Below are 44067 nucleotides of genomic sequence, written 5' to 3'. Positions count from 1 at the left end.
TGATGGCCTCCACGACGTCGGCCTGGGTCACCGAACCGAACAGACGGCCGGCCTCGCCCGAGCGAACGGCCAGCTTGACCTGGACGCCTTCGAGCTTGCCCTTGACCTCGTTGGCGGCCTCAAGGGTCTGGATCTCGTGGATCTTGCGGGCGCGACGGATGGCGTCGACGTCCTTCTGGCCGCCCTTGGTCCAGCGGATGGCGAAGCCACGCGGGACCAGGTAGTTGCGGGCGTAGCCGTCCTTGACCTCGACGACCTCGCCGGCGGAGCCGAGACCCGGCACCTCGTGCGTGAGGATGATCTTCATTACTTGGTCACCCTCTCTTAGCGCGCGGTGCTGGTGTAGGGCAGCAGCGCCATCTCACGGCTGTTCTTCACGGCCGTGGCGACGTCACGCTGGTGCTGGGTGCAGTTGCCGGTCACCCGGCGGGCACGGATCTTGCCGCGGTCGGAGATGAACTTCCGCAGCAGGTTCGTGTCCTTGTAGTCAACGTAGTTGACCTTGTCCTTGCAGAAGACGCAAACCTTCTTCTTCGGCTTGCGAGCAGGCGGCTTCGCCATTGTGTGCTCCATTTGGGGTTCACGGCCCGGCAGGCGTCTCACGACGCCGGCGCCGGGCCGCACGAAATCTGTCAGCTCTTAGAACGGGGGCTCTTCCGAGAAGCCGCCACCGGACGGAGCGCCCCAGCTGCCGCCACTCTGGTTGCTGTTGCCACCAGAGGGAGCGCTGGACGCCCACGGGTCGTCGGACGGGCCGGACTGGCCACCGGAGTTTCCACCCCAGTTGCCGCCCTGCTGGCCGCCACCGCCGCCCCAGTTACCGCCGCCCTGGCCGCCGCCGCCCTGCTGGCCGCCGCCGAAGCCGCCGCCGCCGGGAGCGCCGGACCGGTTGGCCCGGGTGACCTTCGCGGTCGCCGAACGCAGGCTCGGGCCCACCTCGTCGACCTCGACCTCGAAGACCGTCCGCTTCTCGCCTTCCTTGGTCTCGTAAGACCGCTGGCGCAGTCGGCCCTGCACGATGACGCGCATGCCGCGCTGCAGCGACTCGGCGACGTTCTCCGCCGGCTGCCGCCAGACGTTGCACGTGAGGAAGAGGCTCTCGCCGTCCTTCCACTCGTTCGTCTGACGGTCGAAGGTGCGGGGAGTGGACGCGATGCGGAACTTCGCGACCGCCGCACCCGACGGGGTGAAGCGCAGCTCGGGGTCGTCGACGAGATTGCCGACGAGGGTGATGACGGTCTCGCCTGCCATGGTGGTGATGACCTCTCCGGAAGAGTTCCGTTCACCGCTGTTTCACGTGAAACAGCGGACGCGAGCTACCCGAGGCCCGAGGGCCTCAGAGGTGGCTCAGTGGGTGTCCGGGCGCAGGACCTTGGTCCGCAGAACCGACTCGCTCAGGCCAAGCTGGCGGTCGAGTTCCTTGACGACCTCAGGCGTGGCCTTGAGGTCGATGACCGAGTAGATGCCCTCGGACTGCTTGTTGATCTCGTAAGCCAGACGGCGACGACCCCAGGTGTCGACCTTCTCCACCTTGCCGCCGCCGTTGCGGACGACAGTGAGGAAGTTCTCGATCAGGGGGGAGACAGCGCGCTCCTCGACCGAGGGGTCGAGGATGACCATCAGCTCGTAGTGACGCATGTGTAACCCACCTCCTTTGGACTCAGCGGCCACGGTCTCTCCGTGGCAGGAGGGTTGTGCAGCGTCGGCACCGGAGTCAGTGACGACACCGGCCCACCGTAGTGGTCCGGTCCGACACTCGACCCCCGTCCACCCGGAAGAGGGCGCAAGGGGGCACAACTACACCAGTGCAGACGGCACAGCCTACCCGCACCCGGACGGCCGAACAAAATGCATAGGGGTTGTGATCCGCGCCCCAACCACCGCAATCTGGACGGAACGGGTTTCCTGCTCGTTCGTCTCTCCGCCAGGAGGTGGGACACATGGCCCAGACCTTCCACCGGTTCCCCGCCCTCACCCTGAACACCGACGGCAACCGGCACCCCCGCGAGAACACCCTGGTCGGCATCACCCTGCTGTTGGGCGTGCTGGCCTTCACGACGTCGTTCTTCCACAACCTCCATCTGCTGAGCTCGTGGACCGGGCTCCTCGGCATCGTCACCGGCCTCTGGGGGCAGTTCGTCTCCGTCACCACGGCCGAGCGCTTCGTCCTGGTCATCAGCCTCACCGCCTCGGCCTTCGGCTTCTACCTGGGCGTGGCCCACGGCGGCCTCTGGGGCTAGCCCCGCGAACCGCACCGACCGTCCCGACCTGCCCCGACCGGCCCAGACCGGCCCAGACCGGCCCAGACCACCCCGACCCCTCCGGCGCCGCCGGAACTCTCGGCGCCCCCGTCACGTACCTCATCAGTGAGACAGGTAGGTGACGGGGGCGCCGCCACGCCCGCAGCCGTGGGCGCCGGTGCCCCGGACGATAGGGTCAGCCCGAGAACCTGGGGCCGCCCGCAGCCCGACCGACGAGGAGCACCGAGCATGAGCCTGCGCCTGAGGACGATCACCCGCGAGGAGCACCTCGCCTTCATCAGGAGCCGCGCCTCTGCCAGCCACATGCAGGTGCCGTCCTGGGGCGACGTGAAGGCGGAGTGGCGTTCGGAGTCGATCGGCTGGATCGACGAGTCCAACCAGATCGTCGGCGCCGGGCTGGTGCTCTACCGCCAGCTGCCGAAGGTCAAGCGCTACCTGGCGTACCTGCCCGAGGGCCCGGTGATCGACTGGTTCGACCGCGACATCGAGCGCTGGCTCTCCCCGATGCTGGCGCACCTCAAGTCGCAGGGCGCCTTCTCGGTGAAGATGGGCCCGCCGGTGGTGATCCGCCGGTGGAACGCGCCGACCATCAAGGAGGCCATCGCCGCCAAGCAGGCCAAGCGCCTGCGCGACATCGAGGCCGACTGGTACGAGCCGCGCGCCTTCGAGGTGGCCGACCGGCTCCGCAAGGCCGGCTGGCTGCAGGGCGAGGACGGCGGCGCCGGCTTCGGCGACGTCCAGCCGCGCTACGTCTTCCAGGTGCCGCTGGCCAACCGCTCGCTGGACGACATCCAGAAGGGCTTCAACCAGCTCTGGCGCCGGAACATCAAGAAGGCCGAGAAGAGCGGCGTCGAGGTGGTCCAGGGCGGCTACGACGAGCTGCCGATCTTCCACCAGCTGTACCTGGTGACCGCCGAGCGCGACCGCTTCACCCCGCGCCCGCTGGCCTACTTCCAGCGCATGTGGAAGGCCCTCACCTCCGAGGACCCGAACCGCATGCGGCTCTACATCGCCTACCACGAGGGCGAGCCGCTGGCCGCGACCACGATGCTCGTGGTCGGTGAGCACGTCTGGTACTCCTACGGTGCCTCGGCCAACCACAAGCGCGAGGTCAAGCCGTCCAACGCGATCCAGTGGCGGATGATGCGCGACTCGTACGCGCTCGGCGGCGGGGTGTACGACCTGCGCGGCATCAGCGACACGCTGGACGAGAACGACCACCTGTTCGGCCTGATCCAGTTCAAGGTCGGCACCGGCGGCCAGGCCGCCGAGTACCTCGGCGAGTGGGACTTCCCGCTCAACAAGCTGCTGCACAAGGCGCTCGACCTCTACATGTCGCGCCGCTGAGCCGCTTGCCCGCCGTGCCCAACACCCCCTGGGAGATGACCCGATGACGCTGTCGCTCTACCTCGACACCGAACGCTGGCGCACCCACCAGCGCTCCGTCCTGGCCGAGTTCCCCGGCCTGGTGCCGGTGGCGAAGGGCAACGGCTACGGCCTGGGCAACCACCGGCTCGCCGAGGAGGCGACCCTGCTCGGCACCGGCGTGATGGCCGTCGGCACCGCCTACGAGGCGGCCGACGCGGCCGACTGGTACGGCGGCGAGCTGCTGGTGCTCACCCCGTACCGGGTCGGCGAGGAGGTGCTGCCGCTGCCGCACGCCCGGGTGATCCGGACGGTGGCGAGCCTGGACGGGCTGCGCGCGCTGCACGGCGCCCGGGTGGTGGTGGAGTGCATGACCACCATGCGCCGGCACGGGGTGAGCGCGGCCGACCTGCCGGCGGTCGCCGCCGAGCTGGACGGCGTCTCCTTCGAGGGCCTGGCGCTGCACCTGCCGATGGACCGGCCGGACGGCTCCGACCCGGTGGACGAGGTCGCCCACTGGGTGGACACCGCCCGGGCGGCCGGCATCCCCGTGCACACCGTGTTCGTCAGCCACCTCGGCGCGGCCGGCATGGAGAAGCTGGCCCAGCGCTACCCCGGCACCGTCTTCCGCGCCCGGATCGGCACCCGGCTCTGGCTCGGCGACCACGGTGCGCTGGAGGTCCGGGCCACGGTGCTGGACGTCACCCCGGTCGCGAAGGGCGACCGCTACGGCTACCGCCAGCACCCGGCGCCCACCGACGGCCACCTGCTGGTGGTCGCCGGCGGCACCGCGCACGGCATCGGCCTGGAGGCGCCCAAGTACGTCCAGGGCATGTCCTCGCGGGCCAAGGGCATCGCCCGGGCCGGTCTGGCGACGGTCAACAAGACCAAGTCGCCGTTCAACTGGGCCGGCAAGCAGCTCTGGTTCGCCGAGCCGCCGCACATGCAGGTCTCGCTGCTCCTGCTGGACAACGAGACCAAGCCGCCGGTGGTCGGCGACGAACTCGTCCTTCAGGTCCGGCACACCACCACGCACTTCGACCGCGTGGTGGACCGCTAGAGCACGCGGCCGGGAGCCCGTCCGGGCGGACGGGCTCCCGGCCCGCCCTACGGCTTGGCGCTGCCGGCGGTCTCCGGCGCGTGCGGCTCGTCGTCGAGCCACAGCTCGGGGCCGGCCGGCGCGTAGCCGGCGTAGCTCGCCGCCTCCCGCAGCTGTCGGGCGGTGCCGACCACGAAGACGTCCGGGGCGTGGTCGAGCACCCCGCCGGACGGGTCGTCGGTGCCGTCCCAGCGCACCGGGTCGCGGTCGGGCAGCAGGATGTCGCGGATGACCATGCCGCACAGGTACAGCGTGCCGAGCAGGTGCAGCACGATGGCGAAGTGGTACCAGGACTCGCCGATCCCGTGCTGCTTGGGCCCGGTGACGAAGCCCAGGTGGGACCAGATGCCCAGGGTGTAGAGCACCTCGCAGGCCTGCCAGATCAGGAAGTCCCGCCAGCGCGGCCGGGCCAGCACCGCCAGCGGCAGCAGCCAGAGCGCGTACTGCGGCGAGTAGACCTTGTTGACCAGGATGAACGCGGCCACCACCAGGAAGGCCAGCTGGGCGAAGCGCGGGCGGCGGGGCGCCGAGAGGGCCAGCCAGGCGATCCCCAGGCAGGCGAGCACCATCAGGATGCCGATGAAGAGGTCGAGGTTGGCCAGGCCGACGCCGCGGCTCTGCATCAGGATCAGCCAGAACGAGCCGTAGTCCTCGGTGCGGTGCTCGCTGAAGACGTAGAAGGTCGACCAGCCCCGCCAGTTGGCGAGCATGATCGGCAGGTTGACCAGCAGCCAGGCACCGACCGCGCCGCCGAGCATCGCCCGGAACTCGCGCCAGCGCCCGGCCCGCCAGCAGAGCAGCAGCAGCGGACCGATCAGCAGCAGCGGGTAGAGCTTGGCGGCGGTGGCCAGGCCGATGAAGACACCGGCCCAGACCGGCCGCGAACCGGACCACCAGGCCATCGCGACGGCGGCCAGCGCGACCGCCAGCAGGTCCCAGTTGACGGTGGCGTTCAGCAGCAGGCAGGGCGCCAGCGCGAACATCAGCGCGTCCCACGGGCGGCGCCGGTGGGTGCGGGAGAGCGCGACCACGGCGACCACCGCGCAGGCCATCAGCAGGCCCGCGTTGATCGCCCAGAACCACTGCTCCTGCTGCTGGCTCGAGCCGCCGCCGGGCGTCAGCCAGGCCGCGATCTGCATGAAGAACCCGGTCAGCACCGGGTACTCCAGGTACTGCAGATCGCCCGAGGTGCCCGGGATCCGGTCCACGTAGGGGTGCAGGCCGGCCGCGAAGCCGCGCCCGGAGAACAGGTGCGGGATGTCGCTGTAACAGGCGTGGATGTACTGCGGCGACCCCGGCTGGAACCAGGCGGCGTCGTAGCAGGGCAGCTTCTGCGCCATGCCCAGCACCGAGACCACGATCACCACCAGCGCCAGGAAGCGCGCCGGGATCCACCAGGAGACGCCCAGCAGCGCGCGGCGGCCGGGCGGGCCGCCGAACACCTCGCTGCCGGCCGCGGCCACCGGGTCCTCGTCCGCCGGGACGACCACGGTGTTGGCGGGCGGGGCGACCGTGGCGGGCGGCGCGACCTTCGCGGGCACCGCCGGAGCCGGCCCGGAATCCTCGATGGGCCCGATGTGGCCGACGGGTTCGTCACGATCGCTCGACGTCATGCCGGACATCCTGCCGCACCTCCCCCGGCTGGACGAGGAGGCCCCCTGAGCGGCCCGGGGCCGATCCGGCGATTCATGGCCAAATGACGAGAATGCCGGTGCCGGCGGGGCGGGGACCGGCGGGACGAGGCAGGGCGGGGCAGGGCGGGGCAGGGCGGCGCCGCGCCCCCCGGCCGGGAACGACGGAACGGCGGTGGCGGACCTCCGAGGAGGTCCGCCACCGCCGTTCGCACGTCTCGCGCCGCTCGGCGCCGGGCGTCAGGGCGCCGCCGCGCCCTGCTGGGCACCACCCGTCGGACTGGGCGACATGGTCGGCTTGGTCGGCTTGGTGCTGCTGGGCGCGGGCCCGGTCGACGCGGTCGACGACGTCGGCTGCGGGGTGGTGCAGAGCCCCGGGATGAGGCAGGTGGGCGAGGATCCGCCACCGCCGTTGCCGCCACCGCCGGTCGGCGGCTGGGTCTTGGTCGGCGCCTGGGTCGGCACCGTGCCCGGGCAGTCCACGCCGGGCACACAGGCCGGCTGGGTGTTGGTGGGCTGCGTCGGCTGCTGCGCGCCCGGGTCCGGCGCGGTGGGCGCCGTGGTCTCGGTCATCGTCGGCGAGGAAGAGGGCGAGGCCGTGCTCGGCGCCCCGGAGGAGTCCACCTGGGTGCCGACCGGCTGCGGCGTCGGGAAGTCCATCTTCTTCTCGTTGGCCAGGGCGGCCTTCATGTACCGGGTGAAGATGTCGGTCGGGGTGTCACCACCGTGCACCGAGTCCTTGCCGCCGGTGCCGTTGAGCGACAGGCGCTCGTGCTTGGTCGGGTCCTCGCGCCACATCGCGACGCTGGTGGCCAGCTGCGGGGTGTAGCCGACCCACCAGGCCGACTTGTTCTCGTCGGTGGTACCGGTCTTGCCGGCCACCGGGCGGCCCAGCGCGTTGCTCTTGGAGCCGGTACCGTTCTTCGCCACGTTCACCAGCACGTCGGTGACGTTGTCCGCGACGGCCGGCTCCAGCGCCTGCTTGAGCTCGGGCTTGCTGAAGCCCGGCCGCGCCGTGCCCTTCACCTCGACCTTGGTCACCGAGTACGGGTCGGCCTGCTTGCCGCTGGCCGCCAGGGTCGCGTACGCGTCGGCCATCCGGATCGGGCTCACGGTGGAGGTGCCGAGCGCGAAGGTCGGGGTCTTGGGGTCGGCGAAGCTCTCCTTGCGCACGCCCATCGCCTCGGCGATGTTGGCCACGTTCTGGCCGCCGACGTCCTGGTTGAGCTGGACGAACGGGACGTTGAAGGAGTTCTGCATGGCCGCCCGCAGCGAGACGTAGCCGCGCTTGCCGGCGTCCTCGTTCTTCTGCCGGTACGGCTTGCCGTCGTCACCGATCACCAGCGAGCCGTCCGGCTTGCGGATCTCGGACAGGTCGTCCGAGAGGTAGCGGCTGTCGGCGTTGATCCGCTTCGGCTGGCCCTTGTCGTCCTTCGCGGTCTGCACCCCGACCTGCATCGCGGCGGCCAGCACGAAGGGCTTGAAGGTCGAGCCGACCTGGACGCCCTTGGCGTCCGCGTTGTTGTCGAAGTGCTGGTTCTCCACGCCGTCGCCGCCGTATATGGCGACGATCGCACCGTCGCCGGGGCGGACGCTGGCCGCGCCGAACTGGACGAAGTTGTCCTTCTCGGGCCGCTTCTGGACGTTGAGCGTCTCGCCCTTGACGTCGTCCACGGCCTTCTTGAGGGCGTCGACCTTGTCCTTCTCGAAGGTCGTGTAGATCTTGTAGCCGCCCTTGTCGATCGACTGCTGGGTGATCGTCGGGTCCTTGGACATCATGAACTTGTTCGCGGTGTCGACCAGGTAGCTGATCTCGCCGTTCATGTTGGTCGGCGGCTTGCGCGGGATCGGCTCGGGGAACGCGGTGCACTTGGCCCGCTCCTCCGCCGTGGCGTTCTTGGTGGTGACCATCCGGTTCAGGATCCAGGTCCAGCGCTCCACGGCGCGGTCCTTGTTCGCCGCAATGGTGGGGTCGTACAGTGCGGCGCCCTTGAGCAGACCGGCCAGCATGGCGCTCTGGCAGATGTCGAGGTCCTTGGCGTCGATGCCGTAGTACGCCTGGGAGGCCGCCTGGATGCCGGTGGCCCCGCGGCCGAACCAGCTGACGTTCAGGTAGTCCCGCAGGATGTCGTTCTTCTCCGTCTCCTGATTGACCTTCAGGGTGATGAAGAACTCGCGCACCTTGCGGCTGAGCGTCTGGTCCTGGCTCAGGTAGGCGTTCTTGACGTACTGCTGGGTGATCGTCGAGGCGCCCTGGGTCTCGCCGCCGGTCGCCATGTTGTACACGGCGCGCATCATGCCCACGGGGTCGATGCCGCTGTCGGTGCGGAAGGTGGCGTTCTCCGCGGCGATGACGGCGTTCTGCACGTTGGGGCTGATGTCGGCGAGCTCGACGATCTGCCGGTTGGTCTCGCCCTTGCGGGCCATCTCCGAGCCGTCGGCCCAGTAGTAGATGTTGTTCTGGTCGTTCACCAGGTCGTGGATCTGCGGGACGGTGGTGGACGCGTAGGCGTACCAGACCCCGCCCACGCAGGTCGCGAAGAAGACCAGGAAGCCGGTGAGCCACTGCTTCCACGACGGCAGCCAGCGGCGGACGCCCTGCTTGCCGAAGCGCGGGTAGTCGATGAACCGCTTCTTGCCGGGCTTGCCGGGCTTGCCGGGCTTGCCACCGCGGTCATCCGCACCGGCCGCCGCCGCGCCGCCGGCGCGCTTGCCGCCCCTCTGGGCCGCCTTGCGCATCTCGGCCCGGGTCATCCGGGGCTGCTGCGCGGTCTCCCGGACACCCGCCGGACGCCGGCGGCCGGGACCGTCCGGGCCGGGCCCGTCCTGTCCCGCGCCGCCCGGGCGGCCGTTGTCACCCGGGGGCTGCCCGCCACCGTCGGCAGACCTCCGCCGTCGTTCGCTCATGTTCCAGCTACTCCTCGCCAGGCGGTCGAGCCTGAAGGCAGGGTTCACGTCCGATGCCCGCAACCGCCCTAACCCCGGAGGTGGTCCTCGTGCACACGCGACAGCGTACGCAGCCGAGAACCGCACCTAATCGGGCATCAGGTATCAATGCCCGCAAAACGGCGGCAGATCATTACATGCCCGTTGCCAAGCACACCTGCGCGTCGCCTTGTGATCACATTCACGCGTGCCCCCCTTGCTCGACCGGGGACCCAGGTTTACTGTTCTCGATATATCGAGCCGATACATCGGCACGGCATACCGCCGGAGACGGCGGGCCAGGACCCGGCCTGGAGGAAGGAGGACGACGGCATTGGGCAGGCGCTCAGGAGTGCTGGAGTTCGCCGTTCTCGGCCTGCTCCACGACGCCCCGATGCACGGGTACGAGCTGCGCAAGCGGCTCAACGTCCTGCTCGGAACGTTGCGCGCGTTCTCCTACGGAACGCTCTATCCGTGTCTGAAGAGCCTGGTGGCCCAGGGCTTCCTCGTCGAGGACAACCCGGACGACGAGTACGTCCCGGCCACCGCGCTCAACGGCAAGCGGTCCAAGATCGTCTACCGGCTCTCCCCCGAGGGCAAGGAGCGCTTCGAGGAGCTGCTGGCCGACTCCGGCCCCGACGCGTGGGAGGACGAGCACTTCGGCGTCCACTTCGCGTTCTTCGGCCAGACCGACCGGGCCGTGCGGATGCGCGTCCTGGAGGGTCGCCGCAGTCGGCTGGAGGAGCGCCTCGAACGGATGCGCAACTCGCTCGCCCGGGCCCGCGAGCGGTTCGACGACTACACCGTCGAGCTGCAGCGGCACGGCCTGGAGTCGGTGGAGCGCGAGGTCCGGTGGCTCAACGAGCTGATCGAGACCGAGCGGGCCAACCGCAGTGGCCGGACCGGACCGCTCACCGGCGGGCCGAGTACCGCAGGATCCGACAAGACTTCGGACGGCCGTGGCCAGGAGGCCGGATCCCCGGATCCGCCCGGGCCACCGTACGACCGCCCGGGGCGCTCCGACCAGGAGCGCTGACACCGCGTCCGCCCTGTGCCGCGCGGTAGGAGTGGGCGCCTCGCGCCCGTCAGGCATTCATCGAAAACGCAGGACGAGCGCCGCCGAGCACCGGCGGCCCTCATGAGATCACAGGGAGCAACCGGAATGGGTTCGGTTCGCGTAGCCATCGTGGGCGTGGGCAACTGCGCCGCGTCGCTGGTGCAGGGTGTCGAGTACTACAAGGACGCCGACCCGGCCGGCAAGGTCCCCGGCCTGATGCACGTCCAGTTCGGTGAGTACCACGTCCGTGACGTGGAGTTCGTCGCCGCCTTCGACGTCGACGCCAAGAAGGTCGGCTTCGACCTGGCCGACGCCATCGGCAGCAGCGAGAACAACACCATCAAGATCTGCGACGTGCCGCCGACCGGTGTCACCGTCCAGCGCGGCCACACCCTCGACGGCCTCGGTAAGTACTACCGGGAGACCATCGAGGAGTCCGACGAGGCCCCGGTCGACGTCGTCCAGGTCCTCAAGGACCAGCAGGTCGACGTTCTCGTCTGCTACCTGCCCGTCGGTTCGGAGCACGCGGCGAAGTTCTACGCCCAGTGCGCCATCGACGCCAAGGTCGCCTTCGTGAACGCCCTCCCGGTGTTCATCGCGGGCACCAAGGAGTGGGCGGACAAGTTCACCGAGGCCGGCGTGCCGATCGTCGGTGACGACATCAAGTCCCAGGTCGGCGCCACCATCACGCACCGCGTGATGGCCAAGCTGTTCGAGGACCGCGGTGTCGTGCTCGAGCGCACCATGCAGCTGAACGTCGGCGGCAACATGGACTTCAAGAACATGCTCGAGCGTGAGCGCCTGGAGTCCAAGAAGATCTCGAAGACGCAGGCCGTCACCTCGCAGATCCGGGACCGTGAGCTGGGCGCCAACAACGTCCACATCGGCCCGTCCGACTACGTGGCGTGGCTCGACGACCGCAAGTGGGCCTACGTCCGCCTTGAGGGTCGCGCGTTCGGCGACGTCCCGCTGAACCTCGAGTACAAGCTCGAGGTCTGGGACTCCCCGAACTCCGCCGGTGTCATCATCGACGCCGTGCGCGCCGCGAAGATCGCCAAGGACCGCGGCATCGGCGGCCCGATCCTCTCCGCGTCCTCGTACTTCATGAAGTCCCCGCCGGTCCAGTACTTCGACGACGAGGCCCGCGAGAACGTCGAGAAGTTCATCAAGGGCGAGGTCGAGCGCTGAGCTCGATGACGATCCCGATCGTCGGGCGCCCGGGTTCCGGGCGCTGAGCACAGGACACGCGCTGAACGGGTCCACGGTCCGCCGTGGGCCCGTTCACCGTTTTCCGGCGAATGTTTCACGTGAAACACGGACCGGTTCCATGGCAGTCTGGGCGGGTGGCGATCACGGACAACGGCAGCACCGACCAGACCGCGCACCGCGCCACGCTCCTCGGCCTGCTCCGCGGGCGAGATTTCCGCCGACTGCTGACCGCCCGGGTGCTCTCCCAGCTCTCCGACGGCGTCTTCCAGGTCTCGCTCGCCGCCTACGTGGTGTTCTCCCCGGAGAAGCAGTCCTCCCCCGCCGACATCGCCTCGGTGCTGGCCGTGATGCTGCTGCCGTTCTCCGTGATCGGCCCGTTCGCCGGCGTGCTGCTGGACCGCTGGCGCCGCCGTCAGGTGCTGTTCTACGGCAACCTGGCCCGGTTCGGGCTCGGCCTGGTCACCGGCGGCCTGCTCCTGGCCGAGGCCCCGACCGCGCTGTTCTTCGCCTCCGCGCTGCTGGTCACCGCGCTCAACCGGTTCATCCTGGCGGGCCTGTCCGCGGCGCTGCCCCGGGTCGTCCCGCAGGACCAGCTGGTGACCGCCAACGCGCTCTCCCCCACCCTGGGCACGGTCGCCGCGGCCTCCGGCGGAGGCCTGGGCTTCCTGCTGCACCAGGTGCTGACCCCCGGGCCGAGGGCCGACGCGGCGCTGGTCACCGTCGCCGCGCTGCTCTACCTGTCGGCCGCGCTGGCGGCCCGCCGGATGGACCGGGACCTGCTGGGGCCCGAGCACCGCACCGACCGCCCGCCGCTGGGCCGGGCGCTGGTGCTGGCCGCCCGCGACCTGGGCGCGGCCGTCACCCATCTGGTCCGGGACTGCCGGCCCGCGGTGCACGCCCTCGCCGCCGTCACCGCGGCCCGGTTCTGCTACGGCGTGCTGATCGTCGTCCTGGTGATGCTCGCGCGCTACACCTTCAACGACCCGGGTGACAGCGCCGCCGGACTGGTCACCCTGGGCCAGGCGGTCGGCCTCTCCGCCGCCGGCTTCTTCCTCGCCGCGGTGATCAGCCCGTGGTGCACCCGCCGGCTCGGGCTGGGCGGCTGGATGACGCTCTGCCTGGCGGCTCCGGTGGTCTTCGTGCCCGCGCTCGGCCTGGGCTTCTCCCTGGTGCCGTGCCTGATCGCGGCGCTGCTGCTCGGCGTGGTCACCCAGGGCACCAAGATCTGCGCCGACACCGTCGTCCAGGAGTCGGTCGAGGACGACTACCGCGGCCGCGTCTTCGCCATCTACGACGTGCTGTTCAACGTCGCCTTCGTGGCCGCCGCCACGGTGACCGCGCTGGTGCTGCCGCTCTCCGGCCGCTCGGTCGGGGTGGTCGTGGGAGTCTCCCTGGTCTACGCGCTCGCCGCCGTGTGCTATCTGCGGGCGGCCCGGCGGACCGGACCGCTCCCCGGCGACCGGGTGTCCTGAGACCGCGCACCCTCGGAACCTGCCCCGTCCGGGTGAGTCGCTAAGGTACGTCAGATCTGTCGGAGCGACAGCACTCTGTCTCGGGGGAGAACCTGATGAGCACACCGCCCGGTCCGTACGGACCGCCGCCCCAGTACGGCTATCCGCAGGCCCCCGGGCCGGGCGTTCCGCCCCAGGGCGGACCGCCGTACGGTGCTCCGCCTCCGCAGTACGGCCCGCCCCAGCCGGCGCCCGCCGGCTACGGACAGCCGCCGGCCTACGGCTACCCGGCCGCGCCGCCGCCCGCCCCGGCCGCCCCCGGGTACGGGCAACCCCCGTACGGTCCGCCGCCCGGCGGCCAGGCCCCGTACGGCCAGCAGCCGCCGTACGGGCAACCGCCCGCCGAGCCGGCGCGCAAGACCGGGACCAAGGCCAAGCTGAAGGCCGGCGTCGCCGTGGTCGGCGGCGCCGCGCTGGTCGTCGGCTACTTCGTCAGCGGCCCGAGCGTCAGCAGCGCCAAGGCGGGCGACTGCGTCAAGGCCAGCGGCTCGCGCAGTGTCGACATCGTCAAGTGCACCGACAGCAAGGCCAATTACAAGGTGCTGGCCACGTTCGACAGCACCGACACCAGCCGCTGCAGGCAGACCGTCGGAACGACCAGCACCGTCTCGGGCAAGAGCGGGCGGCGCTGGAACAAGAAGCGCTACGTGCTCTGCCTCGGTCCGCTGACCACCGGTGTGCCGCCGGTCAAGAAGTCCTGACCCCTTCTCCTCACCGCTCACCTTCCACGGGGGACCCCCTTTGTCCGTTCCACCTCCCCAGATGCCGTACGGCGCCCCGCCGCCGGCCGACGCCAACCCCTACGCGGCCGGCAATCCGTACGGCGCCCAGCCGCCGCCCGCGGCCCCGCCCGGCTACGGCTACCCCGCCGCGCCGCCGCCGGCCGCACCCGGGTACGGAGTGCCCGCACAGCCCGCACCGCCCGGTTACGGCTACCCGCAGCAGCAGGCGGGGTACGCGCAGCAGCCGCCCCAGGGCGGACCGGTCTGCCGGTTCTGCGGCGGCTTCCCCGCGGTGGAGACCACCGTCCGCGGGCACCAGGGCATCATCATCGTCATGCGGTTCCTGAAGCAGCCGGGGCCGTTCTGCCGCACCTGCGGCACCGCGGTGGTCCGCGACATGTCCGCCCGCACCCTGGTCCAGGGCTGGTGGGGCTACCTGTCCTCGATCATCACGCCGATCACCCTGCTGCGGAACCTGGCCGCGCACAACAAGATCAAGGACCTGCCGCCGCCCGCCCCCGGCACCCACGGCCCGCAGCTCGACCCGGGCGTCCCGCTGACCAAGCGGCCGCACATGCTGATGCTGCTGCTGCCGATCCTCTCGATCACGTCGTTCGTCATCCTGATCACCACCGGCGCGCTGCTCGGGGCGAACCACCGCAGCGCCACGCCGTACCACCCGATCGTGCTGCCGCCGCCGGCCACGGTGTCCATGCCCCCGATGCCGTCCTTCTCGCTGCCGCCGATCCCGGAGATCACCACGCCGGGTGCGGCGAAGCCGTCCTCCCCGGCCGGGGCCTCCTCGGTGCCCAGCGACATCGACCGGGCCAAGGCCGGCGACTGCCTGCGCAACGAGAACGGAACGGGCGCCACCCACGACCCCAACCCGCGGATCACGATGCTCGCCTGCTCCGACTCGCGGGCCCAGTACAAGGTGCTGCGCAAGATCCTCGCCTCCAGCGACGACAAGGCGTGCGACAACGTGCCGAACTCGGACAGCAGCTACACCCGCGAGGCGTCCACCGCGGCGCTGAGCTACGTCCTCTGCCTCCAGGGGATCAACGGCTGACGGCCCACCGCCACGACGCGGGAGGGGTGGTCCGGGGAGTCCCCGGGCCACCCCTCCGGCGTGCCGCGCCCTGCTCAGCCCTGCTGGGCCGCCCACCAGGCACGGAGGGCGGCGACCGCCTCCTCGTGCTCCAGCGGGCCGTGCTCCAGACGCAGTTCGAGCATGTGCTTGTACGCCTTGCCGACCTGCGGACCCGGCTTGAGGTCGAGCAGCTCCATGATCTGGTTGCCGTCCAGCGCGGGGCGGACGGCGTCCAGCTCCTCCTGGGCCTTCAGTTCGGTGATCCGCTCCTCCAGCCCGTCGTACGTCCGGGAGAGCGCCGCCGCCTTCTTCCGGTTGCGGGTGGTGCAGTCGGAGCGGGTCAGCTTGTGCAGGCGCTCCAGCAGCGGCCCTGCGTCGGTGACGTAGCGGCGCACCGCCGAGTCGGTCCACTCGCCGCCGCCGTAGCCGTGGAAGCGCAGGTGCAGCTCGACCAGGCGCGAGACGTCCTCGGTGAGCTCCTTGGAGTACTTGAGCTCACGCATCCGCTTGCGGGTCATCTTGGCGCCGACCACCTCGTGGTGGTGGAAGGAGACCCGGCCGTCGGACTCGAAGCGCCGGGTCCGCGGCTTGCCGATGTCGTGCAGCAGCGCGGCGAGGCGCAGCGTGAGGTCGGGGCCGTCCTGCTCCAGGTCGATGGCCTGCTCCAGGACGGTCAGCGAGTGCTCGTAGACGTCCTTGTGCCGGTGGTGCTCGTCCCGCTCCAGCTTCAGCGCCGGCAGCTCGGGCAGCACGTGGTCGGCCAGGCCGGTGTCGACGAGCAGCCGCAGGCCCTTCACCGGGTGGGCGGCGACCAGCAGCTTGTTGAGCTCGGCCTGGACCCGCTCGGCGGAGACGATGGTGATCCGCTCGGCCATCGCGGTCATCGCGGCGACCACCTCGGGGGCCGGCTCGAAGTCCAGCTGGGCGGCGAAGCGGGCGGCCCGCATCATCCGCAGCGGGTCGTCGGAGAAGGACTCCTCCGGGGTGGCGGGGGTGCGCAGCACCCGGGCCTCCAGGTCGTCCAGACCGCGGTGCGGGTCGACGAAGCCGCGGTCGGGCAGGTCGACGGCCATCGCGTTGACGGTGAAGTCACGGCGGACGAGGTCCTGCTCGATGGTGTCGCCGTAGGTGACCTCGGGCTTGCGCGAGGTGCGGTCGTACGCCTCGGAGCGGTACGTGGTGATCTCGATCAGGAAGGAGCCCTGCGGGGTGTCCTTGCGGGCGCCGACGGTGCCGAAGGCGATGCCGACGTCCCAGACGGCGTCCGCCCAGCCCTTCACCAGCTTCAGGACCTCGTGCGGACGGGCGTCGGTGGTGAAGTCCAGGTCGTTGCCGAGGCGGCCGAGCAGCGCGTCCCGGACCGAGCCGCCGACCAGCGCGAGCCGGTGCCCGGCGGCCTGGAAGCGGCGGGCGATCTCGTCGGCGACCGGGGACACCCGGAGCAGTTCCTGCAGCCCCCGGGTCTGCGCCTCGCTCAGCCCTGGGACGGCCTGGGTGGCGATGCTGGAATGATGGGCGCCGGACTCGTGGGCGGTGGGCTCATTGGCAGTGGACACGGCTCACAAGGGTACGTGGCCCGGCGGCCCCGCTGCCCGCGCGTTTTCCGGTGCTCACTCCAAGGCCCGCAACACTGCACCACCCGCCGCATCGTTACCATGCCGGGTGGAGCGAGTCTCGGGCACCGGCGAGGAGCCGCGGTGCCGCGCGCCGGCACGGCCGACCGGACCGTCGGGCGGACGCGTTCCTCACCACCGATCCACCGATCCACCGATCCATCGATCCACCGATCCACGGCCGGTCCTCTCCGGCCGGCGGGACATCCGCAGCAGTACAGCATCAAGCAGCGAGCAATCGAGAACGGCGAGGGCGAAGCGCGTGGGCGAGCCGGCACGGCACTCGGGCCTGGAGGCGGACGGACACCCTGGGCGGGCCTGCGAACGCACCGGAGGCGGCGCCGACGGGCGGGGCCCGGGGCGCCGCCCGGCGCGTGCCGTCCGGCGGCTGGCGGCCGTCCTCGGCGCCGCGCTGGCGCTGCTCCCGGCCGTGCCGGCCGGAGCGACCGGGGCGTCGCCCGCCGGGGGCGGCCGTCCGGCGGCCGGGACGGCGGTCTCCGCCGAGTACCCGGTGGTGATGACCATCGACGGCGTGAACAAGCCGGTGGCCGTCCAGAACGGCACCGTGACGATCACCGGGCAGGTCACCAACGCCGGTCAGTCGGTGCTGAAGTCGGCCCACGCCGCGGTGCGCAAGCCCTGGCAGGGCCGGCCGCTGACCACCCGCAGCGATCTGACCGTGACCGCGGGCCGGACCAATCCGGTCGGCGCGGACGGCGTCGACCTGGACAGCCCCCAGTACGCGCTGAACGAGCTGGGCCCGGGCCAGAGCCAGCCGTTCACGCTGAGCGTCGCGGTGGCCGACCTCCAGCTGTCCGGCGGTGAGGGCGTCTACGAACTCGCCGTGGACGTCTGGGGCTCGACCGGCGACAACCAGCACGACCGCCCGCTGGGCATCGCCCGCACCTTCCTGCCCTACACCCCGTCCACGGCCGAGGCGCAGCCCTCCAAGCTCACCACCGTCTGGCCGCTGGTCCACGCCCCGGTGCTGGCCGCGCAGACGATGTCCGACAACGACCAGAGCATCCCGGTGCTGCGCGACGACAGCCTGGCGGCGGAGTTCGCGCCGGGCGGCCGGCTCTACGAGCTGGTGGAGACCGGCGCCACGCTGCCGAACCTGACCTGGGTGGTCGACCCGGACCTGCTGGACACCGCGTTCGCGATGACCAAGCAGTACCGGGTGCAGAAGCCCGGCACGGAGAAGAAGGCGGCGAAGGAGGACAACACCGTCGCGGGCAGCGGCTCGGCGGCCGCCACGGCCTGGCTGGAGAAGCTGCGGGCCGCCGTGGCGAAGGCGGGCAGCCAGGTGGTGTCGCTGCCGTACGCCGATCCGGACCTCGCCTCGATCGCGCACAACGCCGCCGAGCTCCCGGGGGTGGACGCCGCGCTCGGCAAGGCCGCCACGGCGGGCCGGCTGACCGTCGAGGGCCGGCTGGCGGTGGACACCCGCTCGGACGTGGCCTGGCCCTACCAGGGCTACCTGGACCAGCAGATCGCGGCGATGGCCCAGCGCACCGGCAGTTCCCTGGTGCTGGTCAACGGCGCGAGCCTGCCGGAGCCGGACGCGTTGAAGTACACCCCGACCGCCGTGCGCCCGATCGGCAGCGGACAGAACGCGGTGGTGGCCGACGAGACCGTCTCCGCGCTGTTCGACCGGGACCTGAACACGCCGCAGGAGCAGACCCTGGCGGTCCAGCGCTTCCTCGCCGAGACCTTCGTGATCTCCCGGCAGGAGCCGCAGAACCCGCGCGGTCTGCTGGTGATGCCGCCGCGCGACCTGACCGCCGGCACCGCCAAGGCGCTCGCCACCGCCGTGCTGGCGGCGCAGGCCGGCAGGTGGGTGGACCCGGTCAAGCTGGACACGCTCGCCCAGGCCGCGGCCGATCCGAAGGCCAACACCGCCGTCCCGGCGGCCACCGACTACCCGTCGCAGGCCCGGGCCTCGGAGCTGCCGTCCTCGGCGCTGACCGACACCATCAGGATCCAGAGCGATCTGGACACCCTGATGCGCGTGCTCACCCTGCCCCAGCGGGTGCGCGGCCCGTTCAGCGCCGCGATGGTCCGCTCGATGTCGACCGAGTGGCGGGCGCAGGCGCCGGAGGGCTCCGTCTACCGGGACGGCGTGGCGGGCTACCTCAGCGAGCTGACCAAGGCGGTGTACGTCCCCAAGAAGAACGTCATCACCTTCGCCGGTGACACCGGGGTGCTCCAGGTCAGCGTGCGCAACGACCTCACCCAGCCGGTCACCAACCTCAAGCTGGTGCTGCTCCCGGGCCAGGCCAACCGGCTCAAGATCCGGCCCGCCGAGGAGCTGGTGCTGCCCGCTTCGCAGAGCGTCACCCTGCGGTTCCCGGCCGAGGCCCAGAACAACGGGCCGGTGTCCGTGACCGCCCAGCTCTGGACGACCGGGCCGAACCCGCAGAAGTACGGCGACGCGCAGGTCTTCACCGTGGAGGTCACCTCGGTGACCAACGGGGTGCTGTACGTCTTCGGCGGCGGTCTGGTGCTGCTCCTGCTGGCGGCCCTGCGGTTCTTCCGCCAGCGCAAGCGCCGTGTGGAGGACGACGGCGACGAGCCGTACGGTGACGCGCCGCTGGACGACCACCCGCTCGACGACGCCCCGGCGGCCGGCGACGGGGCAGCCGACCGGCCGGCCCGGCCCGAGGAGGAGGCGGACCGGGCGGAGCCTGCGGCGGCGGACGGGGACGGCCAGGGGCCGGAGCGTGGAGGAGCCGCGCAGACACCGCGCGGCAGCACCGCAGATGGCCGGGATCGGACCACCAGTGATGAGAAGGTTGGTCCTTGACACCGCCGATACCCGCCCGTTTTCTCCGGGGCGGCCTCCCCCACGACATCGAAGAGGTGACATGACCGGGCGCAGCGAGGAGCGGCCGCCGGGCCGCGGTGAGGGCCGGCCGGGTGCCGAGTCGCCGTCCGGCGACTGGTACGTGGCCGACACCTACGCCCAGGACCCGTACGCGGCCGACGCGTACCAGGGTCCCCAGGACGGCCAGGACCCGTACGGTCTGCGGGCCGCCCGGCCGGCCGAGCCGCAGCCGCCGGTCGCCGCGTACGACGTGCCGCCGCAGCTGCCGCCGCAGAACGGCGGCTACCCGACGCCGGTCCCCCCGGCGACGTTCGCCCCGCCCGTCCCGCCGGTGCAGCCCGGCTGGGACACCCCGGTGCAGCAGGGCGCGGCCCACCAGGGCGCGGCCGAGCAGCCGGTGGCGGCCTGGCAGCAGAGCGCGCCCCACTGGGAGCAGCCGGCCCCGGTCGGCGGCCAGTGGGGCGGCCAGGAGCAGCCGCACCAGCAGCAGTGGCAGCCCGGCCCGGCGCATTCGGCCTGGGACTCCGAGAGCACCGAGTACGTGGGGGTGGACGGCCTGTTCGGCGGCCGGTCCGCCGAGGCCGCGGCCCGCCCGCCGGCCCAGCAGCCGCCGGCTCCGGAGCCGCCGGCTCCCCCGATGACGGCCCAGCCGCCGGTCGGACCGTCGCCGTTCCCGTCCTCCGCGCCGTTCCCCCCGGCCGGCGCGTACCACGGGAACCCGGGCCACCCCGGTCCGCAGGGCTACCGCGACGGTCCGGAGGGGCAGCGCCCGTTCGTGCCGCCGATCGAGTTCGACCCGCCGCTCTCCGAGGAGGAGGCCACCATGCAGGTGGCGGCGGTCCAGCTGCCGCCCGCGGTGGAGCCGCTGGAGGAGCTGGCCGCCGAGGCGCCCGCCGCACCGGCCCCCGCCCCCGCCACCGGCGGCAAGGTGTCGAGCCTGCTGAACTCCAGCGCCATCATGGCGGCCGGCACGCTCGTCTCCCGCGGCACCGGCTTCCTGCGCACCATGGTGATCGCCGCCGCGATCGGCCTGGGCGTGATGGGTGACTCCTACAACGCGGCGAACACCCTGCCCACCCTGCTCTACATCCTGATCGGCGGCGGCGCCCTGAACGCCGTCTTCGTGCCGCAGCTGGTCCGCAGCATGAAGAACGACGCGGACGGCGGCACGGCCTACGCGAACCGGCTGCTCACCCTGGTGATGGTGGGCCTGGCCGGGGTGACCTTCGTGGCCGTGCTGGGCGCTCCGCTGCTGGTGCAGCTGATCGCGCACCCGCTCATGGGCAACGCCGCCAGCGCCGACACCACGGTGGCCCTGGCCCGGTACTGCCTGCCGACCATCTTCTTCATGGGCGTCCACGTGGTGATGGGGCAGATCCTCAACGCCCGCGGCCGCTTCGGCGCGATGATGTGGACCCCGGTCCTGAACAACATCGTGGTGATCTTCACCTTCTCCGCCTACCTCTGGGTCTACGGCGGCGCCGGCACCACCCAGGTCAGCCCGGAGACGATCTCCCCCGAGGGCGTCCGGCTGCTCGGGATCGGCACCCTGGTCGGCCTCGCCGTCCAGGCGCTGTCGATGGTCCCGTACCTGCGGGCGGCCGGCTTCCACTACCGGCCGCGCTTCGACTGGCGCGGCCACGGCCTGGGCAAGGCCGCCCGGCTGGCCAAGTGGACCTTCTTCTTCGTGCTGGCCAACCAGGCCGGCTACCTGGTCATCACCCAGCTCGCCACCTCGGCCGGGGACTCCGCCGCGAAGGGCGGCCACGGCGGTGTGGGTCTCGTCGCCTTCTCCAACGCCCTGCTGATCTGGCAGCTGCCGCAGGCCGTCATCGTCGTCTCGATCATGAGCGCGGTACTCCCCCGGCTCTCCCGGGCCGCTGCCGACGAGGACGCCGGCGCGGTGCGCGACGACCTCTCGCACGGGCTGCGCAGCACCGCGGTGGCGGTCGTCCCGGCCGCGTTCCTGTTCCTCTCGCTCGGCCCGGCGATCGGCCGCGCGATCTACGCCGTGGGCGGCAACGAGGTGGCCCTGGACAACGCCACCAACGTCGGTCTGATGCTCTCCGCCTTCGCCCTGGGCCTGATCCCGTACTCGGCGCAGTACGTGATGCTGCGCGGCTTCTACGCGTACGAGGACACCCGGACGCCGTTCTCCAACACCGTCTGGGTGGCGGCCTGCCAGGCCGTGTTCTCCCTGCTCTGCTGGATCGTCCTGCCGTCCGAGTGGGTCGTGACGGGCATGGCGTTCGGGTACGGTCTCGCGTACGCCGTCGGAGTGACGGTGGCGGTGCCCAAGCTGAAGAAGAAGATCGGCGGCCTGGACACCAAGCGGATCGGCAAGACCTACACCCGGCTGATCACCGCCTGTGTGCCGGCCACCCTGGTCGGGCTGGGCGTCAGCCTGGCGGTCCAGCAGGTCATCGACGGCTGGACCGGCAGTGTGCTGACCATCGTCCTGGCCGGCGGCGTCCAGCTGGCCGTCTTCGTGCTGATCGCGAAGAAGCTGCGGATCGAGGAGCTGAACGCCATGCTGGGCATGGTGCGCGGCCGACTGGGTCGCTGACCCTTCGTACCAACCGGTCCGTCCGGACGGCGCCCTGACCGGGCGCCAACCGGACGGACCGGACTCTCCGCCCCCACGGGCGGGTGCTGGGCCGCCGTCGGTGTCCGGGATCGCCCGGGACCGAGCCGGCGGCCCAGTGTCGGATCTGCACCACATCTCTCCACCGGCACGCAACCGCGGGTACCTTTCAGCGGTCGTACTCGGTGGAGAAGAGTGGGCACAATTGTCCTGGAGCACAGGGCCTCGGCCCGAGCGCTCCAGCGACTCTCTCAGGCCGGGGCGACACAAGGGGAGGCAGGACCACGGTGGCTGATGGCACCAAGGCGGTCGTCGACACGTCAGCAGCTGACGGGGCGGCGGACGAAGCCGCACTGGCCGCGGCGATCGACGAGCTCGCCGAGACGGCCCCGTCCACCACGTCCGGCGAGGACGCCGAGGACGCCGACGAGGACCGGGCGAAGCCCGCGCGCCCCGCCGGCGAGGAGACCTCGGAGATCACCGCGCCGCTCTCCGCCGACGAGATCCGGGCCGAGCTCGCCGCCCGCGAGGCCGGGCCCAAGCCGGCCGCGGCGCCCGCCGGCCGGCCCTCCGGGCGCCCCCCGCAGGACCCGCAGCCGACCCACGACCCCCGTGACACCGCCACCCTCCCGCGGACCCTGCCCGCCCCGCTGCGGCACAGCGGCGACAAGGTCGGCCACCGGTACCGGCTGGAGGAGTGCATCTCCCACACCGAGACCTTCAGCAGCTGGCGAGCGGTCGACGAGAAGCTGCGCCGGGCCGTCGGCGTCCACCTGATGGCCTCCGGTCACCAGCGCGCCCGGGCGGTGCTGGCGGCCGCCAAGTCGGCCGCGCTGCTCGGCGACCCGCGCTTCGTCCAGGTCCTGGACGCCGTCCAGGAGGGCGAGCTGGTCTACGTCGTGCGGGAGTGGTTGCCGCACGCCTCCGACCTCGCCAAGCTGCTCGTCACCGGCCCGATGGAGCCGCACGAGGCCTACCAGATGGTCCGCCAGGTCACCGACGCGGTGGCCGCCGCCCACCGGCGCGGCCAGGCGCATCTGCGGCTCACCCCGCGCTGCGTGCTGCGCACCGACAGCGGCCAGTACCGGATCAACGGCATCGCCGTCGACGCCGCCCTGCGCGGTCTGCCCGCCGAGGGCGCCGACGAGGACGCCGAGCGCACCGACACCCGTGCCATCGGCGCCCTGCTGTTCGCCGCGCTCACCCACCGCTGGCCGTTCCCGGAGGACCGCTACGACCTCCAGGGCCTGCCGAAGGACCTCCGCGACGTCCCGCCGGACCAGGTCCGGGCCGGCGTCCACAAGGGCCTGTCCGAGCTGGCCGCGCGCGCCCTATTCGACCAGCCGCCGCACCACGCGGAGCCGATCTCCACCCCGGAGGAGCTGGCCAGGGCGATCGCGCTGATGCCGCGGATCCGCCCGCCCGAGCCGGAGCTGCCCGCCTTCACCCCGCCGCCCCGGCACACCACCCACGCACTGCCCACCGCGCCCAACCCGACCCGGGTGGTGGCCGCCCCCGGCGCCGGACCGGCGCCCGCCCCGGCCCGTCAGGCCCCGGTCCGGCGCACCCGCCGCCGGCTGCGCCGGGCGCTCAAGGTGACGGCCTGGACGGTGGCCCTCGGCGCGATCGGCGTCGCCTCCTGGCAGCTGGTGGACCACCTGCGCAACCCCGGGACCTCCGTGGCCGCCGTCGACCCCTCGCCCTCCGGGACGTCGCCGACCGCGCACACCGCCCCGCACCCGCCGGTGCCGATCCAGATCAAGGACGCCCAGGCGTTCAGCCCGTCGGGCGAGAACAAGTACTCCCCGGCCAAGGCCTTCGACGGCGACCCCGGCACGTCCTGGGTCAGCTCCTGGTACAACGACCAGCTGGGCCCCAAGCCCGCCCTCCGGGACGGCATCGGCCTGCTGCTCGACCTCGGTTCCCCGCAGGCCGTCAGCTCGGTCAGCGCGCAGTTCGTCGGCAGCACCACGGCGGAGTTGCGGATCCCCGGCCCGCAGGCGGCCGGCGACCCGGCCAAGGCACAGCCGGGCGACTTCACGGCGGTCGGCAAGCAGAGCGGCACCACGCTCGACTACGCCCTGGAGAAACCGGTCACCACCCGCTACCTCTTGCTCTGGATGACCAGCCTGCCGAAGGATACGGACGGCAAGTACAAGGCCTACGTCTCCGAGGTCAAGGTCTCCGGCTGACCGGAGCCCGACCGGACGGGCACGGCAGGACGCCGCGCCCCGGCCGACGGGGCGGGGCGGCACGACACGGAACGGGCGAGGGGTGGCAGTGGCGGACGGGGCCGACCGGACGGACGACGACGCGGCGCTGCTCGCCCGGCACGTCGCCGGCGACCGGGCCGCCTTCGGCCTGCTGGTCGACCGCCACCGCGACCGGCTCTGGGCGGTCGCCCTGCGCACCCTGGGCGACCGCGAGGAGGCCGCCGACGCCCTCCAGGACGCGCTGGTCTCCGCCTTCCGCGCCGCCCACACCTTCCAGGGCCGCTCGGCCGTCACCACCTGGCTGCACCGGATCGTCGTCAACGCCTGCCTGGACCGCGCCCGGCGCACCGCCGCGCGGCGCACCAAGCCGCTCGACGACGACCCGCAACGCCTCGACGCCATGGTCGGCTCCGCCGAACCGGCCGACTCCCCGGTGGTCCGCGCCGAGCTGCACCGGGAGGTGGCGGCGGCGCTCGGCGAGCTGGCGCCCGAGCAGCGGGCCGCGCTGGTCCTGGTCGACATGCAGGGCTACCCGGTCGCCGAGGCGGCCGAGCTGCTGGGCGTGCCGGTCGGCACGGTGAAGAGCCGCTGCGCCCGCGGCCGGGCCCGTCTGCTGCCCCTGGTGCGGCACCTGCGCGAGGGCCGCGGCGCCGATGTTTCACGTGCAGCCGGCGTTTCACGAGCAGCCGATGTTTCACGTGAAACGGGGCCCTCGGGAGCAGCCTCTCCGGACGGTGCCGGACCGTCGGGAACCGCCCCGGGCGGCCGCGCCGCGCCCCCGGGGAACCCGCCCGGGGCCAGGACCGTCAGAGGAACAGGCCCCGACACCGGTCGGCCCCTTCTGGAAGGAGACGCGAGCACGCGATGACGGCCCCCCTCTCCTCCCCCGACCCCGTCGGAGCGCACCCCTCCGTCGACGAGCTCGCCGACCTCGCCGAGGAACTGGTCGAGCCCGCGGCCGCCGAGGCGCTGCGGGCGCACCTGGCCGGCTGCGCCGACTGCCGCGAGACCGCCGAGGCGCTCGCCGGGCTCGCCACCCTGCTGGCCGGGGCACCGGCCCCGGTGATGCCCGCCGACATCGCGGCGCGGCTGGACGCGGCCCTCGCGGCCGCGGCGGCCGACGCCGACGCGGCCGACCCCGGTACGCCCCCCGCCACGGCTCCCGAAGGCCCCCACACGGGCGCCGGGGCCCCCTCCCGGTCCATGGGCCCGGCCGCCGCCCCGCGCCCTGCCACAGCCCCCCTCGGGCCGCCCCGACGGCCGGCCACGGCGACCTCCGCCACCGGTCCGGGCCGCCACCGCCCGCGCCGCCGACGGGCCGCGATCCTGCTCGGCGCCGCGGCCGCGCTGCTCGCGGTCAGCCTCGGCAGCTCGCTGCTGCTGCGGCCGGCCGAGCGGCAGACGGCGGACACCGCCTCCGCCCGGGCCGCCGCGACGGCTCCCTCGGCCGGCCCCAAGGCGCAGCTCTCGACCGGCGGCACCGCGTACCAGGACGACCGGCTGGCGGCCCAGGTGCAGCAGCTGCTCGCCCGTAGCGGCGCGACCCCCGACGGCCGGGCCGAGACGTCCGGGTCCGCCGCGCCACCGGCCGACGGCGGACCGGGGCTGGGCCCGGGCGCGACCCGCAAGCCCTCCGCCTCGTCCGCGCCGGCACCCACCGACGGCGGACCGGGCCTCGGCCAGGGCGGCAGCGCCCCGGCCTGCCCGGCCCCCGCCGACGGACCGCTGCTGGCCTCCGAGCGCGGCAGCTACGCCGGTGACCCGGCCGAGCTGCTGGTGTACGGGGTGGCGGGCAGGGCCGACCGGGTCGACGTCTACCTCCGCGCGCCGGACTGCGGCCCGGTGCTGCTGCACCGCACCGTCCCGGCCCCCTGACCGGCGCGCCGACCGGCGGCCCGCGGCAGGACCGCCGAAAAGGCGCACCCATGGGCTGCGGGCGCGCCGGGAGACCGGCTCCGGCCGCCCGCCGCGCCCGCACCGTTCCCGTGCGATCCACGCCGGGTGCGGCCCGGCACTCCCACACTGCGGGCGCCTGGTGCCGATCGGCCTGGGAATGCGAGAGACTGGTCAGTCGTTGTCCCGGGCGGCGGAGCAGGACCGCCCTCCCCGCCCTAGCGCGGGTCGCGATGCGAACCAGGAGATGCAGTGAGCGACGTCCGTAACGTGATCATCATCGGTTCCGGCCCGGCCGGCTACACGGCTGCGCTCTACACCGCCCGTGCCGCCCTCAAGCCCCTCGTCTTCGAGGGCGCCGTCACCGCCGGTGGCGCGCTGATGAACACCACCGAGGTCGAGAACTTCCCCGGCTTCCGGGACGGCATCATGGGCCCCGAGCTGATGGACAACATGCGCGCCCAGGCCGAGCGCTTCGGCGCCGAGCTGATCCCGGACGACATCGTGGCCGTCGACCTCACGGGCGACATCAAGACCGTGACGGACTCCGAGGGCAACGTCCACCGGGCCCGCGCCGTGATCGTCACCACCGGCTCGCAGCACCGCAAGCTCGACCTGCCGAACGAGGACAAGCTCTCCGGTCGCGGCGTCTCGTGGTGCGCCACCTGCGACGGCTTCTTCTTCCGCGACCAGGACATCGCCGTGGTCGGTGGCGGTGACACCGCTCTGGAGGAGGCCACCTTCCTCTCCCGCTTCGCCCGCAGCGTCACGATCATCCACCGCCGGGACACCCTGCGCGCCTCCAAGGCGATGCAGGAGCGCGCCTTCGCCGACGAGAAGATCCGCTTCGAGTGGGACAGCGCGGTCGAGGCGATCCACGGCGACCCGAAGCTGAGCGGCGTGACCCTGCGGGACACCACCACCGGCGAGACCCGCGAGCTGGCCGTCACCGGTCTGTTCATCGCCATCGGCCACGACCCGCGCACCGACCTCTTCAAGGGTCAGCTGGAGCTGGACGCCGAGGGCTACCTGAAGGTCGAGGCCCCCTCGACCCGGACCAACATCCCGGGCGTCTTCGGTGCCGGCGACGTCGTCGACCACACCTACCGCCAGGCCATCACCGCCTCCGGCACCGGCTGCTCCGCCGCGCTGGACGCCGAGCGCTACCTGGCCTCGCTCGCCGACCTGGAGGCCGCGGCCGCCACCGTGGCGGTCTGAGCACCCCCACCGACCCACCCCGGGTGGGGGTGTTCCACGTGACACACCCCCACCCCCGCCGGGCAGAAACAGAACGGGCCCGCCCGTTGTTCTCCTGGCAGCACCCCCTCCGCACCACCCCGAGGAGTTCCCGTGGCCGGCGCCACCACTACCGTCACCGATGCGACGTTCAAGGCCGACGTCCTGGACAGCGACAAGCCCGTCCTGGTCGACTTCTGGGCCACCTGGTGCGGCCCGTGCCGCCAGGTCGCCCCGATCCTGGACGAGATCGCGGCTGAGCACTCCGACAAGCTGACCATCGCCAAGCTCGACGTCGATGCCAACCAGCAGACGGCTGCCCAGTACAACGTCATCTCGATCCCGACGCTGATCGTCTACAAGGGCGGCGAGCCGGTGAAGTCCATCACCGGTGCCCGTCCGAAGGCCGCGCTGCTGCGCGAGCTGGCCGACTTCCTCTAGGCCGTCGGCCCAGGGCCCCCGAGCCCGGTCCGGCCGACACACCGCGATGGCGGCGCCCCCACCCCGGGGGCGCCGCCATCGTCGTTCCCGGCTTCCCGGCTTCCCGGTTCCCCCGGACAGCGCGGCTCAGAACGGTCGCAGCGCGGGCTCCTTCCGGCCTCCGCCCAGCAGCCGCTCCAGCGCGCCCTCGACATCACCGCGCCAGGACAGCGTGGTGCGTGCCTCCAGCCGCAGCCGCGGGTAGCGGTGGTGCGGCCGGACCGTCTTGAAGCCGACCGCCAGCAGATGATCCGCCGGCAGGACACAGCTCGGCGACTGCCGGCCGACCGCGCCGAAGGCCTCGATCGCCCGGACCCCGCGCCCCATCAGGTCCTTGGCCACCGTCTGCACCAGCACCCGGCCGATCCCCTGCCGCTGGTAGCCCGGGAGCACGCGGCTGATCATCAGCTGAACGGCGTCCGGCGAGACGGGACTGGTCGGGAAGGACTGCGACCGCGGCACGTACGCCGGCGGGGCGTAGAGCACGAAACCGGCGGGGTCGTCGTCCACGTAGACGACCCGGCCGCAGGAACCCCACTCCAGCAGCACCGCGGAGATCCAGCCCTCCTTCTCCGCCTCCGACTTCCCGGATTCGACGGCCGCCCGGCCGGTGACCGGATCCAGCTCCCAGAACACGCAGGAGCGGCAGGTCGTCGGCAGGTCCTTGAGGTTGTCCAGCGTCAGCGGAACGATCCGGCGTCCCATGCCCCGCACCTCCTCGTCCACTCCACAGTCGAGCATTCCCCCTGAACGCCGATGGGTGCATGTTTCACGTGAAACAGCCGCTCACGTGGAACATGCACCCGTCGAGATCCGTGGTCGGCCCCGGCTCAGCCCTGCGACAGCCGCAGCCCGTCCTCACCCGGCGCGAGGCTGTCCAGGATCCGGTTGAGGTCCTCCACCGAGCCGAACTCCAGGACGACCTTGCCCTTGCCCAGCTTGCCGCCGCGCTGCGAGACCTCCACCTTGACCCGGGTGTCGAAGCGGTCCGAGAGCCGGCTCGCCAGGTCGTTGAAGGCCGGCGAGAGCAGCTTGCCCGCCTGCGGTCCGACCGAGCGCTTGGGCTTCGGCTCCTGGCCGCTCATCAGCATGACGAGCTCCTCGGTGGTCCGCACCGAGAGCCCCTCCGCGATGATCCGCTTGGCCAGCTCCTCCTGGCCCTCGGCGTCCGGCACCCCGAGCACCGCCCGGGCGTGCCCGGCGGTCAGCGTCCCGGCCGCCACCCGCCGCTGCACACCCGGCGAGAGCTTCAGCAGCCGCAGGGTGTTGGAGACGTGCGAGCGCGAGCGGCCGATCCGGTCCGCCAGCTCGTCGTGCGTGCAGGAGAAGTCCCGCAGCAGCTGGTCGTAGGCGGCCGCCTCCTCCAGCGCGTTGAGCTCCGCCCGGTGGAGGTTCTCCAGCAGGGCGTCCAGCAGCAGCTTGTCGTCCTCGGTGGCCCGGACGATCGCCGGGATCTGCTCCAGGCCCGCCTCCCGGGAGGCCCGCCAGCGCCGCTCGCCCATGATGAGCTCGAAGCGCTCGGGCGCGACCTGGCGCACCACCACCGGCTGGAGCAGGCCCACCTCCTTGATGGAGGCGACCAGCTCGGCCAGCTTGTCCTCGTCGAAGACCTCGCGCGGCTGACGCGGGTTCGGCGTGATCGAGTCCAGCGGCAGCTCGGCGAACCGGGCGCCGGGCACCTGTGCCAGCTCCGGTGCGGCGGCCGTCTGCTCCCGCTCGGCCTGCTCCCGCAGGCTCTCGGCGGCCGCCTTGGCCGCCAGCGTTCCCCGCCCGGTCGGCAGCAGCGGCACCGCGCCCGGCGAGACCGTCCCGGGGGACACCACCGTGGCCGCCGAGGCCTGCGTCGCCGCGCCGTCGGCCGCCGGTGCGGCGGGTCCGATCAGCGCTCCGAGCCCTCGTCCCAGACCCCTGCGACCACTCACCGATTGCCCTCCGTCGTGCCGTGCTGTGCCATCGGGGCGTGCTGCCCCGGCTCGCTGCCCTGCTGCTGACCCGCCCGCTGCTGACCGACCAGCGTGCCGCCGGTACCGATGCCCGGCGCCCGCATCGCCAGCTCGCGGGCGGCCTCCAGGTAGGAGAGCGCGCCGGTCGAACCCGGGTCGTAGGTGATCACCGTCTGACCGTAACTGGGCGCCTCGGAGATCCGGACCGAGCGCGGGATCGCGGTCTGCAGCACCTCCTGCTGGAAGTGCGTCCGGACCTCCTCGGCCACCTGGGCGGCCAACCTGGTCCGGGCGTCGTACATGGTGAGCAGGATGGTGGAGACGTGCAGCGTGGGGTTGAGGTGCGCGCGGACCAGCTCGACGTTGCGCAGCAGCTGGCCGAGGCCCTCCAGCGCGTAGTACTCGCACTGGATCGGGATCAGCACCTCCTGGCCGGCCACCAGCGCGTTGACCGTCAGCAGGCCGAGCGAGGGCGGGCAGTCGATCAGGATGTAATCCAGCGGCTGCTCGTAGGCGGCGATGGCGCGCTGCAGCCGGCTCTCCCGGGCGACCAGCGAGACCAGTTCGATCTCCGCGCCGGCCAGGTCGATGGTGGCGGGGACGCAGAAGAGCCCCTCGACGTCCACCACCGGCTGCACCACGTCGGCCAGCGGCTTGCCCTCCACCAGCACGTCGTAGATCGACGGCACCTCGGCGTGGTGGTCGATGCCGAGCGCCGTGGAGGCGTTGCCCTGCGGATCGAGGTCCACCACCAGCACGCGCAGTCCGTGCATCGCGAGCGAGGCCGCCATGTTGACGGTACTGGTGGTCTTGCCCACCCCGCCCTTCTGGTTGGCCACCACGATCACCCGGGTCGCGACAGGTCGGGGAAGACCCTCGCCCGCTCGGCCGATCGCCTGTACCGCAGCCTGGGCAGCCCGTGCGATGGGCGTGTCATCGATCTGGTCGATGGTCTCCGAGTCCTGCATGGGGGTCAGTGTTTCACGTGAAACCGGAGCGGCAACAGTCGCCGCCCGGCTGCGACTGAGGATTCCGGAAAGCAGGGAGCGACGTTTCACGTGAAACACCATGCCCGCAATGTCGGAATTCTGACGGTGCGACACTCCGGTGGCCGGGAGTCACCCGGTCGGCCGCCCGCCGGTCGCTCCGGCGTCACCGGGCCCGCCGCCGGCTCCTTCGGCGCGGGCCCGGGTGCCGGAGACGACGACCGCGCGCGGCCGGAACGCCGAACGGGCGGGTGGTCCGAAGACCACCCGCCCGTTCCCGCTCCCGCCCGCTCAGCGGCTGCGGCGCCGTCCGCCCCGGCTCCGCTCACCGGTGCGCGGGGCTCCGGCGTTGCGCCCGGCCCGGGCCGCCCGGGCCCGCCGGGTCGCCGCCTTGACCCCGCCGGGGCTCTCCCCCGCCTTCACCTGGATCACCCGGGTCGAGGTCTCCAGCGTGCCCTCGCCCACCGAGATGACCGTCCACTCGACCGCGCCCAGCTTGGCCAGCCCGGCCCGCGAGTCGGCCAGCTCCTGCTCGGCGCTGTCCCCCTTGAGCGCCAGCATCTGGCCGTGCGGGCGCAGCAGCGGCATGCCCCAGCCGGCGAGCCGGTCCAGCGGTGCCACCGCCCGGGCGGTCACCACGTCCACCGCGAGCTTGCCGACCATCTCCTCGGCCCGCCCGCGCAGCACGGTGACGTTCTCCAGGCCGAGCTCACGGACCACCTCCTCCAGGAAGGTGGTACGGCGCAGCAGCGGCTCCAGCAGCGTCACCGAGACGTCCGGGCGCGCCAGCGCGACGGGGATGCCGGGCAGCCCGGCCCCGGAGCCGACGTCGCACAGGGTCGACCCGGGCGGCAGCAGCTCGGCGAGCACCGCGCAGTTCAGCACGTGGCGGTCCCAGAGCCGGGGCACCTCGCGAGGGCCGATCAGCCCGCGCTGGACTCCCGCGGTGGCCAGCAGCTCGGTGTAGCGGACCGCCGCCTCGTAGCGGTCACCGAAGACCTCCCGAGCCACGGCCGGGGCGGCGGTCAGCCCCTCGGCCGCCGCGCCTTCGGCGCCCGGGCCCTCAGCGGCCGAACTACCGGCACCCGCCGCCGGATCCCCGGCTGCCGCGCTCTCCGTGTCCATCTCGACCTCTCCGCTCCCCGGATCCACCGACCCGCTCTCCGCACTGTTTCACGTGAAACATCTTTCGCCGGGCCACGCCCCGCGAAGGGACGACGACCCCGCCCGCACGAGGCGGACGGGGTCGAGTCCTCTGAAGGTCACCGGTCGCCGAAGCGGCCGGTCATCGACTTCCCCGGTGTCAGGCCGGCAACACGACCACGCACCGCTGGGGCTCTTCGCCCTCCGACTCACTGCGCAGACCGGCCGCGGCGACGGCGTCGTGCACGACCTTGCGCTCGAACGGCGTCATGGCCCGCAGCTTGACCTGCTCCCCCGAGCTCTTGACCTGCTCCGCGGCCTGGGCCCCGAGCTCGGCCAGCTCGGTGCGCTTGCGGGCGCGGAAGCCGGCAATGTCCAGCATGAGGCGGCTGCGCTCGCCGGTCTCCCGGTGGACAGCCAACCGGGTCAGCTCCTGCAGGGCCTCCAGCACCTCGCCGTCCTGGCCGACCAGGCGCTGCAGGGCGCGGTCATTGCCGTCGCCGACGATGGACACCAGGGCGCGGTCGCCCTCGACGTCCATGTCGATGTCCCCATCGAGGTCGGCGATGTCGAGCAGACCCTCCAGGTAGTCCGCCGCGATGTCGCCCTCCTGCTCCAGGCGGGAGACGAGGCTCTCGTCGGCGCTGGAAGCGGCCTCGACCTCGACGGCGGAGGTGGTGCCTTCCGTCACTGATGGACTCCTTCGGGGATGGGCCCGGATGGTGGGCCGGGAACGAGGTTCAGAGGGCCGCTGGGACGGTCCGGGGCCGGTCGGTCAGGACTTCTTCTTCGGCCGCTGGCCGCCCTGCCCACCGCGCTTCGGCTGCTGCCGGCCGCCCTGCCGGGCCGGGCCGGGCTTGGCCCCGGAGGGCCTGGTCGCGGTCGGCTTGGCACCGGCGGGCTCGGCCGGGACCGCCGCCTCGGACTCCTCGGCCGGGGCCGGGGCGTCCTTGGTGAGGCTGGCCGTCGGGGTGGCACCGGTGTGCTGGCGCTGCGACTTGGTCTGCTTGCGCGGCTGCTGGCGGCGCACCTGCACCGCGTCCTCGACGACGGCCTCGGCGGACGCGGCCGTCTTCTTCGGGGGCAGCATGCCCCAGAGGGCGCCCTTGATCTCCGAGCCGTCCGGGTTGAGGCGGCCGTTCTTCTTCAGCCGGACCTGGCGCTCGTCCCAGGCCTTGCTGCCGGGCGTCGGGTTGTTCCGGATGACGATCAGCTGCTGGCCCATCGACCAGACGTTGGTGGTCAGCCAGTAGACCAGCACACCGACGGGGAAGTTGATGCCCATCACGGCGAACATGATCGGGAAGACGTACATCAGCATCTTCTGCTGCTGCATGAACGGCGTCTTGATCGTGAGGTCGACGTTCTTGGTCATCAGCTGGCGCTGCGTGATGAACTGCGACAGCGACATCAGGATGATCATCACCGCGGTGACGATCTTGACGCTGACCTCGCTGCTGCCGAGGAAGGTCGCCGACAGCGGGGCGCCGAAGATGTGCGCCTGGCCGGCGCTGGTCAGCAGGTCGCCGTGGATGACGCCGATCGGCTCGCTCTTGGCGACCTTGGCGAGCACGCCGTAGAGGGCGGTGAAGAACGGCGCCTGCACGATGATGGGAAGGCAGCTGGAGAACGGGTTGGTACCCGCCTCCTTGTACAGCTTCATCATCTCTTCGGACTGGCGCTGCTTGTCGTTCTTGTAGCGCTCCTGGATGGCCTTCATCTTCGGCTGGATCGCCTGCATGGCCCGGGTCGCCTTGATCTGCTTCACGAAGAGCGGGATCAGGCAGATCCGGATGACGACCACCATCGAGGCGATGGCAAGACCCCAGGCCCAGCCACCGTTCGGGTCGAAGACGTGGCTGTACAGCGAGTGGAACTGGACGATGATCCAGGACACCGCTGTGTACAGGGGGTTCAGGAAGGAGAAGGTCACCGGTCAGGCTCCTTGGACATTGGGATCGGCCCCACGGGACCAATGGTCGCCGGGCCCTCTGGGTCCGGACCGGCGGGGGGCGTGGCCACCGGCTGATCGGCGGCGGACCCGCGGTTCAGCAGGTCACGCAGCCGGCGGTGCCACACCGGGTGCTTGCGCGGCGGAACATGATCGACCCCGCCGGGCGTCCACGGATTGCAGCGCAGGATGCGCCACACGGTCAGGCCGCCGCCCTTGACCGCCCCGTGCACCTTCACGGCCTCGAAGCCGTAGTGCGAGCAGGAGGGGTAATAGCGGCAGACCGGGCCGAGCAGCGGGCTGATGGTCCACTGGTAGACCCTGATCAGACCCATCAGCAGGTACTTCATCGACCTGCTCCCGTCGGCGCCGTCACGGCGGGCTCCGCCTTCAGCAGCCGCTTGAGCGCCGCGTCCAGGTCGCGTTCCAGGTCCTGGTACGAGGCGGACGCGGCCTGGGGCAGCGCACGCACCACTATCAGGCTACCGGCGGGCAGCCCGGAGAGACGATCACGGACGAGGTGGCGCAGTCGGCGCTTGACCAGGTTACGGACGACCGCCGGACCGACGGCCTTGCTCACGACGAAACCCGCACGCGCCGAAGGAGTCCCCTCGGCGACGTGCGGGCGGGAGTCGCTGGCCCGGTCGGCCTGCCCCGTGAGGTCGCCGTCTCTGCTGAGATGGACGACCAGTAGGGGCCGGCCGGCCCGGCGACCGCGTTTCACCGCGGTCGCGAAGTCCTGGCGCCGCCGCAGCCGATTCTCGGAGGGCAGCACAACAGACTCTGGCGCGGATCAGGCGGAGATGGCGCTGCGGCCCTTGCCACGGCGGGCGGCCAGGATGGCACGGCCGGCGCGGGTACGCATACGCAGCCGGAAGCCGTGGGTCTTCGCGCGGCGACGGTTGTTCGGCTGGAAGGTGCGCTTGCTCACTCGGGGGCTCCTGAGGTGAATCGTAGGATGACGGGAAGTCGCTTGGCCGTCACCGTGCGTCCGCGTGATCTCCCCTGATACGGAAATCCGACCCGTCCTCCCAGTTCGGCTGGGGTTCAGGGCAATCCACGGCGCCCGTGCTGCGCGCCTTATGGAGCGGGTGGACCCGCGGACATGCGGCAGCGGCCATCGACAACTCGACCTGGTTACGGTACGCGGGACGGGGCGCGAGGGTCAAACCAGCCCTTCACGACGGACGCCCCGGGCCGCGCTCACGGCCCCCGTCGCCCACAGCCTGTGGACAACGACTTGATCCGGCTCTGTTCGCTGACTACCGTTGCAGGACTTGTCTGGTTTTGTTCTTCGTCAACGGACACAGATCCACAGTCTCTTGATCCACCACCCCTGCTGGAGCCGCGGGGAACCGAGAAAGCGTGCACCAGTGGCTGATGTCAACAGCGACCTCGTCCCGGTCTGGGCGAGAGTCGTCGAGCGGCTGGTCAGCGACCCGGACGTCGGGGAGATGGACAAGCAGTGGGTGCAGCGCACCCAGCCGATGTGGATGATGCACGACACCGCCCTGCTGGCGACCCCCAACGAGCGGGCCAAGCAGGTGCTGGAGGGGCGACTGCTGCCCCAGCTGACCGAGGCGCTCAGCCGCGAACTCAGCCGCCCGGTCCGGATCGCGGTGATGGTCGACGCCAACGCCGTCCCCACCACCCCCGCGCAGGACGAGCCGCCGGCCGGCGAGCCGTACCAGCGCGACGACGGCGGCGACTACGGGCACCAGGGCTACGAGCGCCGCTACGACTCCGAGTCCGGCTACGAGCACGACCGGTACGACGACGGCGGCGGCTACCAGGAGCACCAGGCCCAGGCGTACGGCTCGGGCCGGCCGCCGGGCGGCGGCTACGGCGCCCCGCCGCAGAACCAGCCCTGGGAGAGCCACCAGAGCCACCAGGGTCACCAGGGCCACCAGGGTTATCCCGAGCACGGTTCCGGCTACCCCGAGCAGGAGCCGCCCGCCCAGCGCCCGGCTCCCCGCCCGGCGCACGGCCCCTCGTCGACCACCCAGGGCGACCTCTTCGGCGGCGCCTACGGCCCCGGCCCCGGCGAGCACCCGCGGACCGGCGGTGCCCGGCGCGGTCCCGGCGGGCGCCCGGCCCCCGGCCGGCCCGCGGAGAAGCCCGGCCCCGAGCGCGCCACCGACCGCCCGGCCGTCCCCGGCGTGCCGGCCCCGCCCGGCGCTCCCCCGGCCGGCGGCTCCCGCAAGGACGAGCCCGCGGCCCGGCTGAACCCCAAGTACCTCTTCGACACCTTCGTCATCGGCGCGAGCAACCGCTTCGCGCACGCGGCGGCGGTGGCCGTCGCCGAGGCCCCGGCCAAGGCGTACAACCCGCTCTTCATCTACGGCGAGTCCGGGCTGGGCAAGACCCACCTGCTGCACGCCATCGGGCACTACTCGCGCAGCCTCTTCCCGGGCACCCGGGTGCGCTACGTGTCGTCGGAGGAGTTCACCAACGAGTTCATCAACTCGATCCGGGACGGCAAGGCGGACGCGTTCCGCAAGCGGTACCGGGACATGGACATCCTGCTCGTGGACGACGTGCAGTTCCTGGCGAGCAAGGAGTCCACGCAGGAGGAGTTCTTCCACACCTTCAACACCCTGCACAACGCGAACAAGCAGATCGTCCTCTCGTCCGACCGGCCGCCCAAGCAGCTGATCACGCTGGAGGACCGGCTGCGCAACCGCTTCGAGTGGGGGCTGATCACCGACGTCACCCCGCCGGAGCTGGAGACCCGGATCGCGATCCTGCGCAAGAAGGCGATCCAGGAGCAACTCAACGCCCCGGCGGACGTGTTGGAGTTCATCGCGTCCAGGATCACCCGCAACATCCGGGAGTTGGAGGGCGCCCTGATCCGGGTCACCGCCTTCGCCAACCTCAACCGGGCGCCGGTGGACCTGGAGTTGGCCGGCATCGTCCTCAAGGACCTCATCCCCGGCGGGGACGAGGACGCCGGACCGGAGATCACCGCGCAGGTCATCATGCAGCAGACCGCCGCCTACTTCGGGCTGGGCGTGGACGACCTCTGCGGATCCTCCCGCAGCCGGGTGCTGGTGACGGCGCGCCAGATCGCCATGTACCTCTGCCGGGAGCTGACCGACCTCTCGTTGCCGAAGATCGGCGCGCAGTTCGGTGGCCGCGACCACACCACGGTGATGCACGCCGACCGCAAGATCCGGTCGCTGATGGCCGAGCGGCGCTCGATCTACAACCAGGTCACCGAACTGACCAACCGCATCAAGAGCTAGCCGGACCGGCCGGACGGGCCGTCCACACCCCTGCGAGGGCGTCAGGAGCGATCCTGACGCCCTTTCGGCATATCCGGAGGTGTGCGTCGCCGATCGGCTGGGCAGGAATGCCCCGACGGACGCTCCGCCAGTCCGCCGCCCGCGCCGAACATCTGACCGGTGATTCGAACACCCCGGGCGCGCAGGGCCGTTGTCCACAGGCGGAGCCGGTTCTCCACCGTCCACAGGCCACCGGCCCGCGAGTTATCCAGAATTCCTCCACAGGCCGCGCGCCGCTACGCTCTTCCGCGCAGGTCAGGTGCCTGTGGACTTGTGCACAACAGTTATCCACAGGCTGTGGACAATTGGCGGGCCGTCAGTGGGCCATTCGAGTTGTCCACCGGTTGTCCCCAGGGCGGCGGCGGTTATCCCCAGGTTGTCCACAGCCGCGTCCACAGTTCGACAACCGTGGGCCTGCGTTCATGCCCTGGTGTGAAAGGCGTCACGAAATGTTGACCGGCCCCCGTGGATAACCGGGCCCGGATCTGGGGACAGCGCTGGGGATAACCTGTGGATACCCAACGTGCCCTGTGGGTAACGCTCCGCTGTCCACAGCGGGCCCTGTTCGTCCACAGCCGCCGTCCACACCTCCTGTGGACAAAAAACCGGTCCTGACCTGCACGAACAGGGTTATCCACGGTTTCCACAGGCCCTACTACTACCACTACACCTATAGACCAGTTGAAGGGCTTGAAAGCAGGTGGGGCCGAAATCTGTGGACAACCGCTCCCCGACATCTGTTCGGCCTGCTTCCGCCCGTCTGCCCCGTCTGTCGGTGGAGTACGTCAGACTGTCCTCTGCGACCGGATGCGGAGTGGCAGAGCTCGGCGGCCCACCGCACCGACGACCAAGATCAGACCAACCAGACTTTGCGAGCGGGAGCGCTCGATCCAGGAGGCGGTTACCGGTGAAGTTCCGGGTGGAGCGTGACGTCCTCGCGGAGGCGGTGGCCTGGGCTGCCCGCAGCCTCCCGGCACGGCCGCCGGTGCCGGTGCTGGCCGGCCTGCTGCTGACGGCGCAGGAGGGCAGCCTGGCGCTGTCCGGCTTCGACTACGAGGTCTCGGCCCGGGTCGAGCTGGAGGCGGACGTCGAGGAGGCCGGCACCGTGCTGGTCTCCGGCCGGCTGCTGAACGACATCTCGCGCAACCTTCCCAACAGGCCTGTGGAGATCTCCACCGACGGCCAGCGGGTCAGCGTGGTCTGCGGCAGCTCCCGGTTCACCCTCCCCACCCTGCCGGTGGACGAGTACCCGGCCCTGCCCCAGATGCCGACCGCGACCGGCACCGTGTCCGGTGACGTGTTCGCCTCGGCGGTCAGCCAGGCCGCGGTGGCCGCCGGCCGCGACGACACCCTCCCGGTGCTCACCGGTGTGCGGGTCGAGATCGAGGGCGACCGGATCACCCTGGCCGCCACCGACCGCTACCGCTTCGCCGTCCGCGAGCTGCTGTGGAAGCCCGAGCAGCCGGACATCTCGGCGGTCGCGCTGGTCCCCGCCAAGACGCTGCAGGACATCGCCAAGTCCCTGGGCAGCGGCGACACCGTCTCGATCGCGCTGTCCTCGGGCGGCGCGGGCGAGGGCCTGATCGGCTTCGAGGGCGCTGGCCGCCGGACCACCACCAGGCTGCTGGAGGGCGAGTTCCCCAAGTTCCGCAGCCTCTTCCCGACGGAGTTCAGCGCCGTCGCCGCGATCCAGACCCAGCCCTTCCTGGAGGCGCTCAAGCGCGTCTCGCTGGTCGCCGAGCGCAACACCCCGGTCCGGCTCAACTTCGAGCAGGGCGTGCTGACGCTGGAGGCCGGTTCGGGCGACGACGCCCAGGCCACCGAGCGGATCGACGCGGACCTGGAGGGCGACGACATCTCGATCGCCTTCAACCCGGGCTACCTGGAGGAGGGCCTCAAGGCCATCGACTCCGCCTACGCCCAGCTGAGCTTCACCACGCCGACCAAGCCGGCGCTGCTCAGCGGCAAGGCCTCGGTGGACACCGAGGCCGACGAGGCCTACCAGTACCTGATCATGCCGGTCCGCCTCTCCGGCTGACCGACCGCCCGGGGCGGCTCCGGCCGCCCCGCCGGTGTCACGAGCGCGCGTCGCCCGGGCTGTCCACAGCCCGGGCGTCCAGCCTGTGGAAGGCCTCCCCCGGTCGGCCCGACCACGGGGAGGCCCTCGCGCTTCAGCGCGTAGGCTCAGGGCAGCGCGGCAACGGCGCCGCAGGCAGGCACGTCACCCCAGGTAAGGACTTGGTCATGGAGCTCGGCCTCATCGGTCTCGGCAAGATGGGCGGCAACATGCGCGAGCGGATCCGCCGCGCCGGCCACACCGTCATCGGTTACGACCGCAACCCCGACATCTCCGATGTCGAGAGCCTCCAGGAGCTCGTGACCAAGCTCCAGGGCCCGCGCGTGGTCTGGGTCATGGTTCCGGCCGGGGCCGCCACCCAGGCGACCGTGGACGAGCTCGCCGAGCTGCTCTCCCCCGGCGACGTGGTCGTGGACGGCGGGAACTCCCGCTGGACGGACGACATCAAGCACGCCGAGTCGCTGGCCGCCAAGGGCATCGGCTTCGTCGACTGCGGCGTCTCCGGCGGCGTCTGGGGCCTGGAGAACGGCTACGCGCTGATGTACGGCGGCGACGCCGAGCACGTCGCCAAGGCGAAGCCGGTCTTCGACGCCCTCAAGCCCGAGGGCGACTTCGGTTCGGTGCACGCGGGCGCGGTCGGCGCCGGCCACTTCGCCAAGATGGTCCACAACGGCATCGAGTACGCGATGATGCAGGCCTTCGCCGAGGGCTGGGAGCTGCTGGAGGCGGCCCCCGAGGTCACCGACGTGCGCGAGGTCTTCCGCAGCTGGCAGGAGGGCACGGTCATCCGCTCCTGGCTGCTGGACCTCGCCGTTCGCGCGCTGGACGACGACGAGCACCTGGCCAAGCTCAAGGGCTGGGCCGCCGACTCCGGCGAGGGCCGCTGGACGGTCGAGGCCGCGATCGACCACGCCGTGCCGCTGCCCGCGATCACCGCCTCGCTCTTCGCCCGGTTCGCCTCCCGCCAGGACGACTCGCCGCAGATGAAGATGATCGCCGCGCTGCGCAACCAGTTCGGCGGCCACGCGGTCGAGTCGAAGTAGTCCGCCCCACCCGGGACGTCCACAGAAGGCGAGCGCAGTCCACAGCCATGCACGTCGCGCATCTGTCGCTCGCCGACTTCCGTTCCTACGCCCGGGCCGAGGTTCCCCTCGACCCGGGCGTGACGGCGTTCGTCGGGCCCAACGGCCAGGGCAAGACCAACCTGGTCGAGGCGATCGGCTACATCGCCACCCTGGGCAGCCACCGGGTGGCCACCGACGCCCCGCTGATCCGGCTCGGCGCCGAGCGGGCGGTGATCCGCACCTCGGTGGTGGCCGGGAGCCGCAGCACCCTGGTCGAACTGGAGATCACCCCGGGCAAGGCCAACCGCGCCCGGATCAACCGCTCCGACAACGTCCGGCCCAGGGACGTCCTGGGCCTGCTGCGCACCGTGCTGTTCGCCCCCGAGGACCTCAGCCTGGTCAAGGGCGACCCGGGCGAGCGCCGGCGCTTCCTGGACGAGCTGCTGACCGCCCGGGCGCCCCGGCTGGCCGGCGTCCGGCAGGACTACGAGCGGGTGCTGAAGCAGCGCAACGCCCTGCTGAAGACCGCCGCGATGGCCCGCCGCTCCGGCGGCGGCAAGGGCGCGGACCTCTCCACCCTGGAGGTCTGGGACGGCCACCTGGCACGTGCCGGAGCCGAGCTGACCGCCTTCCGGATCCAGCTGGTCGCCTCCCTGCAACCGCTGGTGACGGCCGCGTACGGGCAGCTCGCGCCCGCCGGCGGCGAGACCGTGCTGGAGTACCGCAGCTCCTTCGAGGGCGAGCTGCCGACCAGCCGCGAGCAGGCCGAGGAGCAGCTGCTCCAGGCCCTGCGGGCGGCCCGCAAGCAGGAGGTCGAGCGCGGTCTGACGCTGGTCGGGCCGCACCGCGACGAGCTGGGCCTGCGGCTCGGGCCGCTGCCGGCCAAGGGCTACGCCAGCCACGGCGAGTCCTGGTCGTTCGCGCTGGCGCTGCGGCTGGCCTCCTACGAGCTGCTGCGCGCCGACGGCGGCGAACCGGTGCTGATCCTCGACGACGTCTTCGCCGAGCTGGACGCCACCCGCCGCGACCGGCTGGCCGAGCTGGTCGCCGGCGGCGAGCAGGTCCTGGTCACGGCGGCGGTCGCGGAGGACGTGCCGAAGGCCCTGGCCGGGGCCCGGTACTCGGTGGCCGACGGCGCGGTCCGCCGGGTCGACGCCTGACGGACGGCGGCCGCGCGCCCCGTTCCTCCACCGCACCTCCACACCTGCCGCCCCTTCGACCCGCCGTCCGGCGTGCCCCCGTCCCCGTCCGCTCCCGTACGCTGGACGGCTCACCGGCGCGTAGCCGCGACCGTTGTCCACAGGCTGGGGAAAGGAGATCGCCATGAGCGATCCGACCGGGAAGACCCCTCAGCCGGGTGCCCTCCCACTGACCGCCCTCCCACTGACCGCCCTCCCGCTCACCGCCCTCCCACCGGCCGCCGACCAGCCGGAGGCCGGGCAGCCGGGCGGCCCGGCACCGACCGGCGCCGACCTGGCCCGCTCGGCGCTGCGGGCGGCCCGGGCGCAGGCCCGCCAGCGGGGCGAGCAGGTCCGGGAGAAGCGCGAGGCGAAGCGGTACGGGCTGCGCAGCGGGGCGCGCTCGGACGGCCGTGACCCGGTGCCGCTGGGGGCGGCGCTGAACCGGCTGCTGACCGAGCGCGGGTGGGAGTCCTCGGCGGCGGTCGGCGGGGTGATGGGCCGTTGGGCGCAGATCGTCGGCCCCGACATCTCGGCGCACTGCGAGCCCACCTCCTACGACGACGCGGCCGCGGTGCTCACCGTGCAGTGCGACTCCACCGCGTGGGCCACCCAACTGCGTTGGCTGGCAAGGCAATTGGTGGCACGTCTGAATCACGAGCTGGGTCGCGGCACGGTCAAGACGATCAAGGTGCTGGGGCCGGCCGCGCCGGCCCGCGGCTACGGCCGGCTGCGCGCGCCGGGGAGCAAGGGGCCGGGCGACACCTGGGGGTGACCGCGGGTGCCCGAGGTCGAGCGGACCGGAATCTTCCGGAACCCCTGACGGCCCTTCCAGGCGCTCTGTGCCCCCGGGGCGAGTATCGGGACATGTGCAGAGGGGATCAGGGCGGCGTATCTGCCCTCAGGGGCTGCCAAAAGCCCATCTCTGTCAGTCCTACCGGTAGACTGAGAGCCAAACACTGTTGCTAGTGGCAACCGAGTCGAAACGCCGTGGTCGCACGCTCGCCCGCACGGGGCGGGGATGCGGCCCGTGCTGTGCCAGAGAGGGCGCTTCGTGGCCGATTCCGGCAACCCCAGCCAGACCCCAGACCAGACCGAGCAGGCGGCCGAGAGCACCTACACCGGAAGCAACATCCAGGTGCTGGAGGGCCTCGACGCCGTCCGCAAGCGCCCCGGCATGTACATCGGCTCGACCGGTGAGCGTGGCCTGCATCACCTGGTGCAGGAGGTCGTGGACAACTCCGTCGACGAGGCGATGGCCGGGTACGCCGACACCATCGACGTCACGCTCCTCGCCGACGGCGCGGTCCGCGTCGTCGACAACGGCCGAGGCATCCCGGTGGACATCGTCCCCGGCCAGGAGAAGCCGGCCGTCGAGGTCGTGCTCACCGTCCTGCACGCGGGCGGCAAGTTCGGCGGCGGCGGCTACGCCGTCTCCGGCGGCCTGCACGGCGTCGGCGTCTCGGTGGTGAACGCCCTGTCCACCCGTCTCGCGGTGGAGATCCACCGGGACGGGCACCTCTGGACCCAGGAATACAAGATGGGCGCGCCGACCGCCGCCCTGGTGAAGGGGGAGCCGACCGAGCGGACCGGCACCACCGTCACGTTCTGGGCCGACCCGGACATCTTCGAGACCACGGTCTACTCCTTCGAGACGCTCTCCCGGCGCTTCCAGGAGATGGCGTTCCTCAACAAGGGCCTGACCATCTCGCTGACCGACGAGCGGCCGGAGCACGCGGACGAGGAGGGCAACCCGCTCTCCGTCACGTACCGGTACGACGGCGGCATCGCCGACTTCGTCGCCCACCTCAACTCCCGCAAGGGCGACGTGATCCACCCCTCGGTGATCGACTTCGAGGCGGAGGACAAGGAGAAGACGATCTCCGTGGAGGTCGCGATGCAGTGGAACTCCTCGTACACCGAGGGGGTCTACTCGTTCGCCAACACCATCCACACCCACGGCGGCGGTACCCACGAAGAGGGCTTCCGCGCGGCGCTGACCGGCCTGGTCAACCGCTACGCGCGGGACAAGAAGCTGCTCCGTGAGAAGGACGACAACCTCTCCGGCGAGGACATCCGCGAGGGTCTGACCGCGATCATCTCGGTCAAGCTCGGCGAGCCGCAGTTCGAGGGCCAGACCAAGGACAAGCTGGGCAACACCGAGGCGAAGACCTTCGTCCAGCGGGTGGTCCACGAGCAGCTGAACGACTGGCTGGACCGCAACCCGAACGAGGCCTCGGACATCATCCGCAAGTCCATCCAGGCCGCCACCGCGCGCGTGGCCGCCCGGAAGGCGCGGGACCTGACCCGCCGCAAGGGCCTGCTGGAGTCCGCCTCGCTGCCCGGCAAGCTGAGCGACTGCCAGTCCAAGGACCCGGCCGAGTGCGAGATCTTCATCGTCGAGGGCGACTCCGCCGGCGGCTCCGCCAAGCAGGGCCGTGACCCGCGCATCCAGGCGATCCTCCCGATCCGCGGCAAGATCCTGAACGTCGAGAAGGCCCGGATCGACAAGGTGCTGCAGAACACCGAGGTCCAGGCGCTGATCTCGGCCTTCGGCTGCGGCATCCAGGAGGACTACGACGAGTCCAAGCTGCGCTATCACAAGATCGTCCTGATGGCGGACGCCGACGTCGACGGGCAGCACATCCGCACCCTGCTGCTCACCCTGCTGTTCCGCTTCATGCGGCCGCTGGTCGAGTCCGGCTACGTCTACCTCGCGATGCCC

The 44067-nt window shown here is 71.9% G+C and carries 37 protein-coding genes; 21 read left to right on the top strand and 16 right to left on the bottom strand.

The genetic code is table 11. The features are described from left to right. The 4 genes from rplI to rpsF all read right to left on the bottom strand — a co-directional run. On the bottom strand, positions 1-307 hold a 307-nt coding region (gene rplI, locus ABZ495_RS29745; protein ID WP_359838968.1), incomplete at its 3' end, for a 50S ribosomal protein L9. A 17-nt stretch (positions 308-324) separates the two neighbouring features. After that, positions 325-561: a 30S ribosomal protein S18 gene (gene rpsR, locus ABZ495_RS29740; protein WP_030304537.1), complete on the bottom strand. Its 237-nt coding sequence runs from the start codon at positions 559-561 to the stop codon at positions 325-327. 78 nt (positions 562-639) lie between these two features. After that, complete coding sequence (locus ABZ495_RS29735) at positions 640-1251, bottom strand: single-stranded DNA-binding protein (RefSeq protein ID WP_329488773.1); 612 nt, start codon at positions 1249-1251, stop codon at positions 640-642. A gap of 96 nt (positions 1252-1347) precedes the next feature. Then, entirely contained in the window at positions 1348-1638 is a 291-nt protein-coding gene (gene rpsF / locus ABZ495_RS29730) for a 30S ribosomal protein S6 (protein ID WP_329488774.1), read from the bottom strand. Positions 1639-1940: 302 nt separating this feature from the next. Here rpsF and ABZ495_RS29725 point away from each other — a divergent pair, with 302 nt between their 5' ends. From ABZ495_RS29725 to ABZ495_RS29715, 3 genes are all read left to right on the top strand, one after another. Beyond that, entirely contained in the window at positions 1941-2240 is a 300-nt protein-coding gene (locus ABZ495_RS29725) for a hypothetical protein (protein WP_352288535.1), read from the top strand. A gap of 249 nt (positions 2241-2489) precedes the next feature. Then, on the top strand, positions 2490-3608 hold the full coding sequence (locus tag ABZ495_RS29720) for a peptidoglycan bridge formation glycyltransferase FemA/FemB family protein (protein ID WP_329488776.1): 1119 nt from the start codon (positions 2490-2492) through the stop codon (positions 3606-3608). Between the two features lie 43 nt (positions 3609-3651). Next, positions 3652-4686: an alanine racemase gene (locus tag ABZ495_RS29715; protein WP_329488777.1), complete on the top strand. Its 1035-nt coding sequence runs from the start codon at positions 3652-3654 to the stop codon at positions 4684-4686. Positions 4687-4733: 47 nt separating this feature from the next. On the opposite strand, the gene ABZ495_RS29710 is transcribed toward ABZ495_RS29715, so the two are convergent. After that, positions 4734-6338: a glycosyltransferase 87 family protein gene (locus ABZ495_RS29710; RefSeq protein ID WP_359805957.1), complete on the bottom strand. Its 1605-nt coding sequence runs from the start codon at positions 6336-6338 to the stop codon at positions 4734-4736. Between the two features lie 258 nt (positions 6339-6596). After that, positions 6597-9263 (bottom strand): transglycosylase domain-containing protein, encoded by a 2667-nt coding sequence (locus ABZ495_RS29705; RefSeq protein ID WP_359838966.1) that lies wholly within the window; start codon positions 9261-9263, stop codon positions 6597-6599. 352 nt (positions 9264-9615) lie between these two features. On the opposite strand from ABZ495_RS29705, the gene ABZ495_RS29700 reads away from it, so the two are divergent. The 5 genes from ABZ495_RS29700 to ABZ495_RS29680 all read left to right on the top strand — a co-directional run bounded on the left by ABZ495_RS29700 (position 9616) and on the right by ABZ495_RS29680 (position 14849). Then, on the top strand, positions 9616-10317 hold the full coding sequence (locus ABZ495_RS29700) for a helix-turn-helix transcriptional regulator (RefSeq protein ID WP_329488780.1): 702 nt from the start codon (positions 9616-9618) through the stop codon (positions 10315-10317). Between the two features lie 126 nt (positions 10318-10443). Continuing rightward, positions 10444-11526, top strand: a complete 1083-nt coding sequence (locus ABZ495_RS29695; RefSeq protein WP_329488781.1) for an inositol-3-phosphate synthase — start codon at positions 10444-10446, stop codon at positions 11524-11526. Between the two features lie 155 nt (positions 11527-11681). Next, positions 11682-13019, top strand: a complete 1338-nt coding sequence (locus ABZ495_RS29690; RefSeq protein ID WP_359805949.1) for an MFS transporter — start codon at positions 11682-11684, stop codon at positions 13017-13019. 95 nt (positions 13020-13114) lie between these two features. After that, positions 13115-13759 carry a hypothetical protein gene (locus ABZ495_RS29685; RefSeq protein WP_359838964.1) on the top strand — a complete coding sequence of 215 codons (645 nt, stop codon included), beginning with the start codon at positions 13115-13117 and terminating at the stop codon, positions 13757-13759. A gap of 61 nt (positions 13760-13820) precedes the next feature. Next, positions 13821-14849 carry a hypothetical protein gene (locus ABZ495_RS29680; protein WP_359805946.1) on the top strand — a complete coding sequence of 343 codons (1029 nt, stop codon included), beginning with the start codon at positions 13821-13823 and terminating at the stop codon, positions 14847-14849. A gap of 74 nt (positions 14850-14923) precedes the next feature. Here the strand turns inward: ABZ495_RS29680 and ABZ495_RS29675 are convergent, their stop codons facing one another. Further along, complete coding sequence (locus tag ABZ495_RS29675) at positions 14924-16348, bottom strand: CCA tRNA nucleotidyltransferase (protein WP_329492175.1); 1425 nt, start codon at positions 16346-16348, stop codon at positions 14924-14926. Between the two features lie 397 nt (positions 16349-16745). Between ABZ495_RS29675 and ABZ495_RS29670 the strand changes: the two genes are divergently transcribed. The 7 genes from ABZ495_RS29670 to trxA all read left to right on the top strand — a co-directional run bounded on the left by ABZ495_RS29670 (position 16746) and on the right by trxA (position 27677). Continuing rightward, positions 16746-19289, top strand: coding sequence for a DUF6049 family protein (locus ABZ495_RS29670; protein ID WP_359838962.1), 2544 nt, complete (start codon positions 16746-16748; stop codon positions 19287-19289). Positions 19290-19350: 61 nt separating this feature from the next. Further along, a complete protein-coding gene (gene murJ / locus ABZ495_RS29665) occupies positions 19351-21876 on the top strand; it encodes a murein biosynthesis integral membrane protein MurJ (protein ID WP_359838960.1) in 2526 nt (841 codons plus the stop codon). A 305-nt stretch (positions 21877-22181) separates the two neighbouring features. Beyond that, positions 22182-24086, top strand: coding sequence for a protein kinase family protein (locus tag ABZ495_RS29660; protein WP_359805939.1), 1905 nt, complete (start codon positions 22182-22184; stop codon positions 24084-24086). 88 nt (positions 24087-24174) lie between these two features. Beyond that, positions 24175-24975, top strand: a complete 801-nt coding sequence (gene sigM, locus ABZ495_RS29655; RefSeq protein ID WP_359838973.1) for an RNA polymerase sigma factor SigM — start codon at positions 24175-24177, stop codon at positions 24973-24975. Then, on the top strand, positions 24972-25982 hold the full coding sequence (locus ABZ495_RS29650) for a zf-HC2 domain-containing protein (RefSeq protein ID WP_359838958.1): 1011 nt from the start codon (positions 24972-24974) through the stop codon (positions 25980-25982). Before sigM ends, ABZ495_RS29650 begins: the two co-directional genes overlap by 4 nt. Positions 25983-26252: 270 nt before the next feature. Beyond that, positions 26253-27218, top strand: a complete 966-nt coding sequence (trxB, locus tag ABZ495_RS29645) for a thioredoxin-disulfide reductase (protein ID WP_352288563.1) — start codon at positions 26253-26255, stop codon at positions 27216-27218. Between the two features lie 132 nt (positions 27219-27350). Next, positions 27351-27677 (top strand): thioredoxin, encoded by a 327-nt coding sequence (gene trxA / locus ABZ495_RS29640; protein ID WP_329488790.1) that lies wholly within the window; start codon positions 27351-27353, stop codon positions 27675-27677. Between the two features lie 126 nt (positions 27678-27803). Here the strand turns inward: trxA and ABZ495_RS29635 are convergent, their stop codons facing one another. From ABZ495_RS29635 to rpmH, 9 genes are all read right to left on the bottom strand, one after another. Then, positions 27804-28421: a GNAT family N-acetyltransferase gene (locus ABZ495_RS29635; RefSeq protein WP_359805932.1), complete on the bottom strand. Its 618-nt coding sequence runs from the start codon at positions 28419-28421 to the stop codon at positions 27804-27806. A 125-nt stretch (positions 28422-28546) separates the two neighbouring features. Next, entirely contained in the window at positions 28547-29638 is a 1092-nt protein-coding gene (locus ABZ495_RS29630; RefSeq protein ID WP_359805930.1) for a ParB/RepB/Spo0J family partition protein, read from the bottom strand. Continuing rightward, on the bottom strand, positions 29635-30627 hold the full coding sequence (locus tag ABZ495_RS29625; protein WP_329488793.1) for a ParA family protein: 993 nt from the start codon (positions 30625-30627) through the stop codon (positions 29635-29637). The genes ABZ495_RS29630 and ABZ495_RS29625 overlap by 4 nt, the downstream gene beginning before the upstream one ends. Positions 30628-30936: 309 nt before the next feature. Beyond that, complete coding sequence (gene rsmG / locus ABZ495_RS29620; RefSeq protein WP_359838956.1) at positions 30937-31770, bottom strand: 16S rRNA (guanine(527)-N(7))-methyltransferase RsmG; 834 nt, start codon at positions 31768-31770, stop codon at positions 30937-30939. Between the two features lie 178 nt (positions 31771-31948). Continuing rightward, positions 31949-32479, bottom strand: a complete 531-nt coding sequence (locus ABZ495_RS29615; RefSeq protein WP_329488796.1) for a R3H domain-containing nucleic acid-binding protein — start codon at positions 32477-32479, stop codon at positions 31949-31951. 84 nt (positions 32480-32563) lie between these two features. Beyond that, positions 32564-33721, bottom strand: a complete 1158-nt coding sequence (gene yidC, locus ABZ495_RS29610) for a membrane protein insertase YidC (RefSeq protein WP_359838954.1) — start codon at positions 33719-33721, stop codon at positions 32564-32566. Next, positions 33718-34089, bottom strand: coding sequence for a membrane protein insertion efficiency factor YidD (gene yidD / locus ABZ495_RS29605; RefSeq protein WP_352288573.1), 372 nt, complete (start codon positions 34087-34089; stop codon positions 33718-33720). Before yidD ends, yidC begins: the two co-directional genes overlap by 4 nt. Further along, positions 34086-34514, bottom strand: a complete 429-nt coding sequence (gene rnpA, locus ABZ495_RS29600; RefSeq protein ID WP_329488799.1) for a ribonuclease P protein component — start codon at positions 34512-34514, stop codon at positions 34086-34088. Before rnpA ends, yidD begins: the two co-directional genes overlap by 4 nt. A gap of 18 nt (positions 34515-34532) precedes the next feature. Next, a complete protein-coding gene (rpmH, locus tag ABZ495_RS29595; protein WP_148643823.1) occupies positions 34533-34670 on the bottom strand; it encodes a 50S ribosomal protein L34 in 138 nt (45 codons plus the stop codon). A 442-nt stretch (positions 34671-35112) separates the two neighbouring features. Here rpmH and dnaA point away from each other — a divergent pair, with 442 nt between their 5' ends. From dnaA to ABZ495_RS29565, 6 genes are all read left to right on the top strand, one after another. Next, a complete protein-coding gene (gene dnaA / locus ABZ495_RS29590) occupies positions 35113-36984 on the top strand; it encodes a chromosomal replication initiator protein DnaA (protein WP_359838952.1) in 1872 nt (623 codons plus the stop codon). 946 nt (positions 36985-37930) lie between these two features. Then, the gene (dnaN, locus tag ABZ495_RS29585) at positions 37931-39061 is read left to right on the top strand and encodes a DNA polymerase III subunit beta (protein WP_329488801.1); all 1131 of its coding nucleotides are present in this window, start codon (positions 37931-37933) and stop codon (positions 39059-39061) included. A gap of 206 nt (positions 39062-39267) precedes the next feature. Beyond that, on the top strand, positions 39268-40143 hold the full coding sequence (gnd, locus tag ABZ495_RS29580; protein WP_329488802.1) for a phosphogluconate dehydrogenase (NAD(+)-dependent, decarboxylating): 876 nt from the start codon (positions 39268-39270) through the stop codon (positions 40141-40143). Between the two features lie 47 nt (positions 40144-40190). Continuing rightward, complete coding sequence (recF, locus tag ABZ495_RS29575) at positions 40191-41324, top strand: DNA replication/repair protein RecF (protein WP_329488803.1); 1134 nt, start codon at positions 40191-40193, stop codon at positions 41322-41324. 163 nt (positions 41325-41487) lie between these two features. After that, on the top strand, positions 41488-42117 hold the full coding sequence (locus ABZ495_RS29570; RefSeq protein WP_359838950.1) for a DciA family protein: 630 nt from the start codon (positions 41488-41490) through the stop codon (positions 42115-42117). A gap of 255 nt (positions 42118-42372) precedes the next feature. Beyond that, positions 42373-44067 (top strand): DNA gyrase subunit B (locus tag ABZ495_RS29565; protein ID WP_359838948.1); only part of this gene is annotated, 1695 nt, incomplete at its 3' end.

The organism is Kitasatospora sp. NPDC005748 (assembly GCF_040630735.1).
GTDB lineage: Bacteria > Actinomycetota > Actinomycetes > Streptomycetales > Streptomycetaceae > Kitasatospora.
This window is presented reverse-complemented; position numbering and strand designations above follow the sequence as displayed.

Coding starts and splice junctions, on each gene's coding strand:
- rsmG (WP_359838956.1), bottom strand. CDS start 31,770: ATGGACACGGAGAGCGCGGCAGCCGGGGATCCGGCGGCGGGTGCCGGT.
- ABZ495_RS29570 (WP_359838950.1), top strand. CDS start 41,488: ATGAGCGATCCGACCGGGAAGACCCCTCAGCCGGGTGCCCTCCCACTG.
- ABZ495_RS29735 (WP_329488773.1), bottom strand. CDS start 1,251: ATGGCAGGCGAGACCGTCATCACCCTCGTCGGCAATCTCGTCGACGAC.
- ABZ495_RS29680 (WP_359805946.1), top strand. CDS start 13,821: ATGCCGTACGGCGCCCCGCCGCCGGCCGACGCCAACCCCTACGCGGCC.
- ABZ495_RS29705 (WP_359838966.1), bottom strand. CDS start 9,263: ATGAGCGAACGACGGCGGAGGTCTGCCGACGGTGGCGGGCAGCCCCCG.
- ABZ495_RS29650 (WP_359838958.1), top strand. CDS start 24,972: ATGACGGCCCCCCTCTCCTCCCCCGACCCCGTCGGAGCGCACCCCTCC.
- gnd (WP_329488802.1), top strand. CDS start 39,268: ATGGAGCTCGGCCTCATCGGTCTCGGCAAGATGGGCGGCAACATGCGC.
- ABZ495_RS29625 (WP_329488793.1), bottom strand. CDS start 30,627: ATGCAGGACTCGGAGACCATCGACCAGATCGATGACACGCCCATCGCA.
- ABZ495_RS29635 (WP_359805932.1), bottom strand. CDS start 28,421: ATGGGACGCCGGATCGTTCCGCTGACGCTGGACAACCTCAAGGACCTG.
- ABZ495_RS29720 (WP_329488776.1), top strand. CDS start 2,490: ATGAGCCTGCGCCTGAGGACGATCACCCGCGAGGAGCACCTCGCCTTC.
- recF (WP_329488803.1), top strand. CDS start 40,191: ATGCACGTCGCGCATCTGTCGCTCGCCGACTTCCGTTCCTACGCCCGG.
- murJ (WP_359838960.1), top strand. CDS start 19,351: ATGACCGGGCGCAGCGAGGAGCGGCCGCCGGGCCGCGGTGAGGGCCGG.
- ABZ495_RS29715 (WP_329488777.1), top strand. CDS start 3,652: ATGACGCTGTCGCTCTACCTCGACACCGAACGCTGGCGCACCCACCAG.
- ABZ495_RS29710 (WP_359805957.1), bottom strand. CDS start 6,338: ATGACGTCGAGCGATCGTGACGAACCCGTCGGCCACATCGGGCCCATC.
- ABZ495_RS29695 (WP_329488781.1), top strand. CDS start 10,444: ATGGGTTCGGTTCGCGTAGCCATCGTGGGCGTGGGCAACTGCGCCGCG.
- rpsR (WP_030304537.1), bottom strand. CDS start 561: ATGGCGAAGCCGCCTGCTCGCAAGCCGAAGAAGAAGGTTTGCGTCTTC.
- yidD (WP_352288573.1), bottom strand. CDS start 34,089: ATGAAGTACCTGCTGATGGGTCTGATCAGGGTCTACCAGTGGACCATC.
- rpsF (WP_329488774.1), bottom strand. CDS start 1,638: ATGCGTCACTACGAGCTGATGGTCATCCTCGACCCCTCGGTCGAGGAG.
- ABZ495_RS29685 (WP_359838964.1), top strand. CDS start 13,115: ATGAGCACACCGCCCGGTCCGTACGGACCGCCGCCCCAGTACGGCTAT.
- ABZ495_RS29725 (WP_352288535.1), top strand. CDS start 1,941: ATGGCCCAGACCTTCCACCGGTTCCCCGCCCTCACCCTGAACACCGAC.